The sequence below is a fragment of the Gulbenkiania mobilis genome, from assembly GCA_004346645.1.
GTDB classification, from domain to species: Bacteria; Pseudomonadota; Gammaproteobacteria; order Burkholderiales; family Chromobacteriaceae; genus Gulbenkiania; species Gulbenkiania mobilis.
The window spans coordinates 1-45,953 of the sequence record SMDA01000006.1 but is presented as its reverse complement, the minus strand read 5'-3'; the positions used below and the strand labels follow the sequence as shown (position 1 = coordinate 45,953).

Annotated in this window: 41 protein-coding genes and 2 tRNA genes; 18 read left to right on the top strand and 25 right to left on the bottom strand. The window is 62.8% G+C overall.

Going from position 1 to position 45,953, the window contains the following annotated elements; all coding sequences use genetic code 11:
• The first annotated feature begins 94 nt into the window (after positions 1-94).
• Both EV669_RS10065 and EV669_RS10060 read left to right on the top strand, forming a co-directional pair.
• Positions 95-171: transfer RNA gene (locus EV669_RS10065), tRNA-Val, on the top strand.
• A gap of 6 nt (positions 172-177) precedes the next feature.
• Positions 178-254: transfer RNA gene (locus EV669_RS10060), tRNA-Asp, on the top strand.
• Between the two features lie 136 nt (positions 255-390).
• Here EV669_RS10060 and EV669_RS10055 read toward each other — a convergent pair.
• From EV669_RS10055 to pmbA, 3 genes are read right to left on the bottom strand one after another with little or no spacing between them, the layout of a single operon-like run.
• Entirely contained in the window at positions 391-888 is a 498-nt protein-coding gene (locus EV669_RS10055) for a disulfide bond formation protein B (protein ID WP_318271415.1), read from the bottom strand.
• Positions 889-947: 59 nt separating this feature from the next.
• Positions 948-1,562 (bottom strand): DNA-3-methyladenine glycosylase family protein, encoded by a 615-nt coding sequence (locus tag EV669_RS10050; RefSeq protein ID WP_132098597.1) that lies wholly within the window; start codon positions 1,560-1,562, stop codon positions 948-950.
• Positions 1,562-2,905 carry a metalloprotease PmbA gene (pmbA, locus tag EV669_RS10045; protein ID WP_132098596.1) on the bottom strand — a complete coding sequence of 448 codons (1,344 nt, stop codon included), beginning with the start codon at positions 2,903-2,905 and terminating at the stop codon, positions 1,562-1,564. Before pmbA ends, EV669_RS10050 begins: the two co-directional genes overlap by 1 nt.
• Positions 2,906-3,027: 122 nt before the next feature.
• Here pmbA and yjgA point away from each other — a divergent pair, with 122 nt between their 5' ends.
• The 4 genes from yjgA to trpC are packed head-to-tail and all read left to right on the top strand — an operon-like array spanning position 3,028 to position 5,936.
• Positions 3,028-3,585 carry a ribosome biogenesis factor YjgA gene (gene yjgA / locus EV669_RS10040; RefSeq protein WP_132098595.1) on the top strand — a complete coding sequence of 186 codons (558 nt, stop codon included), beginning with the start codon at positions 3,028-3,030 and terminating at the stop codon, positions 3,583-3,585.
• Positions 3,582-4,163: a molybdopterin adenylyltransferase gene (gene mog / locus EV669_RS10035; protein ID WP_132098594.1), complete on the top strand. Its 582-nt coding sequence runs from the start codon at positions 3,582-3,584 to the stop codon at positions 4,161-4,163. Before yjgA ends, mog begins: the two co-directional genes overlap by 4 nt.
• Positions 4,163-5,161, top strand: a complete 999-nt coding sequence (locus EV669_RS10030) for a YheT family hydrolase (RefSeq protein ID WP_132098593.1) — start codon at positions 4,163-4,165, stop codon at positions 5,159-5,161. The genes mog and EV669_RS10030 overlap by 1 nt, the downstream gene beginning before the upstream one ends.
• On the top strand, positions 5,145-5,936 hold the full coding sequence (trpC, locus tag EV669_RS10025) for an indole-3-glycerol phosphate synthase TrpC (protein WP_054286044.1): 792 nt from the start codon (positions 5,145-5,147) through the stop codon (positions 5,934-5,936). Before EV669_RS10030 ends, trpC begins: the two co-directional genes overlap by 17 nt.
• Positions 5,937-5,992: 56 nt before the next feature.
• Here the strand turns inward: trpC and EV669_RS10020 are convergent, their stop codons facing one another.
• Positions 5,993-8,203: a patatin-like phospholipase family protein gene (locus EV669_RS10020; protein ID WP_165922744.1), complete on the bottom strand. Its 2,211-nt coding sequence runs from the start codon at positions 8,201-8,203 to the stop codon at positions 5,993-5,995.
• A 128-nt stretch (positions 8,204-8,331) separates the two neighbouring features.
• Between EV669_RS10020 and EV669_RS10015 the strand changes: the two genes are divergently transcribed.
• Positions 8,332-9,849 carry a PilZ domain-containing protein gene (locus EV669_RS10015; RefSeq protein WP_132098591.1) on the top strand — a complete coding sequence of 506 codons (1,518 nt, stop codon included), beginning with the start codon at positions 8,332-8,334 and terminating at the stop codon, positions 9,847-9,849.
• Between the two features lie 110 nt (positions 9,850-9,959).
• Here the strand turns inward: EV669_RS10015 and EV669_RS10010 are convergent, their stop codons facing one another.
• The 13 genes from EV669_RS10010 to EV669_RS09950 form a co-directional block, all read right to left on the bottom strand.
• Positions 9,960-11,162 carry an acetyl-CoA C-acyltransferase gene (locus tag EV669_RS10010; protein ID WP_132098590.1) on the bottom strand — a complete coding sequence of 401 codons (1,203 nt, stop codon included), beginning with the start codon at positions 11,160-11,162 and terminating at the stop codon, positions 9,960-9,962.
• Positions 11,163-11,228: 66 nt separating this feature from the next.
• Positions 11,229-13,604, bottom strand: a complete 2,376-nt coding sequence (locus EV669_RS10005; protein WP_132098589.1) for a 3-hydroxyacyl-CoA dehydrogenase/enoyl-CoA hydratase family protein — start codon at positions 13,602-13,604, stop codon at positions 11,229-11,231.
• Positions 13,605-13,726: 122 nt separating this feature from the next.
• On the bottom strand, positions 13,727-15,184 hold the full coding sequence (locus EV669_RS10000; protein WP_054286039.1) for an OmpP1/FadL family transporter: 1,458 nt from the start codon (positions 15,182-15,184) through the stop codon (positions 13,727-13,729).
• Between the two features lie 166 nt (positions 15,185-15,350).
• Positions 15,351-15,734, bottom strand: coding sequence for an acyl-CoA thioesterase (locus tag EV669_RS09995; RefSeq protein ID WP_055433694.1), 384 nt, complete (start codon positions 15,732-15,734; stop codon positions 15,351-15,353).
• 89 nt (positions 15,735-15,823) lie between these two features.
• A complete protein-coding gene (locus EV669_RS09990) occupies positions 15,824-18,277 on the bottom strand; it encodes an acyl-CoA dehydrogenase (RefSeq protein WP_132098588.1) in 2,454 nt (817 codons plus the stop codon).
• A 30-nt stretch (positions 18,278-18,307) separates the two neighbouring features.
• Positions 18,308-18,997: a TetR/AcrR family transcriptional regulator gene (locus EV669_RS09985; RefSeq protein WP_235445535.1), complete on the bottom strand. Its 690-nt coding sequence runs from the start codon at positions 18,995-18,997 to the stop codon at positions 18,308-18,310.
• A 146-nt stretch (positions 18,998-19,143) separates the two neighbouring features.
• Positions 19,144-20,331, bottom strand: a complete 1,188-nt coding sequence (locus EV669_RS09980) for an O-succinylhomoserine sulfhydrylase (RefSeq protein ID WP_132098587.1) — start codon at positions 20,329-20,331, stop codon at positions 19,144-19,146.
• Positions 20,332-20,421: 90 nt separating this feature from the next.
• Positions 20,422-21,966, bottom strand: a complete 1,545-nt coding sequence (gene purF, locus EV669_RS09975; RefSeq protein ID WP_054286035.1) for an amidophosphoribosyltransferase — start codon at positions 21,964-21,966, stop codon at positions 20,422-20,424.
• A 94-nt stretch (positions 21,967-22,060) separates the two neighbouring features.
• The gene (locus EV669_RS09970; protein WP_054286034.1) at positions 22,061-22,555 is read right to left on the bottom strand and encodes a CvpA family protein; all 495 of its coding nucleotides are present in this window, start codon (positions 22,553-22,555) and stop codon (positions 22,061-22,063) included.
• A gap of 7 nt (positions 22,556-22,562) precedes the next feature.
• Positions 22,563-23,354, bottom strand: coding sequence for an SPOR domain-containing protein (locus tag EV669_RS09965; protein WP_054286033.1), 792 nt, complete (start codon positions 23,352-23,354; stop codon positions 22,563-22,565).
• 7 nt (positions 23,355-23,361) lie between these two features.
• Positions 23,362-24,633 (bottom strand): bifunctional tetrahydrofolate synthase/dihydrofolate synthase, encoded by a 1,272-nt coding sequence (folC, locus tag EV669_RS09960; RefSeq protein WP_132098586.1) that lies wholly within the window; start codon positions 24,631-24,633, stop codon positions 23,362-23,364.
• Positions 24,608-25,099: a hypothetical protein gene (locus EV669_RS09955; RefSeq protein WP_132098585.1), complete on the bottom strand. Its 492-nt coding sequence runs from the start codon at positions 25,097-25,099 to the stop codon at positions 24,608-24,610. The genes folC and EV669_RS09955 overlap by 26 nt, the downstream gene beginning before the upstream one ends.
• 8 nt (positions 25,100-25,107) lie before the next feature.
• Positions 25,108-25,464, bottom strand: a complete 357-nt coding sequence (locus EV669_RS09950) for a hypothetical protein (RefSeq protein ID WP_054286030.1) — start codon at positions 25,462-25,464, stop codon at positions 25,108-25,110.
• 144 nt (positions 25,465-25,608) lie between these two features.
• Here EV669_RS09950 and EV669_RS09945 point away from each other — a divergent pair, with 144 nt between their 5' ends.
• Genes EV669_RS09945 through EV669_RS09935 form a run of 3 tightly spaced genes read left to right on the top strand, consistent with a single transcriptional unit; the run spans position 25,609 to position 28,603 of the window.
• Positions 25,609-27,525, top strand: a complete 1,917-nt coding sequence (locus EV669_RS09945; RefSeq protein ID WP_132098584.1) for an ATP-binding cassette domain-containing protein — start codon at positions 25,609-25,611, stop codon at positions 27,523-27,525.
• Positions 27,498-28,028 carry a C40 family peptidase gene (locus EV669_RS09940; protein ID WP_132098583.1) on the top strand — a complete coding sequence of 177 codons (531 nt, stop codon included), beginning with the start codon at positions 27,498-27,500 and terminating at the stop codon, positions 28,026-28,028. Before EV669_RS09945 ends, EV669_RS09940 begins: the two co-directional genes overlap by 28 nt.
• A complete protein-coding gene (locus tag EV669_RS09935; protein WP_054286027.1) occupies positions 28,025-28,603 on the top strand; it encodes a hypothetical protein in 579 nt (192 codons plus the stop codon). The genes EV669_RS09940 and EV669_RS09935 overlap by 4 nt, the downstream gene beginning before the upstream one ends.
• 44 nt (positions 28,604-28,647) lie before the next feature.
• Here the strand turns inward: EV669_RS09935 and EV669_RS09930 are convergent, their stop codons facing one another.
• Positions 28,648-29,853, bottom strand: coding sequence for an amino acid aminotransferase (locus EV669_RS09930; protein ID WP_054286062.1), 1,206 nt, complete (start codon positions 29,851-29,853; stop codon positions 28,648-28,650).
• Positions 29,854-30,144: 291 nt separating this feature from the next.
• Between EV669_RS09930 and EV669_RS09925 the strand changes: the two genes are divergently transcribed.
• The 6 genes from EV669_RS09925 (at position 30,145) to EV669_RS09900 (ending at position 35,839) form a co-directional block, all read left to right on the top strand.
• Positions 30,145-30,690: a TRAP transporter small permease subunit gene (locus tag EV669_RS09925; protein WP_318271428.1), complete on the top strand. Its 546-nt coding sequence runs from the start codon at positions 30,145-30,147 to the stop codon at positions 30,688-30,690.
• Complete coding sequence (locus EV669_RS09920; protein ID WP_132098581.1) at positions 30,687-32,165, top strand: TRAP transporter large permease; 1,479 nt, start codon at positions 30,687-30,689, stop codon at positions 32,163-32,165. Before EV669_RS09925 ends, EV669_RS09920 begins: the two co-directional genes overlap by 4 nt.
• Before the next feature lie 59 nt (positions 32,166-32,224).
• Complete coding sequence (locus EV669_RS09915; protein ID WP_054286024.1) at positions 32,225-33,310, top strand: TRAP transporter substrate-binding protein; 1,086 nt, start codon at positions 32,225-32,227, stop codon at positions 33,308-33,310.
• Positions 33,311-33,424: 114 nt separating this feature from the next.
• Positions 33,425-33,724, top strand: a complete 300-nt coding sequence (locus EV669_RS09910; protein WP_132098580.1) for a hypothetical protein — start codon at positions 33,425-33,427, stop codon at positions 33,722-33,724.
• 79 nt (positions 33,725-33,803) lie between these two features.
• Positions 33,804-34,976 carry a methyltransferase gene (locus EV669_RS09905; protein ID WP_132098579.1) on the top strand — a complete coding sequence of 391 codons (1,173 nt, stop codon included), beginning with the start codon at positions 33,804-33,806 and terminating at the stop codon, positions 34,974-34,976.
• An 83-nt stretch (positions 34,977-35,059) separates the two neighbouring features.
• Complete coding sequence (locus tag EV669_RS09900) at positions 35,060-35,839, top strand: substrate-binding periplasmic protein (protein WP_132098578.1); 780 nt, start codon at positions 35,060-35,062, stop codon at positions 35,837-35,839.
• Between the two features lie 13 nt (positions 35,840-35,852).
• Here EV669_RS09900 and crcB read toward each other — a convergent pair whose 3' ends face one another.
• The 5 genes from crcB to EV669_RS09875 form a co-directional block, all read right to left on the bottom strand.
• Positions 35,853-36,230 carry a fluoride efflux transporter CrcB gene (crcB, locus tag EV669_RS09895; protein WP_132098577.1) on the bottom strand — a complete coding sequence of 126 codons (378 nt, stop codon included), beginning with the start codon at positions 36,228-36,230 and terminating at the stop codon, positions 35,853-35,855.
• A gap of 131 nt (positions 36,231-36,361) precedes the next feature.
• On the bottom strand, positions 36,362-37,324 hold the full coding sequence (locus EV669_RS09890) for an ABC transporter permease (RefSeq protein ID WP_132098576.1): 963 nt from the start codon (positions 37,322-37,324) through the stop codon (positions 36,362-36,364).
• A gap of 2 nt (positions 37,325-37,326) precedes the next feature.
• Complete coding sequence (locus EV669_RS09885; protein WP_054286019.1) at positions 37,327-38,427, bottom strand: ABC transporter permease; 1,101 nt, start codon at positions 38,425-38,427, stop codon at positions 37,327-37,329.
• Positions 38,424-39,950 (bottom strand): ABC transporter ATP-binding protein, encoded by a 1,527-nt coding sequence (locus tag EV669_RS09880; RefSeq protein WP_054286018.1) that lies wholly within the window; start codon positions 39,948-39,950, stop codon positions 38,424-38,426. The genes EV669_RS09885 and EV669_RS09880 overlap by 4 nt, the downstream gene beginning before the upstream one ends.
• Before the next feature lie 33 nt (positions 39,951-39,983).
• Entirely contained in the window at positions 39,984-40,988 is a 1,005-nt protein-coding gene (locus EV669_RS09875; protein WP_054286060.1) for a BMP family lipoprotein, read from the bottom strand.
• Between the two features lie 391 nt (positions 40,989-41,379).
• Here EV669_RS09875 and EV669_RS09870 point away from each other — a divergent pair, with 391 nt between their 5' ends.
• Positions 41,380-42,084 carry a pseudouridine synthase gene (locus EV669_RS09870; RefSeq protein WP_318271412.1) on the top strand — a complete coding sequence of 235 codons (705 nt, stop codon included), beginning with the start codon at positions 41,380-41,382 and terminating at the stop codon, positions 42,082-42,084.
• A gap of 92 nt (positions 42,085-42,176) precedes the next feature.
• The gene (locus EV669_RS09865; RefSeq protein ID WP_132098575.1) at positions 42,177-43,025 is read left to right on the top strand and encodes a 23S rRNA (adenine(2030)-N(6))-methyltransferase RlmJ; all 849 of its coding nucleotides are present in this window, start codon (positions 42,177-42,179) and stop codon (positions 43,023-43,025) included.
• Positions 43,026-43,128: 103 nt separating this feature from the next.
• Here EV669_RS09865 and cysN read toward each other — a convergent pair whose 3' ends face one another.
• On the bottom strand, positions 43,129-44,562 hold the full coding sequence (cysN, locus tag EV669_RS09860) for a sulfate adenylyltransferase subunit CysN (RefSeq protein WP_132098574.1): 1,434 nt from the start codon (positions 44,560-44,562) through the stop codon (positions 43,129-43,131).
• A gap of 39 nt (positions 44,563-44,601) precedes the next feature.
• Positions 44,602-45,528, bottom strand: a complete 927-nt coding sequence (gene cysD / locus EV669_RS09855; protein WP_132098573.1) for a sulfate adenylyltransferase subunit CysD — start codon at positions 45,526-45,528, stop codon at positions 44,602-44,604.
• Positions 45,529-45,953: the final 425 nt, after the last annotated feature.

Below are 45,953 nucleotides of genomic sequence, written 5' to 3'. Positions count from 1 at the left end.
TCAGTTGGTTAGAATACCGGCCTGTCACGCCGGGGGTCGCGGGTTCGAGTCCCGTCCACTCCGCCAACCTCATAATTCAGCAGTATCCGATTTCGGGCGGTTAGTCTCAGTTGGTAGAGCACTGCCTTCACACGGCAGGGGTCGCTGGTTCGAGTCCAGTACCGCCCACCAGGGTTCGGAGTGGTAGTTCAGTTGGTTAGAATACCGGCCTGTCACGCCGGGGGTCGCGGGTTCGAGTCCCGTCCACTCCGCCAACACAAGAAAGCAGCCTTCGGGCTGCTTTCTGCTTTTCTACCGCACCCTCCTTCACTGGGTGCTCAAAAGCTGTGATCAAACACGCGCCCAGTAAAAAGCCGGGCCCAGGGCCCGGCTTCCTGCAGCAGACCGCGTTCAGCGTCGGCCAAATGCCACGACCATCACCCAGACGATGATTCCGGCAAAGAACACTCCGGTCCAAAACGGCATCGACTGCCCGAAAAGGGTCCAGTCGATCTTGGCGCACTCACCGCTACCCTTGAGCACTTTGCCAAGCATGGTAGCCATCGGCATGGTTTCCAGCATGTAGCTGAGGCCAGGGCCGCAGGCAGGTACCTGGTCGGCGGGCAGGCTTTGCAGCCATACGTGCCGGACAGACACAGCCCCGCCCGCCAGTGCGGCCAGCGACACCAGAACGGCCCAGACACGCGCCCCCGTCCGTCCAGGATTGGTCAGCGCGGCGATCAGAGCCACAAGACCGGCGGCGATCACGGCCACCCGCTGGAAGATGCACAACGGGCAAGGCTCCAGCCCCATCACATACTGGGCAAAGAGTGCGAATGCCATGGCGCCGGTACACGCGAGTGCAACCAAGAAAAAACCGGCTCTGTAGCCGGGAAGGGTGATCTTCACCTTACTGCTCCTTGCTGAAACGAAAAACTGCAAAGCCGCCCCTTGGGGCGGCCCATGATTCAATAGGCGATATCGTCAGGATCAAGACTGCGCCAGAGGTACCAACTGGCCACGGTCCGCCAGGGGCGCCACCGCTCCCCCACCTCGCGCAGGGCAGCCAAGGTTGGCCGAACCCCTTCGAAGTAATGCAGCGCCACTGCTTTCTGGATGCCGATGTCGTCCACCGGCCACACATCGGGACGGTTGAGGTTGAACATCAGGAACATCTCGGCCGTCCAGCGGCCAATACCACGCACCGCCGTGAGATCTGCGATGATTTCGTCATCGGTCTTGTCGGGAAAGGTTTCCGGTGCGAGGCGGCCATCCATCCAGTGCAGAGCCAGATCCACCACATACTCCGCCTTGCGGGCGGACAAGCCCGCTTCCCGCAAGGCCTGCGGGTCGAAAGCCAGAACATGCTCGGGCAGCACTTCGCCCAGCAGTGCCTGCAACCGCCCCCAGACCGCATCGGCTGCCTTGACGGAAATCTGCTGACCCACGATGGCACGCAACAGGGTTTCGAAGGGCGCACCACGGCTGCGTATGCTGCCTTCGTAACGCGCCACCAGCATGGCCATCACCGGATCGGAAGCGGCCAGCTCGGCACGGGCTTTCTGCCAGTAGGACGGGGGCATCAGCCCTCCCCTGCCACGGTCATCGACTCGATGAGGATGGAGCCGACATACCGCCCGCCCCGCGGAAGCACGTCGTTGCCAATGGCCGCCACCTGCAGGAACATGTCCTTGAGGTTGCCGGCTATGGTGATTTCCTCGACCGGATAGGCAATAACACCGTTTTCCACCCAAAAGCCGGCCGCGCCACGCGAGTAGTCTCCAGTGACGGTATTGACCCCATGGCCCAGCAGCTCGGTCACAAGAAGTCCGGTGCCCATGGCGCGGAGCAAGCCTTCGAAATCCTCGCCGGTGGAGTGCACAAGGAGATTGTGCGCCCCGCCGGCATTGCCCGTGGTTTCCAGTCCCAACTTGCGGGCCGAATAGCTACCAAGCATGTAACCTGTCAGCACCCCCCTGTCCACCAGTCGGCGGGCCCGGGTGGCCACCCCTTCGCTGTCGAAAGAAGTGGAGCCGAAGCCGCGCGGCACGAAAGGATCTTCGTCGATGACGACGTTGGCCGAAAAAACCTGCTGGCCGGCACTGTCAAGCAGGAAACTGGATTTGCGGTACAGGCTACCGCCGCTGATCGCCGCGACCAGGTGCCCCAGCAGGGAGGCGGCCACAGGCGCCTCGAACAGTACCGGGTAGCGTCCGGTTTTCACCCGCCGTGCATCCAGGCGACGTACAGCGCGCTCACCCGCCTTTCGGCCAACCTCCTCGACCGTTTCCAGATCGTCCTTGTTGCGGGCAGAGGCATACCAGTAATCGCGCTGCATGGCACTGCCCGACTGGGCGACCACGGCTGCGGACAGACTGTGCCGCGAGGTGGGGTAGCCTGCCAGAAAACCGTTGCTGTTGGCATAGACGAAATGGCTTGCCTGGATGGAAACGGTGGCACCTTCGGAGTTGGCGATGCGCGTATCCACGCCACGGGCCGCATTCTCGCATGCCGTCGCGATCTCTATTGCTTCTTCCACCGGGAGCGCCCACGGGTGATAAAGGTCGAGATCGGGAAAGTTCGTGGCCAGGCGCGTGCGATCGGCCAGACCGGCCGCGCCATCCTCGGCCGTGAAACGGGCGATGTTGGCGGCTGCCGCCACCGTGGCCTGCAGTGCCGCATCCGAGAAATCGGAAGTGCTGGCGTGCCCCTTCTTCTGACCGATGTAAACGGTCACGCCCACACCTTTGTCCTGGTTGTACTCGATGGTTTCCACCTGCCCGAGGCGGACGGTAACCGTCTGACCCATGCCTTCCGAGGCGTCCACTTCGCAGGCCGTGGCGCCCTGCGCCTCCGCCAGGGCGAGCACACGTGTCGCCAGGGCCTGCAGGGTGGAGGGGTCAACGCTGAACGTGGTATCTGCCATGATGTCCTTGGTGTGCGAGAAGGCCGTTACACCGGCCTGAGAAGGGCCACTGTCGGGGCTTGCGCCGCCCGGGACAGCTTTTCCGGTATGATACCAGCCTTGAATTCGAAGTGAGACGTACCATGACCGATTATCCCAACGGCCCGGGCAGCGAAGAGGCTGCCAGCAAGACGCAGCGCAAGAAGGAAATGGATGCCCTGCAAGATCTGGGCCGCGAACTGGTCGAGCTGTCACGCGACACCCTCAAGCAGATGAACCTGCCGGAGGATCTGCTAACCGCTGTCCTCGACTACAAGCGCTTCACCGCCAATGGCGCCCTGCGACGACAGATGCAGTATATCGGCAAGCTGATGCGCAGCGTGGACCCAGAACCGATTCGCCAGCATCTGGCCATGCTCAAGGGAGAGTCGGCCGAGCATACCGCCTGGCTGCACCTGCTGGAGCGCTGGCGCGACCGCCTGGTCGGCGACGATGAAGCCTTGGGCCGCTTCATCGGTGACTATCCTGAAGCCGACCCACAGCAGCTGCGCACGCTGGTGCGCAATGCGCGCAAGGAACAGCAGGAAGGACGGGCCCCCAAAGCCTACCGCCAGCTCTTCCAGACCCTGAAGACGCTGATCGCCGAGCCGGGACAGCCGCGCATCCATCACAAGGACAGCGACGAGGAGGATGAGGCATGACGCTGCGCATCGGCCTGGTATCGGTATCCGACCGCGCCAGTCAGGGCGTGTATGAAGACAAGGGTCTGCCTGCGTTGGAAGCCTGGCTTGGGCGGGCGCTTACCTCCCGTTTCGAGTGCATCAGCCGGCTGATTCCGGACGAGCAGGCCGTAATCGAGGCCACGCTGCGTGCACTGGTGGATGATGAAGGCTGCCAGCTGGTGCTGACCACGGGCGGCACCGGTCCCGCCCTGCGCGACGTGACGCCCGAGGCCACGCTTGCGGTGGCGGATCGCGTGATGCCGGGCTTTGGCGAACAGATGCGGCAGATCAGTCTGCGCTTCGTGCCTACAGCTATCCTCTCGCGCCAGGTGGGGGTCATTCGCAAGCAGGCCCTCATCCTCAACCTGCCGGGCCAGCCAAAGGCTATCCAGGAAACGCTGGAAGGCCTGCGCAATACTGCTGGCGAGGTCGAGGTACCGGGCATTTTTGCCGCTGTTCCGTATTGCCTGGACCTGATCGGTGCGCCCTACATCGAAACCGATCCGGCGGTGGTGAAAGCGTTCCGCCCCAAGTCGGCCCAGAAACCGCAGGCGTGATGTCGTACCGCGCCCCCTCCTGGCTACGCGGCGGTCACGCCCAGACCATCTGGCCTGCCGTGGCCATCCGGGAGCCGGCCCCGCCCTATCACCGCTCCCACTGGACCACACCCGACGGCGCCCAGATTGCTGTGGATACGGTGGCCGGTCAGCCGGGTGCGCCACTGGTGCTGCTCTTCCACGGCCTGGAGGGCAGCAGCGACAGCCATTACGCACGGGCGCTGGCCAATGCCGCCCTTGCCCGCGGCTGGTGGTGCGTGGTACCTCATTTCCGTGGCTGCGGAGGCGAGGCCAACACCACGCGCCGTGCCTACCATGCTGGCGATTCGGAAGAAGTGCGCTGGATCTGCGAGCGGCTGGCCATACGCCACCCACTGCTGTTTGCCGCCGGTGTATCACTCGGTGGGAACATGCTGCTCAAGTACCTGGGCGAAGCCGGCGATGACACGCCGGTGCATACCGCCGCAGCGATCTCAGCCCCACTGGACCTGGCGGCCGCAAGCACCCGTCTCGATGTCGGGCTGGGCCGGCATGTTTACACCCGCATGTTCCTGTCAACGCTCAAACCCAAGGCGCTGGGCCAATGGCAGGCCCACCCGGACCTGTTCGACGTCCGATCCCTAAGGCAGGCACGCACCTTTCGCGAATTCGACCAAATCGTCACCGCACCCCTGCACGGGTTTGCGGGCGCGGAGGATTACTGGGAGCGCGCCAGCAGCAAGCCGTACCTGCAGACCATCGCACGTCCCACGCTGGTGCTCAATGCGGTGAACGATCCCTTCCTGCCGCCCAGCGCGCTGCCTACCCCAGCCGACGTCAGCCCAGCCGTCACCCTGGAGCAGCCGGCTGAAGGCGGCCACGTGGGTTTTGTTACCGGTCGCTTTCCCGGCCGGATTGACTGGCTGCCGCAACGGCTCCTGAGCTTCTTCGACCATTCCCTTTCAGCCGGCGCGGCCCGCTCCGTGCCCAAGGAAACCTGCAATGTCCGACATTCTTGACACCATTCTTGCCACCAAGCGCCAGGAAGTGGCGGCCGCACAGACAGCATGCCCGCTGACCGAGGTCCGCCGGGCCGCCGAGAGCCGCCAGGCCGATCACAGGGATTTTGTAGCGGCACTGCGTGCCAAGCATGCCCTCGGCCGGGCAGCCGTGATCGCCGAAATCAAGAAGGCCAGCCCCAGCAAGGGCGTGATCCGGCCCGACTTCGACCCACCCGCCATTGCCCGCAGCTACGCGGAGCACGGCGCAGCCTGTCTGTCCATACTCACCGACCGCGAGTATTTCCAGGGCAGCCCCGCCTATTTGGAGGCAGCGCGTACGGCCTGCCACTTGCCAGTGCTACGCAAAGACTTCATCGTGGACGCCTACCAGATCTACGAAGCCCGCGCCATGGGGGCGGATTGCATCCTGCTGATTGCCGCCGCCCTGCCCGGTCCGCAGCTACGGGAATTCGAAACCTTGGCCGAAGAACTGGGAATGGCAGTGCTGGTCGAAGTGCACAACGCTGAGGAACTGGACATGGCCCTCACCCTGCGCACACCGCTGATTGGCATCAACAATCGCAACCTGCGCAGCTTCGAAGTCAGCCTAGCCACCACGCTCAAGTTGTTGCCGCAAATCGGACCAGAACGCATCGTCGTTACCGAAAGCGGCATACATCAGGTCGAGGACGTGCAGCTGATGCGCAGCCAGGCAGTGCATACCTTCCTGGTGGGCGAAGCCTTCATGCGCGAGCCAGACCCTGGCGCTGCACTTGCGCACCTGTTTGCCTGACCCAATCAGCTTGCAAAGCGAAAGCCCCGCCTACGCGGGGCTTTTTCATGTCGGACTCAGTAGTCCAGTCCCAGCAGCATGTAGCCGGTCAGCCGGCCTCCTCTGGCATGACCTACACCAACGAAGAATGGCCCTAGCAGGGTGTCGGCACCCACGAACAGCGAGCCTGCCGGCAGCCAACGCTCGTCGGTCAGGTCCCGCCAACCGTTCCAGATGCGTCCTACCTCGGCCGAAGCGCCGACATATAGCCCGGTACCCAGCGCAGGCGGTAGCGTAGCAACACGCCAGTAGCTCATCAGGCGCAGCAACGCAGCCCGCTCACCCACCAGCTCACCCGTCTGGTAACCCGAGAGGTTGAGGAAGCCGCCCAGGCTCTGATAACGGTTTTCCTTGTGCTGGCTGTTGAAGTAGCCGCGGTAGCGCCCGGCCAGGCGGTAGGTCACGTCGTTGCGGGTGGCGGCCCACTCGCCTTCCAGCGTCAGGGCATGACTGTCATCGTTGCTGCCCCAGCGCCCGATGGACGATCGAAATTCTGTATTGAGCAGATAGCCGTTGCGCGGCCAACGCGGATTGTCGAACTGGTCGATCACCAGCCCGGCGCGCAGCCCGGTGTCCTCCAGCCGCGCGTTGTCTTCCCCTAGCAGGCTGGGCGCCCCGACTTCGGTCTGGGCGCTGGTCAGGGCATGGAAGACCCCGGCACGCATCTCACCCCACGGCCCCAGCGCCACACCCACGTCGGCATGCACCGAGCGCTCGCGCGTCTGCACGGTGGCCAAGCGCTTGTGATCGCTGCCAAACACCGGCACGTCCTTGCTTTCGTATAGCGCGGAAAGCGAGCCGAATGCCGGGCTGAAAGCCGACCAAGGCTGGTACAGCTCGGTTTTCAGGCGCGTGTTGGCACCAATCTGCAGCTCGTTCCGCCACACACCACCCGCACTGTTGAGCCAGGTGCGCTGATGCGACGCCAGCATGCTGAAGGAGGAATCGCCAGGGGAACTGCTCTTGAGGTTGAGCCCGAAGCGCAGGTAGTTGGGACCAATACTGCGCTCGAAGGGCATCACCTCAAGCACGGTACGCCCGCCGTGGGTGTCCAGATTGTAGGTCAGGCGATCGTAGTCGCCCTCGGCAAACAGCACTCGCAGCTGCTCGCGCACCTCGTCCGCCGAAAGAGGCGCTTCCACCTTACCGGTACCAAGGCGCTGGGCCAGCGCATCCGAATTGACGTAGCGGGTATTCTTGATACGCACCTCATCGATTCGCGGTTCATCCGCCATCACCAGCCGCGCGTGCCAGCTGGCATAGGCCTCGGGGCTGACGGCAAACGGACGTAGCTTTTCGGCCAACGGGGCCACGGCCTTGCGTCCCGCCTCAATGATCTGGGCATTGTCCTGAAATGCCGTGCTGCTGATCCCGTCGAGCTCGGGCCGGATGACCACGTCGTTGCCATCCACCTTTTCCAGCTCGGTGCGCACATTGGCATTCACCATCAGGTTGGTGGTCTGATTGAGGACGTCGAACACCGTATTCATCTGCTTCTTGTTGAGCAGCGGCGACCCCACATCCACCACGATTACCCGGTCGGCACACTTGCCCTTGATGTCGCTGATGGGCAGGTTGCGGGCCAGCCCGCCGTCCACCAGAAGGCGGTCGCCGTCCTCTACCCAGTCGAACACACCCGGCACGGCCATGCTGGCCCGCAGCGCCTGTGCAAGGTTGCCCTGATCGAACACCACCGCCTCGCCGGTCACGAAGTCAGTGGCCACCGCACGGAAGGGGATGGGCAGCTGATCGAAACTCTCCACCGTCCGATCTCGCGTCAGCGCCCGGATGAATAACTCGATTTCCTGAGAATTGATGGCACTGCGGGGAAACTGCAGTCCCTTGTCGCCCACCCCGAAGGAAAGATTGAAAAAGTTGCGGTAATCATCCCGCTTGCGGTCGAACGGCACGGTGGGACGCGATGTGGCACCGGAAAGCAGGCTTTCCCAGTCGGCCTTGGAGAAAGCCTGCCGCATCTGAGCGGTGCTCATGCCGTTGGCGTACATGCCTCCGACGAGCGCACCCGCACTACTGCCTGCGATACACGAGATCGGCACGCGCAGGCGCTCCAGCTCTTCCAGCACACCCAGATGGGCAAAGCCGCGCGCACCGCCGCCGCCCAGTACCAGGCCAACGCGCTCGCCCGGCGCCAAAGGAGCGGGAATCTGCAGGGTTTGGGGAGTGGCTGCATGCACCTGCAAGGCAGCCACCAGGGTCATCCCTGCCATAAATCGGCAGAACCGGCGGGTTTCTGTTTTCATAAATCAGGATTAACTGTTAATCTTCGCTCTCAGCGTTTTCTCTTCACAGCCAGAACTATACAGAGAAACTCCTCACGGGAAGCACACCGAAAGCCATGTTCGATTTCAAGACCCTCGTCAGTTCCCTGCTCACGAAGAACACGCCCTCCTCAAGCGTGGCCCAGTCGGCGACGATGCTGGTGCGGGACCTTCCGGAGGCGGAGTATTTTTCCGCGGTGGTGGAAATCGTCAAGGCGGTGGCAAAAATCAATGCTGACACCGATCTGCCGCTGAAGGAACGCCTAAAGACGCTGCTGTACGTCGACGAGCGCGCACACGGCATCCACGACCGGCTGTGCAGGGAATACCTGCGCAACGAGGCCAACACCCGCGGCTTTTTGCCTACCATCCTTGCTTACTGGCACGAACTGGCCAACGCCTATCAGATCTGCCTGCGCGTGCACGCTGGCGCGCCCTCGGGCGGGCTGGACGAAGACATCCGGCTGGCCACCGTGCGCGGCGTACACCACCAGATGCGGCTGATCAGCTGGAACGCCCTGCGCTACCTGCGCGCCGACGGCAGCACTTGGCAACAGGCTTACCGGTTCTACCTCCACGCCGAGGAAGCCGGGTTTGCACGCGGACCGGTGCGCCTTTACCAGGACAGTTCGGACGAGGTGACGGCGGAGAACCTGCTGCTGCATGGCTGCATGCTGCACTTGGCCAACCCGGACAACTTCTCGCAACGCGAAATCGTAGCGGTGGACAAGCTCCTGCGTCTGCTGGTCCCCACCTTGCATCTTGAACACCAGCCCCTGGCGGGTGATACCGTATTTGCGGTCAACCTTGCCACGCCGGACGAGCCCCAGCTGATGCGCCGCAGCATGGTCGGCAAGGGTTGTCGCTACTGGCTGGCCGACCCCCTGACCTCGCGCCTAGCCGACCTGATGTTTGACCTCGACCTGCGCATCCCTTCGGCCTTGGCAGGATTGGGCCTCGATCTGGAGCGCAAGGAGTGGAACGTGCTGTGCGAAAAGCTCTCGGCACGCTGGTCGCAGGATGGTGGCAAATCGCTGCGGCGGGCCGAACGTTCTCTCCAGAGCGGCCAGGTTCGGGTATGTGTGGGCTTTGACCGCATCGCCTTTCTGGTGAAGGTGCAGAACGGGCAGGACAACAGTGCGTCCACGGAAGAGTGGCGCATCAGCGACGTCAGTGCCACCGGCATGGGGCTGGCCTACCTCGGCAAGTCGGTCGAGCATCTCTCCATCGGCAAGCTGCTGCTCATCGCTCAGGAGGGCTCGGCCCCACTCCTCGGCGTCATCCGCCGCATCAGTCGCCAGCAGAGCGATGGCACCAAAGTCGGTGTGGAGCTTCTTGGTCAGCATCCTGTCGCGGTATCACTGAGCGAGCCGGACCAGCCGGATGCCACTCCAGCGAGCGCCCTCTACATCACGCAGCCCAATTCGCGCCAGGGGCAGCGCTGGTTCCTCGTGCCCACCCTCATGTTTGCCGCGGGCCGGGAGCTGATCCTCACAGCCCAAGGCAAGTCCTACCGCATCCGTCTGAAGGCGCCGCACAGCGAATTCATCGAGTGTATCCAGTCGGACTTCGACACTCTCGCCAAGGTCGACTGAGCTTCGGCCAACCCAGCAACTGAGCACAAGGTTGGCCGAAGCCGACCGTTGAAAGCCTGCAATGAAAAGCCCGCCTTTCGGCGGGCTTTTTGCTTGGCGGGCAGGGCCGATCAGAACACTTCGAGAATGCCGGCGGCGCCCATACCGGTGCCGATGCACATCGTCACCATGCCATAGCCTTTGACGCCGTCGTTGCGCATGCCGTGCACCAGCGTGGCAGTACGGATGGCACCGGTGGCACCCAGCGGATGGCCCAGAGCGATGGCCCCGCCGTAGGGGTTGACGCGGCTGGTATCGAGGTTCAGGTCACGGATCACGGCCAGTGCCTGGGCGGCAAAGGCCTCGTTCAGTTCGATACGCTGCAGGTCATCCTGGCTGATGCCCGCCTGCTGGCACGCCATCGGGATAGCCACCTTGGGGCCGATCCCCATGATCTCGGGAGGTACGCCCTTGACGGCGAAGGTGACATACCGGCCCAGCGGTTCCAGTTCCAGTTGCTTGAGCACACGTTCGGACACCAGGATCACCGCACCTGCACCGTCGGACATCTGCGAGCTGTTACCCGCCGTCACGCTGCCTTTGGCATCGAACACCGTCTTGAGCTTGGCCAGACCTTCCAGCGTGGTATCCCGGCGCGGGCCTTCGTCGGTGTCCAGCACGCGTGTCTTCAGGATCACCTCGCCGGTTTCCAGATTGGGGGTGCGATAAGTCACCTCCAGCGGGGAAATCTGCGAGCGGAAAGCGCCGGACTCGATAGCGGCAATCGCACGACGATGCGACTCCAGGGCAAACGCATCCTGGTCCTCGCGCGACACGTTCCACTGTTGGGCCACCTTTTCGGCGGTCAGGCCCATGCCGTAGGCAATGGCGTAGTTCTCGTCCTTGGCAAAGATGGCCGGGTTGAGCGATACCTTGTTGCCCATCATCGGCACCATGGACATCGACTCCGCCCCGGCGGCAATCACCACATCGGCCTCGCCCAGTCGGATACGATCAGCCGCAATCTGCACGGCGTTGATGCCGGACGAGCAGTAACGGTTGATGGTGATACCGCCCACGGTATCGGGCAGGCCGGCCAGCAGCGCACCAATACGCGCCATGTTGAGGCCCTGTTCCGCCTCCGGGAAGGCGCACCCCACCACCACATCGGCCACCATGGAAGGATCCAGATTAGGCACCTGTGCCATCGCGCTCTTGATCACATGCGCCAGCATGTCATCCGGGCGCACATGACGCATCATGCCGCGCGGGGCCTTACCCACCGGCGTACGCGTCGCCGCTACGATATAAGCTTCCTGTACTTGCTTGACCATTTTTTCAATTCTCCTGTCGCGCAGCGAAACCGCCCCTCGCGTCCGCTGCGCCTGTTTTGTCTTCGATCAGTTGCGCAGCGGCTTGCCGGTCGTCAGCATGTTGGCGATGCGGTCTTGGGTCTTGGAGTTCTTCAGCAGCTGCATGAAGCCCTTGCGCTCCAGGTCGAGGATCCACTGCTCGTCGACCAGTGTGCCCTGCTCCACGTCTCCCCCAGTCATCACGTCGGCAATCAGCGAGGCGATGGTGAAGTCGTGCTGGCTGATGAAGTGGCCTTCGAGCATGTTCACCAGCTGACCCTTGATCGAAGCGGCACCCGAACGGCCTGCCACCGGGAAGCCCTTGACCTTCAGCGGCGGACGGTAGCCCGACTCGGCCATGGCCAGGGCCTGCTGTTTGGCCACATAGAGGAGTTCGTAGGCGTTGAACACGACCACATCGGTCTTGCGCAAATAGCCGATTTCTTGGGCTTCGATGGCGCTAGTCCCCACCTTGGCCGTGGCGATTGCCATGAAATAGTCCTTCAGCGCCGCCAGTACGTCACCCTTGGCTTCCTGCGAAGCGCGCAGCGCGAACTCCTTGCAGCCGCCGCCGCCCGGCAGCAGGCCGACGCCGACTTCCACCAGGCCAACGTAAGACTCGAGCGCAGCCACAACGCGGTCGCAGTGCATGGCAAACTCGCAGCCGCCTCCAAACACATAACCTTGGGTGGCGGCCACGGTCGGAATCTGGCTGTAGCGCAGACGCATCGAGGTGGCCTGGAAGCGGCGGATGGTTTCTTCAATCGCGGCCCAATCGCCCATCATGAACGCCGGCATCATCGAAGAAAGGTCGGCACCGACGGAGAACGGCTCTTCGGTCTGCCAGATTACCAGTGCCTTGAAACGCTCCTCGGCGATGTCGAGGGCGGTGTTCAGGCCGGCCAGCACATCCGGGCCGATGGCATGGGCCTTGGACTTGAACGAAGCCACCAGAACGCCATCACCGGTAGTGAAGGCTCGCAAGCCATCATTCTCGAATACGGTCTCGCCGAGCGGCCCTTGGGCTTCGCCCAGTACGCGGGCCGGGGCGAGCTGACGCTGGTACACGTCAAGCGTGGAGCGCCCCACCAGCTTGGCGGAAGCGGCATCGTACGAGCCTTCGGCAAAATGCACGCCGCTGCGGTCGGTTTCCAGGGCCCAGCCCGGCAGGGCGGCCGAAGTCAGCCCCTTGCCTGCCTTGATGTCTTCCTCGATCCACTGGGCTACCTGCTGCCAGCCTGCGGCCTGCCAGGTTTCGAACGGGCCAACAGACCAGCCGAAGCCCCAGCGGATGGCAAAGTCCACGTCGCGCGCGGAATTGGCGATGTCAGCCAGATGGAAGGCGATGTAATGAAACACGTCGCGGAAGCAGGCCCACAGGAACTGTGCCTGGGGATGCTGACTCTCGCGCAGCTTCTTGAATTTCTCGGCGGGGTTGGCGATCTTGAGGATTTCCTTGACGGCATCGTCCCCTTTTTCGCCACTGCCCACGTACTCGCCCTTGATCGGGTCGAGCACGAACATCTGCTTGCCTTCTTTCTTGTAGATGCCAGCCTTGGTCTTGGCACCCAAGGCGCCGGCCGCAATCAGCTTCTGCAGCCACTCGGGCGACTTGAAGTAAGCGTGCCACGGATCCTGCGGCAAGGTGTCTTCCATGGTCTTGACGACGTGGGCAAAGGTATCGAGGCCCACCACGTCAGCGGTACGGAAAGTAGCCGATTTGGGGCGTCCCAGACGGGGACCCGTCAGGTCATCGACCACATCAAAACGGATGCCGAACTTCTCGGCGTTGGCGATCGTGGCCAGCATGGAGAACACACCGATGCGGTTGGCCACGAAGTTGGGGGTATCCTTGGCACGCACGACACCCTTGCCCAGGGTGGTCACCAGGAAGCGCTCGAGGTTGTCGAGAATCTCTGCATCCGAAGTGTGGCACGGGATGATTTCCACCAAGTGCATATAGCGCGGCGGATTGAAGAAGTGCACACCGCAGAAGCGCGGGCGTACATTGTCCGGGCAGGCTTCGGCCAGCTTGTTGATCGACAGGCCGGAAGTATTGGTGGCGAAGATGGTGCGCTCGCCCAGATGCGGGGAAACCTTGTGGTAGAGGTCTGCCTTCCAGTCCATCCGTTCCGCAATGGCTTCGATCACCAGATCGCAGTCCTTCAGCAGATGCAGGTGTTCCTCATAGTTGGCCGGCTGAATGAAGCTGACCAGGTCCTTGGCCGCGAGCGGCGAAGGCTTCTGCTTCTTCAGGCCTTCCAGAGCCTTGAGCACGATACCGTTCTTGTCGCCTTCCTTGGCAGGCAGGTCGAACAGGATGGTAGGCACCTTGGCGTTGACCAGATGGGCTGCGATCTGCGCACCCATCACGCCGGCACCGAGCACGGCCACCTTGCGTACGTTGAACTTGGTTTGAGACATGGTTTCCTCGAATTGTTGAAACACACAATTTATAGGCAGGGCCCCTCGTTCCCGCCTTGCTTCGGAAAGGGCGGAGCTTGCGCCCCGCCCTTTTTTGTCCACGCCTCTAAACGCTAAAGGGTTTAGAAGCTGTGGTTATATTGCACACCCAGGATGTTGGCATGGCTCTTGAAGTCGGCCGAACCGCGGGTGTAGCTCGACACGCAGCTGACCGCGCCCGGCGCAGCACCGCCGCAGTAGCCGTTGACGTTGGCCTTGGCATCCTTGATATGGATGTAGCTGTAAGCAACGTTGATGGAGCTGTTCTTGTTCAGGTCATACTTCGCACCCACCGAGAACCAGTAGCGGTCGTTGTCGGGCATGGTGGCCAGACGCAGGTCGTCGCTCTGCACCGGGGTCTGGTCGTAGGCTACGCCGAAACGCAGCTGCAGCGGTTCGCTGTACTGGTACGAAGCGCCCAGCGAAACCTTATAGGTATCGTCCCATTTCGGGGTCAGTACCGTCACATTGGTGACCGGCGCAAGCCCACCAGGCCCCGGCTTCTTGTTGCCGTACTTGATCTCGGCACGGTCGAAGCGCGAGTGCTTGGTCCAGGTCACATCCCCGAATACGTTCCATTTGGAGTCGACCATGTACATGCCATGCAGCGAGAGCGATTCCGGCGTCTTGATCTCTACGCTGGCGCTTTCATTGGCCGCATAGCCGAGCGAACGCAGGGCCCCCTGGGCCGCAGCAATCTGGGAGGGGGGAAGCGGCACCACATTGCCGCCGATCACCACCTGGGTCGGCAGTGACCATTTGGCATTGCCCTGGAGGTTGTGCTTGATAGCGGAACGGTAGTTCAGGCCGACACGTGCCTTCTCGTTGATGTCCCACAGCCAAGCCAGGTTGTAACCGAAACCCCAGTCATCCCCGTCCACATCCGCATAGCCGTCCGCCGCGCCGTTAGTCGGTGCGCCAGTAAAGGCCGGATTGATAGCTGCCAAGCGTGCACCGAAGTTTGCATACTGGCGCAGTTCCGCCTTGGCGTACTGAGCGATGACGCCGGCCGCGAACGAGTGCTGTTCATTGAGCTTGAACGCGATCGTCGGGTTGATGTCGATCGTGGTCAGGCTCGTTTCGTTGAGGTTGTAGCGCAGCACCGAGTTGCGCTGGTATTCGGTGGCCGAGGCATACGGTACGTACACGCCCAGACCGGCACTGATGCGATCGTTGAGCTTGTGCGTCAGGTACAGGTGGGGTACCAGAAGCACATCGTCGGTGATCTTGCCGCTGTTGACGCCGGAGACCGCAGCCGGTGTGCCGCTCGGATAGAAGGCACGGGCGTTGGAGTATTCGACACTGGGCGCAACAATGTTCAGCGCGCCGGAAAAGTGGGTGCCATCCAGCTTGGTCATGCCGGCGGCATTGTAGAAGATGGTGGTGGCATCGCCGGCCTCTGCGGCACTGGCGTTGGCCGTGGCTTGCGCACTGACCGACTGCGTACCGAAGTGGTAACCCGACGCGACTGCACCGGTGGACCAACCGGCGAAAGCGGTACCCAGGAGCATCACGGACAGGCTGAGGTGCTTGAGCTTCATGTTATCCCTCTCTGCATATAATTTGATATGACTTCTGCCTTGCGGGCCGCATTGCACATCGGCCCAGTGCCGATACTACCAGAGATTTAGAGTATGTCCACTAAGATCAGAGCACTTGTTCTAAACGATCGTTTAGTTAGCCATTTACCTTGATAATCGTTTGATTTTATTGGTTTTTATCCTCAAGAAATCTTGAGCGCCCTTCTGCGTCGATCGCCACGAAGGTCACAATCACCTCGGTGATGCGCACACACTCGCCTTCCATTCGCTCCGACTCCACCTCGATTTTGAGCGTAACGGATTTTTGTCCGACACGGAGACGATCCACATACAGGTTCACCACATCCCCAAGCAGAATGGGAGCATTGAACTGGAAGGCATTCACCGCGACGGTGGCAACCGGACCGCGCGACAGGCGTTCGGCTTCCAGACTGCCGGCCAGGTCGATCTGCTCGAGCAGCCAGCCGGCCTGAACCCTGCCATAGGCATTGGTGCTCTTGGGCAGGGCCCGCACCCGCAGTGCGGGAACACGCTGAGCGTGGTGATCCATGAGTTTCCCTCCTTGGGGCTGACTGTAGCCGTCTGTCTTTACAGGCGGCTAGGATCAGCCGGGTGCCCTGAGGCACCCGCCCGGCAGATTTAGAAGATAAGCCGCTCCAGCAGCTTCTCGTCGAACTGTTTCATGCCCATGTCGAAATCATCCACCATGATCACGTCACGCTTGAGCTTGCGAGCGCGGGCCACAGCATCGTACTCCGACTGGGTGATCCATCCCGCCGCCAGCGCTTCGGCCAACCTTTCCTTGGCGGTGATCGTGCGGAACTTGCCTTCGCGGCCCATTTTGCGCAACTTCTGTTCGATCGGCTCGGTGGCTACCACGGCCTGCAGTGCGGGCTCCAGCACACCGACGGCATCCGACTCGTCTTTCGGACGATACATGCCACGCGTCAGGCGCTCACGCATCGGCCCCATCTCCATGATGCCACGCGCCACCTGAGTGCCGACACGGTCCGAAGCGGGCCGCAGGGTCTGCCCCCACGGAAAGATGATCTTGCGCAGCACGCCTGCAAGAAAACGGTTGGGCAGGTTATTGAGGAAGCCCGTCATGGCCATTTGCACATCGTAGAGCGCGTTTTCCACCGCCCACTGCATCACAGCGATGTCTTCCTTAGGCGCCCCGTCTCGCTCGAAACGCTTGAGGCAGGCCGAGGCGATGTAGAGATTCGACAGCATGTCGCCGAGACGGGCCGACAGCTTCTCACGGAATTTCAGCGAACCGCCCAGACTGAACATCGCCATGTCGGAAAGCAGGGCAAACGCGCTGGAGAAGCGGGTCAGCTGCTTGTAATAGCGCGCTGTCACTCCCGACTTCGGGCTACCGGCAAACCGTGCGCCGGTCAGGCCAAGCCACAGCGAGCGGAACACGTTGCTGATCACGAAGTTGATGTGTCCGGTGATCGCCGCGTCGAAAGCCTTGCCATCGTTGGCCATGGCGGCTTTCATCTCGCGAAGCACGAACGGATGGCAGCGGATGGCCCCCTGTCCGTAGATGATCATCGAACGGGTCAGGATGTTGGCCCCTTCAACGGTGATGGCAATGGGAATGGCCTGATACGCCCGCGCCAGGTAGTTGCGCGGCCCAAGCACCACCGCCTTGCCACCGTGCACGTCCATGGCGTCGTTCAGAGCCTTGCGCATGCGTTCGGTGTTGTGATACTTCAGCACCGCCGACAGCACGGAGGGCTTCTCGCCCATGTCTAGGCCAGTGAGCGCCAGATCCTGCGAGGCCTCCATCTGATAGGTATAGCCTGCAATGCGGGCCATCGCCTCGTCCACGCCCTCAAACTTGCCGATCGGCAGACCGAACTGGTCGCGGATGCGCGCGAAGGCACCAGTGACGAAGGTAGCCACCTTGCCGGATGCCACCGACATGGCCGGCAGTGAGATGCAGCGTCCGACGGAAAGGCACTCCACCAGCATGCGCCAGCCCTGCCCTGCGTATTCACGCCCACCGATGATCCAGTCCATGGGAATGAACACCTCACTCCCCCAAGTCGGGCCATTCATAAAGGCGGCACCGCCCGGATAGTGGCGGCGACCGATGCACACCCCTTCATGCTCGGTGGGCACCAGTGCGCAGGTAATACCGATTTCTTCCTTGTCGCCAAGAAGATGGTCCGGGTCGTACATCTTGAACGCCAGACCCAGGATGGTGGCCACCGGCGCAAGGGTGATCCACCGCTTTTCCCAGCTCACACGCACGCCCAGCACGTCTTCATGGTGCTCGCCAGTACGGGGGTCGGTATAGCTACCGCGACACACCACGCCAAAGTCGGGGATGCTGCCCGCATCGGAGCCTGCAGACGGGCTCGTCAGGGCAAAGCAAGGGATTTCCAAGCCCTTGGCCAGACGCGGCAGGTAATAATCTTTCTGGGCATCCGTGCCGTAATGCTGCAACAGCTCGCCTGGACCGAGCGAGTTGGGCACCATCACGGTGACGGCGGCCGTTCCACCACGGGTGGCGATCTTGGTCACTACCTTGGCATGGGCATAATTGGAAAACTCAAGTCCACCATACTGCTTCTTCACGATCATACCGAGGAAGCCGTTGTCCTTGATGAACTGCCACACCGGCTCGGGAAGGTCCATGTCCTCATGGGTTACCTTCCAGTCGTCGATCATCGAGCACAACTGCTCGGTGGGACCATCCAGGAACGCCTGCTCTTCAGCGGTTAGCTTGGGGTCCGGAAAGCTCAGCAGGCGCTGCCAGTCCGGCCTGCCCGAAAACAGATCACGGTCCCACCAAACGGTGCCGGCATTGATAGCCTCCTGCTCGGTCTGCGACATCGGCGGGGTGATCTTCTTGAAGATGCCGAAGACCGGGCCGGTGAACACGGCGCGACGCAGCGGAGTGATGTTGAGCACGGCAGCCACGAGGGCAAACACCCCCCATACGGCTGGGTGGACGGCGACTCCGAAGCCGAACTGCAGGGCAAGGAGCCATATGGCAAGACCGATGGTCCAAACGATAACGGGCGCGCGGTAGTACGCGAGTACTCCTACGAGCACGATCAGAAGAATGGCGGATAGCATTTTTGTAATTTCCTCGTGTTGACCCTTCGTTTACCGCAGGGGCGGCGAAGTCAGCCCGGCCACCACGAACGGTACAAGATGCTTGACGATCATGTCCGGGTCGCGGGCGCTGACGATCTGGCTACGCACGAAGATCTTCAGCACGTCATTGCCCGCAAAGGCGTTGAACATCACACTGAAGGCAAAGTGCATCCGCCAGGCCAAGTCCTCCTGACCCAAGGCAGGCAAGGCCCGGTGGAAAGCCTTGCCGAAACGCTGTACGAAGACACTGTACTGCTGCGAGAGGGTTTCCCGCAGCAGGCGGTGGTTTTCGACCAGCGTGCGCGACAAGAGGCGCACGAACAGCGCTCCGCCCCGCGAAGGATCCTTCGAAAGGGCGAGGCAAGGCCGGATGAAGGCCATTACCAGCTGCTCGGGCGTCAGCGTGCCGAACTGTGCTTCCATGCCGTCAAGCTCTGCCAGACAGGCTGCGATCAGCGGAGTCAGGCGCCGCATGAACACCGACTCGAAAAGTGCATCCTTGGAGCCGAAATGGTAGTTCACTGCGGCGAGGTTGACCTCGGCCTGCTGGGTGATCATGCGCAGCGAGGTTGCCTCGAACCCGTGCTCCACGAACAGTCTCTCGGCGACATCGAGAATACGGGTGGCAGTATCGGGTTTGCTGGCTTCCATAGGGGGCTGCGCCTTGTAGGTGGTATCGAGCTGTCTTGCCGTATCCATATCGGTTTTCGAACAAGCGTTTCAAACTTACGTTTTAATTTGACCAGTGTCAAGAAAGGTACAGGGCCGACCCTGTGTTTCCCGCACACGAAGAAACGGCAGTCTCCATTCTAGACTGCCGCTAGGTAGGAAGAGGTTCCAGCCCGTCAGCCCAGCCCTGCGGCCAGATCGTGCTGCAGGTCGTCCGGATGCTCCAGTCCGACCGCCAGCCGCAGTAACCCTTCAACGATGCCTGCCGCCTGCCGGGCTTCCGGCGTGATACGGGCGTGCGTGGTGGAGGCCGGGTGAGTGATGGTGGACTTCACATCTCCCAGATTGGCGGTACGGGAAATCACCTGGACGGTGTCCACCACTCGCCAGGCTGCTTCGCGCCCGCCTTTCACCACAAAGGAGACGACCGCCCCGCCGGCCTTCTGCTGGCGCATAGCCAGGACATGCTGGGGGTGGCTAGGCAGCCCGGGATAGTACACGCGCTCCACGGACGGGTGCGCTTCCAGCCAAGCGGCCAAGCGAGCGGCCGATGCACATTGCCGCTCCATCCGCAGGTAGAGGGTTTCCAGCCCCGACAGCAGTACCCAGGCATTGAAGGCGGCCATCGTGGGCCCGGCCGTGCGCACATGCAGATATACCTGTTCCACCAGTCGGTCAGCACCGACAACGGCCCCGCCGAGCACACGGCCGTGACCATCCAGATACTTGGTGGCCGAATGGACCACGAGGTCGGCACCCAGCGCCAGCGGCTGCTGCAACGCAGGACTGCAGAAGCAGTTGTCCACAACCATCAGGCAGTCATGCGCATGTGCCACCTGTGCAATCGCAGCGATGTCGGCCACTTCGGTCAGGGGATTGGACGGCGTTTCCAGAAAGAAAAGCCGTGTGGTTGGCCGAACCGCGTCTGCCCAGGCAGCCGTGTCGGTTGGATCAACGAAGGTGGTTTCCACTCCGAAGCGGGCTAGCACGCCCGAGAGCAGGTTGGTGGTGGAGCCGAACAGGCTGCGCGAAGAAACCACGTGGTCGCCAGTCTTGAGGAAGGTCAGCATGACTGCCTGGATCGCAGCCATGCCGCTGGACGTGGCGATGGCACGCTCGCCACCCTCAAGTGCGGCCAGACGCTGCTGGAAGGCACTGACGGTGGGATTGGTGAAACGCGAGTAGGTATACCCCTCTACTTGTCCGGCAAAAAGGGCCGCCGCTTCCTCTGCGGTATCGAAAGTAAAGCTGGAGGTCAGTTGCAGGCTCTGGCTGTGTTCGCGGTACTGGCTGGTTTCGCGTCCGGCACGGATGGCGAGGGTTTCTGGATGAAGGCCGGCTTCATCGGACTGAGGATGCGTCATGGGAAATCTTCTTGTCTGCCTGGTCTATGGGCATGGGGCGATGCCCGGGCTGTAAATTTTGAGCGCCCTTTCGGGCGCTCTTCATTTTGCTCAGATCAGGTTCTGCTCGGCAACATTCAGATTTAGGTCTACCAGCTGTGAACTGCCCTCCTCGTCCCTGCTTTCGACCGTACTCCTCGGCCCCATGCGCGCGCACTCGATCGCATTCAGATAGGCTTCCGTGATATCGCCAGTGATGTAGTTGCCGTCGAAGCAGGAGGTTTCAAACACCTGCAGCGACGGGGCTGCGGCATTGACCGCATGCATCAAGGCTTCCAGATCCTGGTAGATCACCGCATCCGCACCGATCTCGCGCGCGATTTCCTCTTCGGTGCGCCCGGTGGCCAGCAGTTCTGCGCGGGTGGGCATGTCGATCCCGTAGACATTCGGGAAACGCACCGCCGGCGCGGCCGAGGCAAAGTACACTTTCTTCGCACCGGCATCGCGCGCCATCTGCACGATTTCACGTGAAGTGGTGCCCCGTACGATCGAATCGTCCACCAGCAGCACGTTCCTGCCGCGGAACTCGCAGGCCACCGGGTTGAGCTTCTGTCGCACCGACTTCTTGCGCACGCCCTGCCCCGGCATGATGAAGGTGCGGCCGATGTAGCGGTTTTTGATGAACCCCTCGCGGTAAGGCAGGCCCAGCGCATTGGCCAGCTGCAGCGCGCTGGGGCGGCTGGTGTCCGGGATCGGCATCACTACATCGATGTCCAGCTCGGGTACTACCTGGCGTACCTTTTCCGCCAGGCGCTCGCCCATGGCAAGGCGTGCCTGATAGACCGAAGCGCCGTCGATCACCGAATCCGGACGCGCAAAATAGACGAACTCGAACAGGCAGGGCGCATGACGGATGCGCTCCGCGCACTGGCGCGCCTCGAAGTGGCCGTCAAAGCTGACGAAGATGCCTTCCCCTGGCTCCACGTCACGCAGCAGAGAGAAACCTGAGCAGTCGAGCGCCACAGATTCCGAGGCGAACATGTATTCGGTCCGACCATGATGGTCGTGGCTGCCAATCACCAGCGGGCGGATACCGTTGGGGTCGCGGAAGGCTACTAGGCCATAACCCGAGATAAGGGCCACCACCGCATAGGCGCCTTTCACCCGGCGATGCACGCCTTCGATGGCCTTGAACACTGCTTCCACGCTCAGCTCGTAGCCGGTGACGTTGATCGCCAACTCGTGTGCGAACACATTGAGCAGTACCTCGGAGTCGGAATTGGTGTTGATGTGCCGCAGGTCGTGGCGAAACATGTCCGCCTTCAGCTCATCGGTGTTGGTCAGGTTGCCGTTGTGGGCCAGCACGATGCCAAACGGAGAGTTGACGTAGAAGGGCTGGGCCTCGGCCAGATTGGCCGCGGACCCTGCCGTGGGATAGCGCACGTGAGCGATCCCCGCATTGCCTTGCAGCGAGCGCATGTTGCGCGTGCGGAACACGTCACGCACCATGCCGCTCCCCTTGTGCATGTGAAAGGTCTTGTTGTGCGCTGTCACGATGCCTGCCGCATCCTGGCCGCGGTGCTGCAGGAGCTGCAGTCCGTCATACAGCAACTGGTTGACCGGGCTCTGCCCCACGACACCTAGAATTCCACACATCTTCCGCTCTCTTCCCGACTACCTGAAAACACATAAAGAAAAAGGCGGAATTCTTGAGGTGAAGATATCAAGACATTCCGCCAGTCTCATCACACTATCCCGTGTAATGGATGTTGTCGGCCAGCATGGCCGGCAACCAGGGCCTTAAGGCCAGCGCCGCCGTCTCGAACGGCGGCGCAAACACCGCGTTACGCCACATGGGCTCCCTTGGCAACTCGCTGAGCCCCCCGACCAGAACGAGTATGGTGACCAGCACCAAGCCTCGTGCCAGGCCGAACACGGCACCCAGCATCCGGTTGAGCCCTCCCAGACCTGCCGTATGCACGACGGTGGTTGCGGCGATTCGCAACAGTGCCGTTGCCAGCCAAGTCAGGAAGAACACACACACGAAGGCCGCCACCAGGCGCAGCCCTTCTGAGGGCAGGTCTGCCGGCAGAAAACCGGCTAGCGCCGGCGCAAACTCCTTGGCGCACCAGAAGGCAATCAGCCACGACACTAGGGCCAGCACCTCAGCCACGAGGCCACGCACCAGCGCCACGATGACGGAGCCGACCGTGATGCCGATCACCATGTAATCAAATGCAGTCATCGGTGCTTCACTTGCTCACCACGATGCCGGTGATGCCGGCTCGCTCAAGTTTCTTCAGGGCAGTCTCTGCTTCCTCACGACTGCCGAACGGGCCGACCCGCACGCGGGTGACTTCACCCTTGCTAGTGCTGACCTTGCTGAAATGGGCACGCACACCCAGACCGTCCAGCTTGCTGCGCAGGGCTTCCACCTTTTCCGGGTCGGACAAGGCAGCCAGCTGGATCACAGGCCGCACCGTGCTGCTTTCGCTGGCGGGCGCCTTGGCGGGCTCTGCTTCGGCGCGGCCTTCAAGGATGGCGGCCGGGTCCGCCTTGCGCGGCGCCTGCTTCTCGGGCGCGGGCTCGGGTTTGGCAAGCTTGGGCTTCTCGACCTTGGCGGGCGCCTCCGGCTTGGATTTGGGCTCAGGCTTGGGTTCGGCTTTTACGGATGGGGCAGGCTGCTCCACCGCTGCGGATGGAGCCTGTACGGGCGCGGCTGCAGGAGGAGGGACCTCCTCCACCGAAGACAGCGATTCCGGCAGCGTGGTGCTGGGTGGCGGCGCCGAAACCGGCGCACTGCTGTTGCCAGCAGTGAGTGCTGACGCCGGAGCCATCTCGACGGCGGTGCTGCTGGCCACCGGAGTGGAGGCTTCGCCGAGAATTTCCACCGACTCCGGCTTCATGGCCTGCTCCGGAACGCGACCAATCACGTTCCACAGAACGGCAGTGGAAATAGAGACGATGACGATGGCACCCACCAGACGGCGACGTGCCCGCTTGCGCAGAAGAATCAGTTCCTCTTGAGCAGAAAGACCTGGCATGAGCTCCTCAGCCGTTGCGCTGCCGCGCCTGCATCACCGCGGCAACCGTATGGAAAGACCCGAAGACCACGATTCTATCATTCTCCCCGGCGCGGGATAAGGCAGCCTGCCACGCCTCGTCCACCGTTTCGGCTGACTCGACGTTGCGCACACCGGCTTCGGCCAAGGTACGGGCGAGCTCGGTACCGCTTTGCCCACGTGGCATGTCCAGACCGCCGACGAACCATGCATCGAACTCGTCACGTACGATGTCGACCACTGCCTTCACATCCTTGTCGGACAACATGGAGAACACGGCATAGCGGTTCTCGGCAAACCCCAGCTGCCGTACGCTGGCCACCAAGGCGCGGGCCGCGTGCGGATTGTGCGCTACATCCAGCACCACTACCGGCCGTCCTGGTAGGATCTGGAAGCGCCCGGGCCAGTCCACCTCCAGCAAGCCACGCTTGACCGCCCCGATGGGGACGGGCAGACGCTCACGCAGGCATTCCACCGCAGCCAGGGCGACCGTGGCATTGACGAGCTGATACCCCCCGCGCAGCACCGGAATCGGCAGGGCGTGACGGTGCACCGCCCCCATGTGGAAGGACCACTGGTTATCCAGGCGGGTGAAGCCGAAAGCCTGACCGAAAAGGCGCAGATCGGCACCGATCGCCTTGGCGTGCTCCACCAGGCTTGCGGGCGGCTCCGCCTCGCCACAGATCGCCGGCACCCCGGCCCGGAAAATACCGGCCTTCTCGTAGCCGATGGCTTCGCGGGTATTGCCCAGATAGGCCTGATGATCCAGATCCACGCTGGTGACGACTGCCACGTCCGGATCGAACACATTGACCGCATCCAGCCGCCCGCCCAGCCCCACTTCGAGCACCGCAACATCTACACCGGCCTCGATGAAGACCTGCATCGCAGCGAGCGTGCCGAACTCAAAATAGGTCAGGCCGGTTTCCCCCCGCCCGGACTCCACGGTGGCAAACGCCCGCATCAGGCACGCATCGTCTACCGGCTGCATGTTCAGGGCGACCCGTTCGTTGTAGCGCACCAGATGGGGGGACGTGTAGGTACCTACCTTGTAGCCGGCCCGGGCCAGGATGGTGGAGACCATGGCGCAGACCGAGCCCTTGCCATTGGTACCCCCAACGATGATGAGGGGAAAGCCTGGGGCGAGCCCCATGGCGTCGCGCACACGGCGCACGCGCTCGAGCCCCATGTCGATGGTGACGGGATGCAGGGTTTCCAGCCGGGCCAGCCAGCCTTCAAGCGTTTCGGGCAGGGAGTTCATCGCAGTCGGAATGTCGGGGTTGTTTCGGGGCGGCCACCGCATGTGGCCGGTACCAGTCCAGATAGACGCGCAGCTGCCGCAGACTGTCGGAGCTGGCTGAATCGGGCAGGAGGACAAGCAGGCGTCGGCAATCCCCGGTCTGAAGTCGCAGCACCGTCAGCCAAGGAGAAACCAGGCCACCCGGCAGACGCACCACCTGGCAGGCGCACCCCGCCTCTTCCAGCCACAGTTCGCCTCGCGCATCAACCGCCAAGCCAGAGGCAGCACCGCGCCCGCCGGGCTGCAGGCTGCGCAAGGCCAAGCCCGCCGCAGCCATCGCAAGCACGGCGTACCCGGCCAAGCCTGCACTCTCAAAGGCGTGCGCACCCGCCCACACCGCCAGCAGCAGGCTCACCCCCACCAGCTGGCGCAAAAGCCGCGATGGTCGAAGCGGGACGGCAAAGGCAGGAAAGGCTGTCGGGCGCATGGCTTATCTCACTCGTCGAAGCCGGCCGGGCTGTTGGTGAGATCGGCATCGACGCTATCGATGACCGTGGAGTGGATTTCGACGTCGAACCACTCCCAGAAGGTCTTGAGCGAGCGGTCTGCAGGCCACAGGCTTTCGTCGTCGTACCATGAAGCAAGTTCCATCCGGAACAGCTTGTCGTAGAGGTCGTCGATGCAGGCGACCCCCTCCTCCGGATCGGTGAATTCCGGCAGCAGGATCACGGTGCAGTCCGCCCGCAGGCTTTCGAGCGACAGCTCCGCATCGTTGCCGGGCACAGCATTGAGCCAGGCGACAAAGGGCTCGCGCGGCTTGATGACGGCCACACAGCGGTCTACGAAATACATGACGGTCCTTTCTGGAAAACAGCACGGCCCCGGACGGGGCCTGATGCGGCGCATTGTACCAGCCTGGCCGCGACCGGCGAAGGCGACTCTTCGTGCATGCTACAATCGCGCCGATGATCGACTCTGACGCCTGCAGCACACCCCATGGCCCTGATTACCGTTGAAAAAGCCCACCTGGCCTTTGGCCACCATGCCCTGCTGGACAATGTGGATTTCGCCCTCGACAGCGGCGAGGTCGTCGGCCTGATCGGCCGCAACGGTGCAGGCAAGTCCTCACTGCTCAAGGCAATTGCCGGCGTAATCCGCCTGGACGATGGGCGGATCAACACCAAGGGCGATGTGGGTGTGGCGTACGTCCCGCAAGAGCCAGAGTTCAAGGCTGGCCACACGGTGTTCGAAGCCGTGGCTGAAGGCTTGGGCGCGCTGCAGCAGCTCCTGACCGATTACCATCGGGCCACCCATGCCCTGTCGGACCCTTCGGCCAACCAGGAAGCTGTGCTGCGCGAGATCGACCAGCTGCAGCAGGCACTGGAAGCACAGAACGGCTGGCAACTGGATGCGCTGATCTCCACTACCCTATCTCACCTTGACCTGCCGGCGGACACGCTGGTGGAAGACCTCTCGGGCGGCTGGAAGAAGCGGGTAGCCCTGGCACGGGCACTGGCGGCCCAGCCGGACGTGCTGCTTCTGGACGAACCGACCAACCATCTGGACGTGGCCGCTATCGAATGGCTGGAAACCCTGCTCAAGGGTACTCAGGTGGCGGTACTGCTCATCACCCACGACCGGCGCTTCCTCGACAACGTCGCCACCCGCATCGTCGAGCTGGACCGCGGCGTGCTGCGCAGCTATCCAGGCAACTTCTCCGCCTATCAGACGCGCAAGGCGGAAGAGCTGGCGGTGGAGGAGGAACAAAACCGCGTCTTCGACAAGTTTCATGCCCAGGAAGAGGTATGGATCCGCAAGGGCATCGAGGCACGCCGCACCCGCAACGAAGGGCGCGTACGTCGCCTGGAGGAAATCCGTCGCCAGCGCGCCGCACGGCGCGAGCGGGTGGGTCAGATCCAGTTCCGGCTGGATCCGGGCGAGCGCTCGGGCAAGCTGGTGGCCGAACTGGAACATGTCAGCAAAGGCTACGAAGGGCGGGTGCTGATCCGTGACTTCACCACCCGCATCCTGCGTGGGGACAAGATTGGACTGATCGGCCCCAACGGTGCAGGCAAGACAACGCTGCTCAAGCTGATCCTGGGCGAGATCGAACCGGACAGCGGAACGGTCAAGCGCGGCACCCGGCTGGAGATCGCCTACTTCGACCAGTTCCGCGAGCAGCTCGACGAAGAGGCCAGCGTGGCCGACACCATCAGCCAGGGCAACGAATTCGTCGAGATCGCCGGCCAGCGCAAGCACATCATGAGCTATCTGGAGGACTTCCTGTTCTCGCCGCAGCGCGCGCGCAGCCCGGTGCGCTCCCTGTCCGGCGGCGAGCGCAACCGCCTGCTGCTGGCACGGCTGTTCACCCGACCCGCGAACGTGCTGGTACTGGACGAGCCCACCAACGACCTGGACATCGACACCCTGGAGCTGCTGGAGGACGTGATTACCCAGTATCCGGGCACCGTATTCCTGGTCAGCCACGACCGGGCCTTCCTCGACAACGTGGTCACCCAAGTGATCGCCTTCGAGGGCGAAGGACGGCTGGAGGAATATCCGGGCGGCTATCAGGATTGGGTGGAGGCACGGGCCCGCATGGCGGCGCTCAAGCCGCAGGAAGCACCGCGCCGCGAGAAGGAGCCGGACAAGGCCGCCCCTGCCCGGGCGGAAAAGCCCAAGCCTGTACGCAGCAAGCTCTCGTTTAACGAGAATCGGGAGTTGGCGGCCCTGCCCGACGAGATCGCGGCGCTGGAGGCCGAACAGGCTACACTGAACGAGAAGCTGCTGGACCCGGCCTGTTACCGCGACACCCCGCGTGAGGCGCATGCCTGGCAGCAGCGCGTGGAAGAGATCGAAACCCTGCTACTGGAAAAGCTGAGCCGATGGGAAGAACTGGAAGCCCGGCGCTGAGCCGTGCGCTTTGCCTGGCTGCCGCGCTGGCCGTGGCCGCCTGCTCGAGCACGCCACCGAAGAAGACCACTGCCAAGCCCCGCCCGCGCCCCCCGATCGTGCTGTCGCAACTGCAGGCCGACGGGGCCGGGCGCGAGATCCTGATGTATACACTGGCCCTGCTGGACATCGACTACCGCTTTGGTGGTGGCAACCCGGAGGCCGGCCTCGACTGCAGCGGCATGGTCAGCTACATCTACCAGAATGCGCTGGGCGTGCAGTTGCCGCACAATGCCGCAGCCATCGCCGAGCTGTCGCGCCCGGTGGAGGCGCGCGCGCTACGGGTGGGTGACTTCGTCTTCTTCAACACCACCGGCCGCCCTTTCTCGCACATGGGGCTCTACATCGGCGACGGCAAGTTCGTGCATGCACCGCGCACCAACAGCGCCATCCGGGTGGACACCCTCTCCAACAGTTACTTCGCCAGCCGCTTTCAGGGCGGGCGTACCTTGTTTGCCGGATGAAGACCCGGTTCGAGCGGCTGCGGGAACGCTGGCGCACGGTTTCGGCCAACCTTCCGGTCCCGCATCGTGACGGGGTCTCGCTGCCGGCAGCATTCCTGCTGCCCAGGCTCAAGCGTGCCATCGACAGCGATGACTGTACGCTCGAGCATCTCACCCTCGCCCCAGGCAAAGCCTGCATGCTCCTGCGCGTGAAGCGCCCCCTGTCTGCCGAGGTACACCTGACGCTTACCCCGACTGGCGTGGATTGGGCCGACCGGTGCCTGCGCGTAGGGGCCAGCGTCAGCGCCACCTCCACTGCCGGGTCGACGCTAGGCCGCGGCATGGCCCGGCTGGTGCTGTCCCAGGCCGATACCCGGATGGGCTGGAAGCTGATCGCTGCCCAGCTGGAGCATCTCCCTTTCCTGAGCCTGACACATCGGCAACTCATCTTGCATCTGGACCGTATACCCGCCCTGCAGCGCTGGCTAACGCAGCCGGTATTCGGCCAACCCTTGGGCGAGCGCCTGCGGCTGAGCGCCTTCGACTGCGAAGAGGATGCCCTGCGCCTGCGCTTCGCCCGCTCAGCACCGGAATAAAAAACCCCGCCGAAGCGGGGTTTTTCAAGGGTTGGCCGAAACGCTCAGGCCACGACCTTGGCGATTGCCCGGGCCACGTAGGCGAGGTTGCGGCTGTTGAGCGCGGCCAGGCAGATCCGCCCGGTAGAGACGGCATAGATGCCGAACTCCGTCCTGAGGCGTTCGACCTGCTCGGCGGTCAGGCCAGTGTACGAGAACATCCCGCGCTGCTTGATGACGAAGCTGAAGTCCTGGCTCACGCCTTCGGCCTTGAGCGCCTCCACCAGCCCGGTGCGCATTGCACGGATGCGGTCGCGCATGCCGGCGAGCTCGTCTTCCCACATCTGACGCAGTTCGGGGCTGGAGAGTACGGCAGCCACGACCGCGGCCCCATGAATCGGCGGGTTGGAGTAGTTGGTACGGATCACACGCTTGAGCTGCGACAGCACGCGTGCCGACTCTTCGCGCGCCGCGGTGACGATGCTGAGGGCACCGATGCGCTCGCCGTACAGCGAGAAGCTCTTGGAGAAGGAGCTGGACACGAAAAACTGCAGGCCGGACGCGGCAAAATGGCGCACCGCCACGGCATCGGGTTCGATGCCGTCGGCAAAGCCCTGATAAGCCATGTCGAGGAAGGGCACCAGACCGCCGTCACGGCAGAGGCCGACTACCTCCTGCCACTGTGCGTCGGTCAGGTCTGCGCCAGTCGGGTTGTGGCAGCAGGCATGCAGCACCACGATGGAACCGGCCGGAAGCCCGCCAAGGCAGGCTTTCATGGCGGCGAAGTCCACACCGCGGGTGGCCGCATCGTAGTACGGGTAGTTTTCCACCTTGAAGCCGGCAAACTCGAACAGCGCGCGGTGGTTCTCCCACGACGGGTCACTGATGTAGACGGTGGCATCCGGGTTCAGCCGCTTGAGGAAGTCGGCGCCGATCTTCAGCGCCCCGGTGCCGCCGAGCGCTTCAGCGGTGATGACCTGTCCATTGGCCAAAAGCGCGCTGTCCTTGCCAAACAGCAGGGCCTGTACGGCCTGTGCATAGGCGGAGGGCCCCTCGATCGGCTGGTAGCCGCGCGGCGGCATGCTTTCCAGGCGGGCCTTCTCGGCTGCCTTGACGGCGTTGAGCAGCGGAATCTTGCCGTTATCGTCGTAGTAGACACCGACACCAAGGTTGACCTTGGTTTCGCGCGCATCGGCGTTGAAGGCTTCGTTCAGGCCAAGAATCGGGTCGCGCGGTGCCATTTCCACGGCGGCGAAGATCGAAGAGGTCATGCGGGGCTCCATGTGTATGCAAAACAGCCGAGCCGGGGCAGGCCCGGGCGTCGGCAGGATGAGAGAAACCGGATGCCCTACAGTCTAGCACGGCACCGACGCTGCGGGCGCCACCATTCCCCAAAGGGCAAAAAACGCCCCGAAATCGAGGGTTTTCCCCTATTTCCTCCTGCCTTCTCAAACACATGCTGCTGTGTTTAGATGATTTGGCCGAAGTCTTCGGCCAACGCTCTAAGGGCACCCGTCAGAGGCGCCCGTATAGAACTACAAAGGAGATACACCGTGCAGTGGATGCTCGCCTTGTCGCGTCTGATCGACGCGGTCAACGCGATCATCGGTCGATCCGTGTCCTGGATCGTGCTGGTGGTCGTGCTGATCAGTGCCGGAAACGCCATCGTCCGCAAGCTGTTCAACTACAGTTCGAACGGTCTGCTTGAAATCCAGTGGTACCTCTTCTCTGCGCTTTTCCTCCTGGCCGCCGCCTACACTCTCCAGCGTAACGAACACATCCGCATCGACCTGATCACCAGCCGTCTGTCACGCCGCGCGCAAGCAGTGATCGATATCTTGGGCACACTGCTCTTCCTCTTTCCTCTGTGTGCCCTCTTGGTGTATTTCAGCTGGCCGATCTTTGTGGATGCGTGGACGACGCAGGAAATGTCGTCCGATGCAGGCGGTCTGGTTCGCTGGCCCGCGCTGCTGCTGGTGCCGGTCGGATTTGCGCTGCTGTGGCTGCAGGGCCTTTCCGAAGTCATCAAGCGACTGGCCTTCCTGGCTGGCGCCGGTCCAGACCCACTGGAGAAGGCGCCCGAGCATCATAGGGAGGAGCCGGTATGAGCTTCGAAATGATGGCGCCGATCATGTTCGGCACGCTGATCGTCTTTCTGCTGATCGGCTACCCGGTAGCCTTTTCGCTGGCGGCGGTGGGGATGCTGTTCAGCTGGATCGGCATCCACTACGACCTGTTGCGTCCGGAGCTGCTGCAAGCCCTGCCGCGTCAGGTGTTCGACATCATGCGCAATGACACGCTACTGGCGATCCCCTTCTTTACCTTCATGGGGCTGATCCTGGAGCGGTCGGGCATGGCCGAGGACATGCTCGACACTATCGGTCAGCTGTTCGGCCGCCTGCGTGGCGGGCTGGCCTATGCGGTGATCTTCGTGGGCGCGCTCTTGGCCGCCACGACCGGCGTGGTGGCCGCATCGGTGATTTCGATGGGGCTGATCTCGCTGCCGATCATGCTGCGCTACGGATACAACAAGCAGCTGGCCACCGGCGTGATCGCTGCCTCGGGCACCCTGGCCCAGATCATCCCGCCGTCGCTGGTGCTGATCGTCCTGGCGGACCAGATGGGCACTTCGGTGGGCGACATGTACGCCGGGGCCATGGTGCCTGGCCTGCTGCTGTGCGGCTTCTACGTGCTGTACGTGCTGCTGGTCACGCTGGTGAGGCCACACTGGGCGCCAGCCCTGCCGCCCGAGGCCCGCACACTGCGGGGGCTGGCCCTGCTGCGCCGGGTGGTATTCGTGATGATCCCACCCTTGCTGCTGATCTTCCTGGTGCTGGGCACGATTTTCCTGGGGATCGCCACTCCGACCGAAGGCGGCGCCATGGGCGCGGTAGGCGCTCTGATTCTGGCGCTCATCAATCGACGACTGCGGCTGGACCTGTTGCGCCAGGCGATGGAATCCACCCTCAAGCTGTCGACCTTCGTGGTGTTCATCCTGATCGGCGCACGAGTGTTCCGCATCGCCTTCCTGGGTGTGGATGGCGACAAGTGGGTGGAACATCTGTTGACCTCGCTGCCCGGCGGGGCCACTGGCTTCCTGATCGTGGTGAACCTGCTGGTGTTCTTCCTTGCCTTCTTCCTCGACTTCTTCGAGATCGCCTTCATCCTGGTGCCATTGCTGGCCCCGGTGGCGCAGAGCCTGGGCATCGATCTGGTCTGGTTCGGGGTGATTCTGGCCGTCAACATGCAAACCTCGTTCATGCACCCACCGTTCGGCTTCGCCCTGTTCTACCTGCGCAGTGTGGCGCCCAAAGGCATCCGCAGCAGCGATATCTACTGGGGAGCAGTGCCATTTCTGGTGATACAAGTCCTGATGGTGGGACTGCTGATCGCCATGCCCGGCATCGTCACCCACTTCCTTACCCACGAGACGGTAACCACCCAGGACAATGCGGCCGCCATTCTAGAGCAGTTCCAGGCCCCTGCAGCGCCCGAGGCATCGGGTACCTCGCCAGACAGCAGTCCGGCGCCCTCCGGCAGTGACGAAAGCAGCGACCTGCTCAAGCAAATGACGGGCGGCTGACCCCGCCCGATAACAGCGAAGGCCCACCTTCGGCCAACACAACGACAAAGGAGATCAACATGCAAAGACGCTCGTTCCTGAAGAAAGCCGGAGCCCTGGGGCTGGCCGGCGCCACCGTGGCGGCACCGGCACTGGCAGCCGATGGCCCTACCCTACGTTGGCGCATGGCCTCCAGCTTTCCCAAGAGCCTAGACACCATTTATGGCGCTGCAGAAACGCTGGCCCGGCGCGTAAGCGAGCTGACCGGCGGCAAGTTCCAGATCCGGGTGTTCCCGGGCGGAGAGATCGTGCCGGGCACCCAGGTGCTGGACGCAGTACAGAACGGCACCGTGGAATGCGGACACACCTGCAGCTACTACTACGTGGGCAAGAACAAGGCATTCGCCTTCGACACCTCCATGCCCTTTGGCCTGACTGCGCGCCAGCAGAATGCCTGGATCTATCAGGGCGGTGGCATGAAGCTGCTGCGCGACCTTTTCGCCGGTTACAACATCGTCAACTTCCCCGGGGGCAACACCGGCACGCAGATGGGAGGCTGGTTCCGTCGCGAGGTGAAGAATCTGGCCGACCTGAAGGGGCTGAAGATGCGCATCCCTGGCCTGGGCGGGGAGATCATGTCCCGGCTAGGCGTGGTGCCGCAGACGCTTGCAGGCGGGGACATCTATCCGGCGCTGGAGAAGGGCACCATCGACGCCACCGAATGGGTGGGGCCCTATGACGACGAGAAGCTGGGCTTCTACAAGGTAGCCAAGCACTACTATTACCCCGGCTTCTGGGAGCCGGGCCCGACGGTATCCTTTTATGTCAGCGCCAAGGAGTGGGCCAAGCTGCCGCCCGCCTACAAGGCGGCGTTCGAAGTGGCGGCCGCCGAAGCCAACGCGATCATGCTGGCCCAGTACGACGCCCGTAACCCTCAGGCACTGGTGAGCCTGCTGCAAAAGGGTGTCAAGCTGCACCGCTACCCCACCGACGTACTGCAGGCGGCTCAGAAAGTGGCTTTCGAGCTCTACGAGGAAGAGTCCTCCAAGAACCCGGCCTTCAAGAAGATCTACACCGAGTGGAAGAAATTCCGCACCCTCGCGCACGGGTGGTCTGGCCTGGCCGAATCGGCAATGGAAACCTTCATGTACACCAACCGCAAGTAGTGTTTTCGGCTGGATATGCCATGGGAACCGCGCCTTGAGCGCGGTTTTTGCTATGGAATGAACCGCCGGGGGGCTCAGCCCTGCGTAGCGATCGTCCATCCACCGGAGGTTCCGATGAAAAAGCTGATTCTGCTGCTGTGGCCGTCCTTCCTCTGTGCGGTATTGGCCAGCCTGCTGTTCTATTCGATTTTCGACCCCTACGCCCTACGGCTGCAGGGCACGCAGTTGTTCCACAGCCAGCTTGAGGCGTACGCCTGTTTCATCCTGGCGGCCTGGTCCTTTGGCAGTGCCACCATTTGGTTTGCGCTCCTCCTGCAAAGGCCGCGTGGCGCAGTCCACGGCTTTGGCCCCCTCCCGGCGCGGCCGGTGCAGCGGGCCCGCCTGCGCGCGCGGCGCATGTACGACCTGGCCTGACAGCGAGCCGGGGGTGGGTAAGGGCCTCGCCAGCGCGTGGGCTTTGCCCTAAGCTTGCGGGTTTTCCTGCCCGCCAGCCATGGACCTCTTAGCCCACTTCCACGCGCTAGACGCCTTCCTTGAGGGCACCCAGCCGCTCTGGTCGCCCGTTCCGTACCGGCACGCGACCCCGGCGTGGCTGCAGAACCGTGCAGACATTGCTCACAGTCTGCTTGCTCTGGACGACAACAGCCTGGCCCGACTCCAGGAAGACCCTGCCGTGCTGGAGGCACTGGTCGCCAGCTGGGTGCCCGGTCTGGGCGAAGCGTTGGCGCTATCCCGCTTTCCAGAATGGCCTCGACTGCGCCAGCCGACGCAGCCCGAACGGCTGGACCGCTTTGTACCGGGGCGCAAGTGGCAGCAGGTGGAAGCGCTGGTGGCTTCCCTGCCCGAGGTTTCGCTGCCCCGTGTGGAATGGTGCGCCGGCAAAGGTCACCTAGGCCGGCTGATGAGTGCGCAGTGGCCCCAACATCCGGTCACCAGCCTGGAACGGGACGCCCAACTGGTGGCGGCAGGACAGGCGGCAAGCAGGGCCTTCGGGCTGGCACAGCATTTCGTACAGGCGGATGTGCTCGCCCTGCCAGACTCTCGCCTGCTCTCGGGCCGGCATGTGGTCGCCCTGCACGCCTGCGGTGACCTGCATCAGCATCTGGTGCTGCAGGCCCATGCTCTCGATATCGCCGCGCTGGACCTCGTGCCGTGCTGTTATCACCTCACCAATCGCCCCCGCTACCAGAGTTTGCTGGGCAGACTGTACCTGGACCGGGACGGCTTGCGGCTGCCTTTGACGGAAACCGTAACCGCGCGCGGCTATGACCGGCGACAGCGGCTTCAGGAAGCCGTGTGGCGGCTGGGGTTCGATGCCCTGCTGCAGGTCGTGACCGGCTGCACTATCTATCAGCCGCAGCCCCCCATTCCCAAGGCCTGGCTGCGGGGCAGCTTCGAAGACTTTTGCCGGGCAATGGCCGAACGCGCCGGCATCAAGCTGCCTTCTTCGGCCAACCTTGCCGATGCCGAAGCCCGCGGTCAGGCCCGACATGCCCGCACAGAGCGACTGTCACTGCTGCGGCTGGCCTTTCGCGCGCCGCTGGAGGCTTGGCTGGTGCTGGACAAGGCGCTCCGGCTGGAGGCACAGGGCTATGAAGTGGCCGTCGGCCGTTTCTGTGCCCGTGCGCTGACGCCCCGTAACCTGCTGGTTCACGCACGGCGCTAGAGCGGACTTCCACGCCGGCTTGTCAGTCGGGACTGCCATCGATAATGTGAAGCGTTCCTTACATCACTGAAAGGACGCGGGGCATGAAAGCAGCTTCGGGCCTGCACCGGCCCCGTTGGATGGTCTGGCTGGCATGCAGCCTGATCGCAGGCCACGTAGGGGCGGCGCCCCCGCTATGGGCGGTGACCGAGGACCGCCCGCCGGACAACTACCGGGACCCGGCGGGACGCCCAGCGGGTGCCCATGTGGAAACGCTGCGCCTTGCGCTGGCGCGCAGCGGTCTGACGGCCGATATTCTTCTTTTCCCATGGGCCCGCAGTTACACCTTGGCCCAGACCCGCCCCAACACGCTGATCTTCAGCCTGGCCCGGCTGCCCGAGCGCGAACGTCGCTTCATCTGGGTAGCGGAACTCAAGCGTCAGCAGGCCTACTTCTACCGCGCGCCCTTTCCGATGCCGTTCCAACCGCGCACGCTCGCGGCCATCCGGGATTGCTGCCGGGTGTGTGTGGTCAATCAGGATGCCACCGAGACCGTGTTGCGCCGCCATGGCTTCCGCAATGGTCAGCAGTTGGTCAGCGTCAATAGCGTGCACGACTGCCTCCGGCTCGTGGGGGACGGTTCGGTCAACTTTTTCGTGACCAGCCCGGCACTGCTCGACACCGAGGCAGCCCACACGCTTCATGGACGCCTGCATTTCGAACAGGTGCTGCCACTGGGAGAGCCCAACCGACTTTACCTGGCCGCCCATCCGCAGACGGATCCGGTCATCGTGGAGAAGCTGCGCGCGACGCTGGAGACGATGCAGATGAGCGGCGAAATCGAACGCATCCGTCAGCGCTACCAGTCCTCTGCTGCACCCTAAGGTACTGTGCCGACTAGCGCCCCCACCACCAGTGTCCGGTGGCGAAACCGGCAAACGTCAGCGCCAAGGCGCCGGCCAGATGCGTGGTGCAGGCCACGGCGGCCATGCCGAGTCGGCCTTGCTGGATCAGGCTGACCACCTCCATGGAAAAGGTAGAGAAGGTGGTCAGCCCGCCCAGAAAACCTGTGGCAATGAACAGCCGGTACTCGGCGGGTAGCGCCGGCGAGTGCGCTATGTAGGCCATGAACAGCCCGGCCAGATAGCCGCCCAGGCAGTTGGCCAGAAGCGTCCCCGGCGGCAGCAGGGGGAAAAGTCGGTTGAAACCGAGGCTCAGGCCCCAGCGTAAGAGCGCCCCCAGCGAGGCCCCGGCACAGATGGCAAAAACAGGCATGGCCTTTTCCTGGACAAAAAACGAAGGTTGGCCGAAGCCGGCAGGTCTGGCAAGCGCCTTTCGGGCAGGCCACGGCACCATGCAAAACGCCACCCGGAGGTGGCGTTGATAAACGCTGACGGGCTTCCCCCTCAGCGCGACTTAACGAAGGGGATGCCGATCGACTTGGGGGCGACCGCCCGGCCAACGAAGCCCGCCAGGAGGAACACCGTCAGCGCATAGGGCAGCACCTGGATGAACTGGGACGGAATCTGCCCCACCACGGGGAGATCTACCCCTTCCAGGCGGATCTGGATTGCGTCGGCGAAGGCGAACAGCAGGCAGCCGATCACCGCCGGCACCGGGCGCCACTTGCCGAAGATCAGCGCCGCCAGCGCCAGGAAACCCTTGCCTGCCGTCATCTCCTTGATGAACGCCCCAGTCTGGTAGACCGACAGGAAGGTGCCCGCCAATCCGCAAAGCACGCCACCCCAGAAGAGCGCGATGTAGCGCACGCGCGCCACCGAAACGCCGGCCGTGTCGGCAGCATGGGGGTTTTCACCCACGGCGCGCAGACGCAGGCCGAAGCGGCTGCGGTACACGAACCAGGTCACCACCGGGATGATGGCGATGGTCATGTATACCAGGATCGAATGCCCCGATAGCAGCTGGCTGTACACCGGCCCCAGCACTGGCACCTCGCGCACGCTGTCGGCGAACGGCAGCGCGATTTCGGAGAAGCGGCTGTCCGGCTCCAGCTGGGGGGTGTTCCCCCCTTGCTGGAACCAGGCCAGCGCCAGTACCGGCGTGATCCCTGAGGCGATGATGTTGATCGACATGCCGGAGATCAGCTGGTTGCCGTTGTAGGTGACGGAGACAAAGCCGTGCAACATGGCGAAGGCTACCGACACCGCGATGCCGGCCAGCAGGCCGATCCAGGGCGAATGGAAGGCAAAGGCCGCAGCCGCCGAGGCAAAGGCCGCCAGCAGCATCTTGCCTTCCAGGCTGATGTCGACGATGCCAGAACGTTCGGAGAAAAGCCCTGCCAGCGCCGCCAGCACCAAGGGGGTGGCGACGCGGATGGTGGAGTCGAGCAGACTGATGAACTGTTCCATGGTCAGTCCTTGCGTTTGAACAGCGGGGCGATGAAGGGCTCGAACAGGTTTTCGAGCGCGCCGCAGAACAGAATGATCAGGCCCTGGATGAGCAGGATCATTTCGCGGGTGATCACCGGCTTCTCGAAGGAAAGCTCCAGCCCGCCTTGGGTAAGCGCACCGAACAGCAGGGCCGAGAGCACGATACCAACCGGATGGTTGCGTCCCATCAATGCCACAGCAATGCCCACGAAGCCCACGCCGTTGGTAAAGGACACGTTCATGCGGTGGGTGGAGCCCATCAGTTCGTTGACGGCTGACAGGCCCGCCAGCGCGCCGGAGAAGCACATGGCCACGATGATGACGGTGCTCACGCTCATGCCGGCGTAGGTGGCGGCCTTTTCGTTTACCCCCACAGTGCGCAGCTCGAAGCCCCAGCGGCTGTGCCACACCACCAGGTAGAACACCACACTGGCGACGATGGCCAGGATGAACGAGGCGTTCAGCGGCGTGGAAGGCAGGTCGAAGCCCAGCACGGCCGCCATGTCGTGCATGGCAGGCATCCAGGCCGCCTGACCGAACTCGCGCGTGGTCGGGTTCTGCGAGCCCGGCTCGATCAAGTGGTGGCTCAGCAGGTACAACATCACCGAATACGAGATGAAGTTGAACATGATGGTGGTGACCACGATGTGGCTGCCACGCCGTGCCTGCAGCCAGCCCGGGACGAAGGCCCAGGCCGCGCCGAAGGCCATGGCTGCCAGGATGGCCAGCGGCATCAGCACCGGCGCCGGCAGCGTATGGTCGAAGGCCAATACCGTCAGCGTGACGCCCAGGCCGGCAATGTAGGCCTGCCCTTCTCCGCCGATGTTGAAGAGCCCGGCATGAAAGGCCGTGGCCACCGCCAGACCGGTGAAGATGAAGCTGGTGGTGTAGAACAGCGTATAGCCGATGCCCTCCCCATAGCCGAAGGCCCCGCTGACCAGCAGCTTGAGGCACTCCCACGGGTCTTCACCGATCATCCAGGTCACCAGCGCGGTTACCAGCAGGGCCGCGGCCAGGTTCAACACCGGCAGGATGGTGAGCGAAGCCCAGCGGGGCAAGGTGGACGGTTGTCCGAACTTCAATGTTTGTGCCCTCCCATGAGCAGACCCAGCTCCTTGGCGGTGGCGTCCTTGCCAGCCACCTCACCGGTGATCTGTCCGCCGGCCATTACCAGTATGCGGTCGGACAGGGCCATGATTTCCTCCAGTTCCACCGAAACGAGCAGGATGGCCTTGCCCTGGTCGCGCAGCTCCACCAAACGCTTATGGATGAACTCGATGGCGCCGATGTCTACACCGCGCGTGGGCTGGCCCACCAGCAGCAGGTCGGGGTCGGCATGGATTTCGCGGGCCAGTACCACCTTCTGCTGGTTGCCGCCGGACATCAGGCCCACCCGCAGGAGCGGGTTGGCGGGCCGGATATCGAACTGTTCGATGAAATCGCGGGTGCGCTCGATCAGGGTGCGCCGCGCATAGAGCGGCCCCTTGCGTACCGTTTTCTCGCGGTGGTAGCCCAGGATGGCGTTCTCGAAGGCGGAGAATGCCTTCACCAGCCCCTCGCGCGAGCGGTCTTCAGGCACATGGCCGATACCCTTCTCGCGCCATAATGCAGGACGGGGACGGCGGCTGCGGGTGCCGGTGAGGGTTTCCCCCTTGTAGACGATCTCGCCACAGGAGGGGGTCTGCATCCCGGCCAGCACCTCCAGAAGTTCGGACTGACCATTGCCCGCAACGCCGGCAATGCCGACGATCTCGCCGGCACGCACTTCGAAGTTGAGATTATCCAGAAGCTTCACGCCGCGTGCGTCGGTCAGGCCCAGGCCGCGCACAGTCACCACTGGCGCGCCCGGCTCACGATGCGCCTTGTCCACGCGCAACGATACCTTTCGGCCAACCATCAGGTCAGCCAACGTTTCCTTGTCGACGTCGGTGGTGGCCACATTGCCTACCACCTCGCCGCCACGCATCACGGTGACGGCATCGGTGATGTCCATCACTTCACGCAGCTTGTGGGTAATCAGGATCACCGTCTTGCCCTGCTCCTTCAGCGCCCGGAGGATGCGGAACAGATGGTCGGCCTCTTGGGGGGTGAGCACTGCGGTCGGTTCGTCCAGGATCAGCACGTCGGCCCCGCGATACAGCGCCTTGAGGATTTCCACCCGCTGCTGCAGGCCCACCCCCAGTTCGCCCACCACTGCGTCCGGATCCACCTCCAGCGCATATTCACGGTTCAGGGCCTTGAGATGGTCGCGGGCACGGGCCAGCCCGTCCTTGAGGAGCAGACCGCCCTCGGCGCCGAGCACGATGTTCTCGAGCACGGTGAAGGTGTCCACCAGCATGAAGTGCTGGTGGACCATGCCGATCCCGAGGGCGATCGCCTCATGGCTGTTACGGATGCGGGTTTCCCGGCCGCCGACGTGGATGCTGCCGGCATCGGCCTGGTAATACCCGTACAGAATGCTCATCAGCGTGGACTTCCCCGCGCCGTTTTCCCCGATGATGCCGTGGATACTGCCCTTGGCAATCTTCATCGAAACATTGCGGTTGGCCTGCACGGCGCCGAAGCGCTTGCTGATGCCGACAAGCTCGATCGCATAATCAGTCATGCGTGATGGACCCTCGGTTCGGCAGACGACGGCTTACTGCACCGGGCAGCTGTTGGCCGTGCGGTAGTCGACGACCTTGATCTTGCCGTTGATGATGTCGGTCTTGGCAGCGGAGATCTTTTTCTCCATGTCGGCCGAGATCAGCTTGCGGTTGTTGGCGTCAAGTGCCCAGTCCACGCCGCCTTCCTTCAGGCCCATCACCTTGACCTCGGCCTTCCAGGTGCCGTTCATGCCGGACTTGAAGGTATCGTAGACAGCGTTGTCGACACGCTTGACCATCGAGGTGAGCACTGAGCCGGGGTGCAGGTGGTTCTGGTTGCTGTCCACGCCGATGGAGTACTTGCCCGCGGACTTGGCGGCCTGCAGCACACCCAGACCGGTACCACCGGCAGCGGCAAACACCACGTCGACGCCACGGTCAAACTGGCTCTTGGCCAGTTCGGTACCGCGCGCCGGGTCGTTGAAGGCCTGCGGGGTGGTGCCGGTCATGTTCTGAATAACCTGCACGTTCTTGTTGGCGAAGCGGGCGCCCTGCACGTAACCGCAACCGAAGGCGCGGATCAGCGGCACGTCCATGCCACCGATATAGCCGACCTTGGCGGTCTTGGAAGCCATCGCGGCAGCCATGCCCACGAGGAAGGAGCCTTCCTGTTCCTTGAACACGATGCTCTGCACGTTCGGACCCTTGGCCACGGCATCGATCAGCGTGAACTTGACCTTCGGAAACTCCTTGGCCACGGTCTCGACCGCCTGGGTGAAGGAGAAGCCCACCGCTACGACCAAATCGGCATCTTTGCGGGCCATGTTGCGCAGCAGCTGTTCCTTCTGGGCTTCGGACGCGATCTGGCCCTCGCGGTAGTTGATCTTGAATTCCTTCTTGAAGCGCTCTGCGCCGTTGTAGGCGGCCTCGTTGAAGCTCTTGTCGAACTTGCCAGCCTGGTCGTAGACGACGGCCGGGGTGAAATCCTTGGCAAACGCGGAAGTCGCCAGGAGCGCCGCAGTTACCGCAAAGCTGACCTGTTTCAGTTGGATCTTCATGTAAGTCTCGTGTCGTGTGATGAAGGAAAAGACACCTGCCGCCGGCAAGGTGCTGTCACGAAAGTCCGCTAGGTGCTTGGCCGTGGCAACTTGCGCCCCGTCCGCGTGTGCGCCGGTTGCGCCCTGATTTTCCGGTTTGCTGCTGCAGCCAAACGGCATCATACGCCTGTCTTCGCCAGCAGGGAGGCATGAACGCTTTCGCCCTGAAAACCAAACGGTCGACTGAAGCCGACCGTTAGAGCGGCGGCGATTTTAATGATACGGTAAAACCCTGTAAACAATTTCGGCAGGGGTGGGCAGCCGGTGTCGCATGGCCGACGGTTGAAGGCGAAAAAACGCACATGCGCGCACGGCCGCCTGCGGCGATAATGCAGGCTTTGCCCCTTTGCCCATGATGCTGCCCGTACTCTATCAGGACCACCATCTGGTGGCGGTACACAAGCCCTCCGGGCTCCTCGTGCACCGCAGCCCCATCGACCGTCACGAGACCCGCTTTGCCTTGCAGATGGTACGAGACCAGTTGGGTCAGACGGTCTATGCGGCCCACCGGCTGGACAAGGGCACTTCTGGCGTGCTGGTCTTCGGACTTACTCCGGAGGCGGGCCGTGCCCTCTCGCAGACCTTCGAAACCCAGCAGGCCCGGAAGACCTATCTGGCGATCGTGCGCGGCCATCCCTTGGGCGAAGGCCGGATCGACCATGCGCTGAGCCGGCAGCACGATGACCATGACCCGGGTGCTGGACGTGTGCCGACTGCTCCACAGCCCGCCCTTACTCTTTACCGGCGCCTTGCCATCGCCGAGATGCCGTGGACGGTGGATGGCCGCTACCCGACCACTCGCTATGCCCTGATGGCCCTGCATCCCGAGACCGGCCGCCGGCACCAGCTGCGCCGGCACATGAAGCACATCGCCCATCCGATCATTGGGGATGCCACACACGGCAAGGGCGTGCACAACCGGGTGTTCGCCCGTGAAACGGGGGTGCAGCGTCTGCTGCTGGCGGCGGTGGAACTGGCCCTGCCCCATCCGGTGACCGGTGCGCCTCTGGTGCTGACGGCACCGTTGGCCGAAGATTTCATGCAGGCCGCCACCTGACTGGGCTGGCAGGAGGCAGTACCGGCAAGCTGGCGTCCCCAGCTGCCGGCTGGGTCGGGTACAATCGCCGCCTTCGATCCGGAAACACCGTCATGCTGAGTTACCGTCATGCCTTTCACGCTGGCAATCACGCCGACGTGCTGAAACACTTCGTCGAAATCGAACTGCTGCGCTACCTGGGTCAGAAAGGTACGCCTTTCTGGTACCTGGACACGCATGCCGGTGCCGGCGTGTATGCACTGACCGAAGGCTATGCTGCGCGAAATGCGGAACACGAGACCGGCATCGCCCGTTTGTGGGACCGCAGCGACCTGCCGCCAACCCTACAGCCCTACCTGGAAACGGTGCGCGCCCTCAACCCGGACGGAAGGCTACGGCTGTATCCTGGCTCGCCCTGGTGTGCGGCGCATGTGATGGATAGCAGTAACAAGCTGCGCCTTTTCGAACTGCACCCCACCGACCATCAGATCCTGGCCGAGAATTTCGCCGAGGCCGGCCGGCGTGTGCAGATCCGCAGGGAGGATGGTTTCGAAGGGATCAAGGCCTTGCTGCCCCCGCCTCCGCGCCGCGCACTCACCCTGATCGACCCGCCTTATGAGGACAAGCGGGACTATCAGCACGTGGTCTCCGCACTCAAGGAAGCGCTCAAACGCTTTGCCACGGGCGTGTACGCCATCTGGTACCCGCGACTGCAGCGTGTCGAGGCGCGCACCTTGCCCGAAAACCTGAAGAAACTGCCCGCAAAGAACTGGCTGCATGTGGCGGTGGACGTAGCCACCCCGTCTACAGACGGCTTCGGCATGCACGGCAGCGGCATGTTCATCCTCAACGCGCCCTGGACACTGCCGGGTGTGCTGCAGGAAACGCTTCCCTGGCTGACGGCCGCCCTGGCCACCGACGACCGGGCCCGTTTCATCCTGGAGACAGGGGGCGATCTGTAGAACAGAGCAGCCCGGGGCCGCATCGCAGTCTCGGCTGCAATGCAGAGGGGCTGCGCCCTGACCGGAGCAGCCCCTCTGCATTTCATCTGCCACAGCTACCTGCCTACAGCAGCCGGGAAATGTCCTTTGCCTCCCAATGCGGAAAGTACTTGCGCACCAGGGTGTTCAGTTCCACTTCGAAGGCTTTCAGCCGGGCCAATTCGTTGCCTTCGGCCAACCCGGCCTCCCCGGCGAGTGGGGCGACGATCATGCCGGCACCGGCAGTGGCATTGCTTAGTCGGTCGATGACGATGAAGCTGCCGGTGGCCCGGCAGTCGGCATAGGCATCGAACACCACCGGCGCATTCAGGTGGACCTCGACCAAGGCGATCTCATTGAGTGCCAGGGCATCGGAGGCTTCCTTTTCCAGGGAATTCACGTTTACCCGGTGGCGGATAGCACTGACACGGCCGGTCACCGCCTTGCCGGCCAACTTGAAGCCATATTCACGCCCCGGCTCAAGGGGAGCGTCGTTCATCCACACCACATGGGCCTCGAAGGCCTGGGCCACATGCGGCGCTGCTTCATCCGTGCGGACCAGCATGTCGCCACGTGAGACATCGATTTCGTCTTCCAGGGTCAGGGTAATGGCCTGCCCGGCAAAGGCATGCGCTAGGCTGCCCTCAAAGGTGACGATCTCGCGCACTCGGCTGGTCCGTCCCGATGGCAGAGCGCGGATGGCATCGCCGGGCCGGATCTCACCGGCTGCAACCGTACCGCAGAAACCACGAAAATCGAGGTTGGGGCGGTTGACGTACTGCACCGGCAGGCGGAAGGCAGGCAGGCGCACGTCATGGCCGAGTTCGACGGACTCCAGAAGGCCCATCAGTGTGGGCCCCTCATACCATGGCATGCGATCGCTCCGGCTGACCACGTTGTCTCCGCGCAAGGCGGACAGCGGTACGAAGCGGATATCGGGAATGTCCAGCTGAGCGGCAAAGGCGAGGTACTCGTCGCGGATGCGATCGAAGACCGCCTGGTCGAACGTCACCAGGTCCATCTTGTTGATGGCCACCACCACATGCTTGATGCCCAGCAGGCTGACGATGTAGCTGTGCCGGCGGGTCTGCGTCTGTACGCCGTAGCGGGCATCGATCAGGATCACCGCCAGGTTGCTGGTGGAAGCACCGGTGGCCATATTGCGGGTGTACTGTTCATGGCCCGGGCAGTCGGCAATGATGAACTTGCGCTTCTCGGTACTGAAGTAGCGGTAAGCCACGTCGATGGTGATGCCCTGCTCGCGCTCGGCCTGCAGGCCATCGACCAGCAGCGCCAGGTCCACGTTTTCGTCGGTGGTGTTGTACTTTCGGGAGTCGCGTTCGATTGCTGCCAGCTGGTCTTCAAAGATCAGCTTGGAGTCATGCAGCAGACGGCCGATCAGGGTGGACTTGCCGTCATCGACGTTGCCGCAGGTGATGAAGCGCAGCAGGTCCTTGTTCTCGTGCTGCCGCAGGTAGCCGAGGATGTCGCTTGCGATCAGGTCGGATTGGTGTGCCATCGTCAGGTCCGGTTTATATGCATGTTCGGTGGGGGCGACTCAGAAATAGCCTTCCATCTTCTTCTTTTCCATCGAGCCGGCCGAATCGTGGTCAATGACCCGGCCCTGGCGCTCGCTGGTGCGGGTGAGCAGCATTTCCTGAATCACCTCCGGCAGCGTCGTCGCCGACGACTCCACCGCGCCGGTCAGCGGATAGCAGCCCAGCGTACGGAAGCGCACCTTCCTATGCTGGATACGGGCTTTGTCTTCCTCGGAAAGGTACTGCAGGATGCGCTCGTCGTCGATCATGATCAGCGTGCCGTCGCGCTCGATCACCGGCCGCTCTGCAGCGAAATAGAGCGGCACGATCTCGATGTTCTCGAGGAAGATGTATTGCCAGATGTCCAGTTCGGTCCAGTTGGACAGCGGAAACACGCGGATGCTTTCACCCTTGTCGATCCGGCTGTTGTAGATGTTCCAGAGTTCGGGGCGCTGGTTCTTCGGGTCCCAGCGGTGGTTGCGGTCACGGAAGGAGTACACCCGCTCTTTGGCGCGCGATTTTTCCTCATCCCGGCGGGCCCCGCCAAATGCAGCATCGAAGCCATGCTTGTTAAGCGCCTGCTTGAGTGACTGCGTTTTCATCACGTCCGTGTGTTTGGCACTTCCCGCCGTGAAGGGGTTGATCCCCGCTTTCACCCCTTCCTCGTTCACGTGCACGATCAGGTCCCAGCCATATTCGCGCGCCTGCTTGTCTCGCAGCGCGATCATTTCCCGGAACTTCCAGGTCGTGTCCACATGCATCAAGGGGAATGGCGGGCGACCGGGGTGAAAGGCCTTCTGGGCCAGGTGCAGCATCACGGCAGAGTCCTTGCCGATGGAATACAGCATCACCGGGTTCTCGAATTCGGCAGCCACTTCCCGGATGATGTGGATCGATTCGGCTTCGAGTTGCTTCAGATGGGTAAGGCGGTCTTGGCTCAGGTTCATGGCAGGGCATCCGAAAGGTTGGCCGAACACGGCCGGCGGCATGACGTGACTCTACCGAAAGGGCGCAGGCCGCTTCAAAACCGATTGGATATATCCTTATGCAATCAATGTCTCACCTTTTATCGCTTGAAGAAATAAGAACAGCGGTAATCCCACCCCGCCTACCTCCAAAGAGCTAGACCCCTTCCTCCTTTGAGCGGGCTCTCACCTGCAAGCTACACCCTTAAGATGCTGTTAGACTTTTGGGCGGCGCGAATCTTGCTGCCCAAAGGCTTGCATTTACGGAGCAAAAAATGAGCACTCACCGCGTGTATAAGTCCCATGAATTCATGCAGCCAGCCGAGAAAGAACCAATACGGTCTGTTGTTGTTGAATCTTCGCATTCAGTTATCGTGGCTTGGCATGTGGAGCCCGGCCATACTATT

Bases quoted from the DNA above. Each gene is read 5' to 3' on its own strand.
- EV669_RS10050 (WP_132098597.1), bottom strand. From the start codon at position 1,562: ATGCCCCCGTCCTACTGGCAGAAAGCCCGTGCCGAGCTGGCCGCTTCC.
- pmbA (WP_132098596.1), bottom strand. From the start codon at position 2,905: ATGGCAGATACCACGTTCAGCGTTGACCCCTCCACCCTGCAGGCCCTG.
- yjgA (WP_132098595.1), top strand. From the start codon at position 3,028: ATGACCGATTATCCCAACGGCCCGGGCAGCGAAGAGGCTGCCAGCAAG.
- mog (WP_132098594.1), top strand. From the start codon at position 3,582: ATGACGCTGCGCATCGGCCTGGTATCGGTATCCGACCGCGCCAGTCAG.
- EV669_RS10030 (WP_132098593.1), top strand. From the start codon at position 4,163: ATGTCGTACCGCGCCCCCTCCTGGCTACGCGGCGGTCACGCCCAGACC.
- trpC (WP_054286044.1), top strand. From the start codon at position 5,145: ATGTCCGACATTCTTGACACCATTCTTGCCACCAAGCGCCAGGAAGTG.
- EV669_RS10020 (WP_165922744.1), bottom strand. From the start codon at position 8,203: ATGGCAGGGATGACCCTGGTGGCTGCCTTGCAGGTGCATGCAGCCACT.
- EV669_RS10015 (WP_132098591.1), top strand. From the start codon at position 8,332: ATGTTCGATTTCAAGACCCTCGTCAGTTCCCTGCTCACGAAGAACACG.
- EV669_RS10010 (WP_132098590.1), bottom strand. From the start codon at position 11,162: ATGGTCAAGCAAGTACAGGAAGCTTATATCGTAGCGGCGACGCGTACG.
- EV669_RS10005 (WP_132098589.1), bottom strand. From the start codon at position 13,604: ATGTCTCAAACCAAGTTCAACGTACGCAAGGTGGCCGTGCTCGGTGCC.
- EV669_RS10000 (WP_054286039.1), bottom strand. From the start codon at position 15,184: ATGAAGCTCAAGCACCTCAGCCTGTCCGTGATGCTCCTGGGTACCGCT.
- EV669_RS09995 (WP_055433694.1), bottom strand. From the start codon at position 15,734: ATGGATCACCACGCTCAGCGTGTTCCCGCACTGCGGGTGCGGGCCCTG.
- EV669_RS09990 (WP_132098588.1), bottom strand. From the start codon at position 18,277: ATGCTATCCGCCATTCTTCTGATCGTGCTCGTAGGAGTACTCGCGTAC.
- EV669_RS09985 (WP_235445535.1), bottom strand. From the start codon at position 18,997: ATGGATACGGCAAGACAGCTCGATACCACCTACAAGGCGCAGCCCCCT.
- EV669_RS09980 (WP_132098587.1), bottom strand. From the start codon at position 20,331: ATGACGCATCCTCAGTCCGATGAAGCCGGCCTTCATCCAGAAACCCTC.
- purF (WP_054286035.1), bottom strand. From the start codon at position 21,966: ATGTGTGGAATTCTAGGTGTCGTGGGGCAGAGCCCGGTCAACCAGTTG.
- EV669_RS09970 (WP_054286034.1), bottom strand. From the start codon at position 22,555: ATGACTGCATTTGATTACATGGTGATCGGCATCACGGTCGGCTCCGTC.
- EV669_RS09965 (WP_054286033.1), bottom strand. From the start codon at position 23,354: ATGCCAGGTCTTTCTGCTCAAGAGGAACTGATTCTTCTGCGCAAGCGG.
- folC (WP_132098586.1), bottom strand. From the start codon at position 24,633: ATGAACTCCCTGCCCGAAACGCTTGAAGGCTGGCTGGCCCGGCTGGAA.
- EV669_RS09955 (WP_132098585.1), bottom strand. From the start codon at position 25,099: ATGCGCCCGACAGCCTTTCCTGCCTTTGCCGTCCCGCTTCGACCATCG.
- EV669_RS09950 (WP_054286030.1), bottom strand. From the start codon at position 25,464: ATGTATTTCGTAGACCGCTGTGTGGCCGTCATCAAGCCGCGCGAGCCC.
- EV669_RS09945 (WP_132098584.1), top strand. From the start codon at position 25,609: ATGGCCCTGATTACCGTTGAAAAAGCCCACCTGGCCTTTGGCCACCAT.
- EV669_RS09940 (WP_132098583.1), top strand. From the start codon at position 27,498: ATGGGAAGAACTGGAAGCCCGGCGCTGAGCCGTGCGCTTTGCCTGGCT.
- EV669_RS09935 (WP_054286027.1), top strand. From the start codon at position 28,025: ATGAAGACCCGGTTCGAGCGGCTGCGGGAACGCTGGCGCACGGTTTCG.
- EV669_RS09930 (WP_054286062.1), bottom strand. From the start codon at position 29,853: ATGACCTCTTCGATCTTCGCCGCCGTGGAAATGGCACCGCGCGACCCG.
- EV669_RS09925 (WP_318271428.1), top strand. From the start codon at position 30,145: ATGCTCGCCTTGTCGCGTCTGATCGACGCGGTCAACGCGATCATCGGT.
- EV669_RS09920 (WP_132098581.1), top strand. From the start codon at position 30,687: ATGAGCTTCGAAATGATGGCGCCGATCATGTTCGGCACGCTGATCGTC.
- EV669_RS09915 (WP_054286024.1), top strand. From the start codon at position 32,225: ATGCAAAGACGCTCGTTCCTGAAGAAAGCCGGAGCCCTGGGGCTGGCC.
- EV669_RS09910 (WP_132098580.1), top strand. From the start codon at position 33,425: ATGAAAAAGCTGATTCTGCTGCTGTGGCCGTCCTTCCTCTGTGCGGTA.
- EV669_RS09905 (WP_132098579.1), top strand. From the start codon at position 33,804: ATGGACCTCTTAGCCCACTTCCACGCGCTAGACGCCTTCCTTGAGGGC.
- EV669_RS09900 (WP_132098578.1), top strand. From the start codon at position 35,060: ATGAAAGCAGCTTCGGGCCTGCACCGGCCCCGTTGGATGGTCTGGCTG.
- crcB (WP_132098577.1), bottom strand. From the start codon at position 36,230: ATGCCTGTTTTTGCCATCTGTGCCGGGGCCTCGCTGGGGGCGCTCTTA.
- EV669_RS09890 (WP_132098576.1), bottom strand. From the start codon at position 37,324: ATGGAACAGTTCATCAGTCTGCTCGACTCCACCATCCGCGTCGCCACC.
- EV669_RS09880 (WP_054286018.1), bottom strand. From the start codon at position 39,950: ATGACTGATTATGCGATCGAGCTTGTCGGCATCAGCAAGCGCTTCGGC.
- EV669_RS09875 (WP_054286060.1), bottom strand. From the start codon at position 40,988: ATGAAGATCCAACTGAAACAGGTCAGCTTTGCGGTAACTGCGGCGCTC.
- EV669_RS09870 (WP_318271412.1), top strand. From the start codon at position 41,380: ATGATGCTGCCCGTACTCTATCAGGACCACCATCTGGTGGCGGTACAC.
- EV669_RS09865 (WP_132098575.1), top strand. From the start codon at position 42,177: ATGCTGAGTTACCGTCATGCCTTTCACGCTGGCAATCACGCCGACGTG.
- cysN (WP_132098574.1), bottom strand. From the start codon at position 44,562: ATGGCACACCAATCCGACCTGATCGCAAGCGACATCCTCGGCTACCTG.
- cysD (WP_132098573.1), bottom strand. From the start codon at position 45,528: ATGAACCTGAGCCAAGACCGCCTTACCCATCTGAAGCAACTCGAAGCC.